This window comes from Bradyrhizobium sp. SZCCT0148, assembly GCF_018129985.1.
GTDB lineage: Bacteria > Pseudomonadota > Alphaproteobacteria > Rhizobiales > Xanthobacteraceae > Bradyrhizobium > Bradyrhizobium japonicum_H.
Window position 1 is genome coordinate 1 of the sequence record NZ_JAFCKT010000023.1, and the last position, 52,013, is coordinate 52,013.

Sequence of the window (52,013 nt, forward strand, 5' to 3'; positions counted from 1 at the left end):
CTTAAAGCTAGACTTAAGGTCACACGCTTCGCGAATTACCACCCGTCACGCAAGACGGCCCTCGTCGGAGGCGTACGTAGCGGACGAGCGCCGGCATTTCCTAAGTCGTCGTGAAAACGTATCGGCCCAGGCTCGGCCGCCAATTCCAAGTACTATGGGCTGGCGCTCCAGCACTCGCAGGCCCGCTACGTCGAAGCCGCCCCGCCGAAAACGCGAGAATGCTAATCGCGATCGCGGCGCGCAGAGGCGAAGGCACGTGCGGCTAGCTCCAATTCGAGATCAGTGATCCGCTCGAAGATATGAGCCGCGATCCTCTCTGATTCCTGGACAGTCAGCGACCGGATGCCGATGGACGTAAGCTCGTCTGTCAGGATTTTTGCGACAATCATTTTTACACTCATAACGGCCGGGTCCAAAGGCGAGTATCAAAGCTCAACCTGAAGACCAGCACAAGATCCAGAGGTAGATCACGAGTATCAACGTCGTCCACGGAACCCTCTGAGTTCGGGACCGAGCTGCTTACGGCCCCTTGCTCCGGGACGCTGACGTGACTTTAGAGGCCGGGCGTGTTGCTAAAAGCCGGCGGGTGACCGCTTGAACAAGGCCGTTGACGGTCTTGAAGCGCATTATTCCTCGCCGCGCTCGCGCTGCCTCGGAAAAGCGGATCGTGCGTTTCACCTTACCGTCGGTCGGCAACAGTACGTAGTCGAGTACGGTCTTGTTGTGCTCGGACAGACGAACACCAGTTCATGCTTGGAGCGATAGACCGACCCCATTCCCGCATTGGTCTTGTTCCAGATGCAGACGTTCTTAAGCTCGGCATAGTACCGATCACCCGCGAGCAGCATTTCCCGCATATGCCGCCAGTCCATGCAGACCTGGTAGATCGAGCCGTCCTTCGAGTAGTGGCAAAGCAGCCGGAAAACCTTTGGAGGAAGGTAGTGAATTCCTCCTGGCTCATCTCCCCCGAAACCATCGCAAATTCACGATGCTTGACGACTCCCAGTCCTGATACGTTGCCACCAATGCGTACATTGTACGGTGGGTCGGTGAAAATGAAGTCGGCCCGCTCGCGATCCATGAGATTGCGATACGCCGCGGGATTCGTCGCGTCACCACAGATGAGGACGTGCTTTCCAAGGCGCCAGGTATCTCCGAGGCGGCTTATGGGTGGACCTTCACCGCGCTCCGGAATCCGGTTTTCGGGCTGCTCGCTGTCCTCGTCGAAGTTTTCGATGATGCAGTCGACCTCGGCTGCTTCAAAGCCCGTCAAATCGACGTCGAACCCGACGTCTGCGAGCTCCCTTAGTTCGATAGCAAGCAGCGCGTTATCCCAACCCGCCTTTTCAGCTAGACGATTGTCCGCAAGAACGTAGGCGCGCTTGTCGGTCTCGCTCAGATGCGAAAGGCGCACACAGGGGACCGTCTCAAGGTTCAGCAGATTTGCGGCCGCAAGACGTCCATGGCCTGCAATCACCTGACCTTCATCATCGATCAGAATTGGATTGTTAAGCCCAAACGCTCAATGCTCTGCGCGATCTGCTTGACCTGCTTTGGCGAGTGTGTTCGGGCATTGCCCGCGTAGGGTGTCAACGTGTCAGTTGATAGTTGTTCGATCTGCATAATTTCCCTCCGGAATTGGGTTCTTTTGGGGAAGTGCCCCGGAGAGTTTTTCACACGATGAGCGGCGGAATTCGTTCACGGAAATTCCGCCGTCACCGCGAGCGATTGGAGGAAAATGTCGCTCAATCTCGGCGTCGAAGTCCTCGGAATCTGTGTTGTATTCTCCGCGATGCGGGTGCCCACGCTTCCACAAGGTGTGTTTATTGCGGAGGGTCGTCCAATCAATGTTCGGAAAGCGCTTTCCCGCCCAACGGGTCAACAGTCCGTAGGCGTACTCGCTGATGGCCTTATGATCGGCGGTACGTCGCTTCGCCACGTGACGTACCTTGAGCCGCCTGCACAGCCACGGATAGATCCGGTCGACCTGCTCGAGCGTAAAGTCCCCCAAGGCCGGGTTGTTGCGGGGCCGACCGCGACGCTTTGTGGCGGGAGGCTCGTGCCGGACGAACCATGGCGGATCGTTGCGAAGCTGCTGCGGCTGCTCGTCGAATGGAATGCTCATGTCGGTCTCCTTGAAGTCGCGGGTGCGGAGACGCTAGCGGAGAATGGAGACGCAGCAGAGAGCGGCGCGCCGCGTTGGTAAACGCTCAAAATCCGATATTGCGGATTCGGAGGGCTATGGGGGTAGCAGGCGAGTCCAATTGGCGAATGTAGAGGCCTCCTATTGGATTTTCGGAATCCATCACAAGGCCGTGACAAGCGCTGGTCCACAATCGCTGCAAGAAGGGCCTCAAGCGATTCAGCTTGGCCACCCTCCTGCTCAGCTGCTTCCGGCTAAGGGGAGATCAGCGGGGCGTCGTGCGCGCTCACCCCCTGGTTGCCGGAAAGCTTCCCTGCTTCGGCTCGATACATTCGCTGTTCTTTGAGGAAGAATTCGCTGATCGCAGTTTGGTATTCCCTGTTATTTTCCATCCCGCCTCTCGCCAGTGGCGCACAAGTCCCGGAAATCTTCGGGTTTTTGCGCAGATCTACGGCTCAATGGGGCTCAGCTTTTGCGAATATTCGCTGTTACCTAAGCCAGGTCGGCTACCGCTCGTCCGCGATCACCTTGCCGTCGTTCGGCAGTAGGCCGACACCGACTAGATCGACGCTTCCGCCAAGTTTCGTCACGGCGCGCAAGCTTGCCACAACCTCTTCGCGCAGGGCGTCATTCACAATCGCCGTTTCCGCTTTGAGCGTCATCGCATCGCTCTCGCCATGGCGTGTGACGACGAGGCGGAGCCTTCCGAGTTCCGAATGGCGCTTGCCGATCTCGGCGATCTGTTCGGGGCGGATGAACATGCCCTTGACCTTGGTGGTCTGGTCGGCGCGGCCCATCCAGCCCTTGATGCGCATGTTGGTGCGGCCGCACTTGCTCGGACCCGGCAGCGCCGCGGTGAGGTCGCCAAGGGCGAGCCGGATCCACGGATGGTGGGGATCGAGCGACGTCACCACGATCTCGCCGACGTCGCCCGACGCGACGGGATCGCCGGTGCCGGGCTTGACGATTTCCAGGATCAGGTCTTCGTTCACGACCATGCCCTCCCGCGCCTCGGTCTCGAACGCGATGAGTCCGAGATCGGCGGTTCCGAAGGCCTGGTAGGCGTCGATGCCGCGCGCCTGGAGCTCGGCCTGGAGCGAGGGCGGGAACGCCGCGCCGGAAACCAGTGCGCGCTTGATCGAGGAGACGTCGCGGCCTGAACTGGCGGCCGCATCGAGCAATATCTTCAGGAAGTCCGGCGTGCCGCTGTAGCCAACCGGGCGGTAAGCTTCGATCAGCTCGAATTGCTGTTCGGTATTGCCGGGCCCCGCCGGGATCACGGCACAGCCGAGCGCGCGGGCCGAGGCGTCGAAGATGAAGCCGCCCGGGGTGAGGTGGTAGCTGAAGGTGTTGAGGACGATGTCATCGGGCCGGAACCCGGCCGCGAACAACGCCCTTGCGCCCCGCCAGGGATCGGCCTGCCGTCCCTCCGGCTCGAAGATCGGGCCGGGGGAGGTGAAGAGGCGGGCGAATGAGCCGGCGGGCGCTGCCACGAAGCCTCCGAAGGGTGCAGAGGCCTTGTGCAGCGCGGGCAGTTCCGACTTGCGCAAGACCGGCAGACCCGCCAGAGCGGCCCTGGAGGTCACGGCGGCCGGATCGATGCCTCTCAGCCGCTCGGCATAGGCCGGTGCGGCCGTCGCGGCTCGCAGCACCTCCGGCAGGCGGGAGAACAGATCGGCCTCGCGGGCCGCTTGTTCGCGCGTCTCGCGGGCGTCGTAGTGGGCGGTCATGGCTGTTCTTTCCGTGTTGGCATCCGTTGCGCGCCGCCGCCGGCGTGGGTATCAGACGGCCACTGGCAAGGCCCGGAGAGGACGCGATGGCGGACGAAGGAATCATGGCGGCGGGGGAGGCGACGGACGTCGTCGCGCGCCTGAAGCGCCGCATGATCGAGGAGGCGCTGCCGCTGTGGTCGACCGTCGGCTGGGATCCTGCCGCCGGCGGGTTCATCGACCGGCTGCACCACGACGGCGCTGCGGATGCGGCTGCGCCGCGGCGCGTGTTCGTGCAGGCGCGCCAGATCTATTGCTACGCCAAGGCCGCACAAATGGGCTGGTACCCTGAGGGCCGTGCCATCGCGCTGAAGGGGCTGGAGCATCTGCTCAGCAAAGCCAAAGCGCCCGACGGCCGGCCCGGTTACGTACACCGGCTGACGCCGGAGGGGACGGTGCTGGACGGCCGGCGCGATGCCTACGACCACGCTTTCATCCTGTTCGCGCTCGCGACCGTCTACGCGCTCGACCGGGACGCTCAAATTCGTGCCGAGATCGACGCGCTGCTGGCCTTCCTCGACGGCCATCTCCGTTCGCCGCATGGCGGCGTGCACGAAGGCCTTCCGGTTTCGCTGCCGCGCCGACAAAACCCGCACATGCATCTGTTCGAGGCGATGATCGCGTGTTTCGACGCAACCCATGATCTGTCGTTTCAGAACCGTGCCGGCGAGTTTTTTGCGCTGTTCCTCGCCAATCTCTACGACAAGCAGAAGCGCATCCTTACGGAGTATTTCGAGGAGGACTGGTCGAAGATCGAGCCTGTCAGCGTCGAGCCGGGCCATCAGGCGGAATGGGTCTGGCTGCTGAAAGGTTTTGAACGCATCACGGGATGCCCGACCGGTCAGCGGCGCGCCGAGTTGCTTGCGACCGCGCTGCGGTATCGCGACGAGGCCACGGGTTGCCTGATCGACGAGGGGGACGACGTCGGCAACATTCGCCGCGGCACGCGCCGGCTTTGGCCGCAGACCGAGATCGCGAAGGCGTGGATCGCGCAGGCCGAGTCCGGCGAGCCGGGCGCAGCGGACGAGGCGCGTGCGGCGCTGGTGCGGCTCGAACGGCACTATCTCAGCCATCCCGTGAGGGGCGGCTGGTACGACCAGTTCGATCGCGACGGCAAGTCGCTGATCGACACCATTCCCGCGTCGTCGTTCTATCATGTTCTCTGCGCAGTCACGGAAGCGGAGCAGGTGCTGGGTTAGAGCCACCTCTTGCGCCGCTTGAAGCTCTTGAGGTTCTTGAAGCTCTTGCGCTGGTCGCCGGCGCCGCCGAGGTAGAATTCCTTGACGTCCTCGTTGTCGCGCAACTCGTCAGCGGTGCCGTCGAGCACGACCTTGCCCTGCTCCATGATGTAACCGTGGCTTGCCACCGACAGCGCGGCGCGTGCGTTCTGCTCGACCAGAAGGATGGTGACGCCGAGGTCGCGGTTGATCTTCTGGATGATCGCGAACACCTCTTTCACCAGCAGCGGCGACAGGCCCATCGACGGCTCGTCCATCAGGATCATCTTCGGCCGCGCCATCAGCGCGCGGCCGATGGCGAGCATCTGCTGCTCGCCGCCGGAGAGATAGCCGGCCAGACCCGTGCGCTCCTTCAGGCGCGGGAAATAGGTGAAGACCATGTCGATATCGGCATCGACCTCGCGGTCCCGTCGCGTGAAGGCGCCGAGCTTGAGGTTCTCCAGCGACGTCATGTCGGAGACGATGCGCCGTCCCTCCATCACCTGGAAGATGCCGCGGCGGACGATCTTGTCGGGATCGATGCCGTTGATCCTCTCCCCCTCGAACAGGATCTCCCCGCGCGTGACCTCGCCGTCCTCTGTTTTGAGTAGCCCCGAGATCGCTTTCAGCGTCGTCGACTTGCCGGCGCCGTTGGCGCCCAGCAGCGCCACGATCGCACCCTTGGGGACGTCGAGGCTGAGGCCGCGCAGCACCAGGATGACGTCGTCATAGACCACCTCGATGTTGCGCACGGCGAGGAGCGGGGCGGGAGCCACAGCGGTGGGCGTGGAGCGAGGAGCTTCGATGGTTTCGGTCATGGGATATGTCGCCGATCTTCTTCTCGTCATGCCCGGGCTTGTCCCGGGCATCCACGTTCTTCATGCCGTCGGACGTGGATGGCCGGGACAAGCCCGGCCATGACGTCGGAAGTTGCTGTTACCAGCCCAGCAGCTCAGCCTTGCGCGGCAGCTCGACGGTCTTGACCTTCTCGAGCTTGATCGCGCCCTTGGCCATGAGATCGTTGAGGTCGCCGTCGGTCGCGCCTGTGATCTTGGTGCGATAAAGGTCGACCTTCAGCGTGCCGCGGTGGTCCTTTTCGGTCCAGGTCGAAGGATTGCAGACGCCTTCCATCCCGGCCGGGACCCAATCCTTCTTCTGATAGAAGCCCTTGCGGACGTTCTCGCCGGTGGCGCCGCCGTTCTTGGCGGCCCAGTCGAGCGCTTCCTTCATGTAGAGCGACGAACAGACGGCCGCGATGTAGTGCACCGGGCGATAGACCTTTCCGGTGGGGTCGGACATCTTGGAGATTTCCATCACCGTCTTCATGCCGGGCGCATCGCCACCCCAGCTCACCGCAGTACGCAGCGGGAAGATCACGCCGTTGGCGGCGTCGCCGGCCGTCTTGGCGGCGTTCTCGTCCATGCCCCAGACATTGCCCATGAACTGGATCTCGACGCCCGCGGTCTTGCACGCCTTCATCACCGAGATGTTGGAGGCCGCGGTGTTGCCGAGATAGGCGTAGTTGGCGCCCGAGGACTTCAGGCTCAGGCACTGGGCGCTGTAGTCGCCCGGCGCCAAAGCAAACACGAGCGGCGGCAGCACTTCGAAGCCGAGCTCCTGCGCCATGGCTTCGCCCGCGGCCTTCGGCGCGTTCGGATACGGATGATTGGCGCCCATGTGGACGAATTTCGGCTTGCCGGACTTGCCTTTGGCCTTCCAGTCCTCGGCTGCCCAGATCAGCATCGCACGTAGCGAGTCCGAATAGCTCGGGCCGTAAAAGAAGTTATAGGGCGCGGGCTTGGCCTTGCCGCTGACGCCTTCGGGATCGGTGAGGGCTGCGGCATAGGAGCCGGACATATCGGGGATCTTGTCCTGGGCGAGGAAGCCGGTCAGCGCCTCCGTGTCGGCGGTGCCCCAACCCATGATCGCGGCGACCTTGCTGTCCGGCGCCGACCACTTCTTGTAGAGCGCGATCGCGCGCGGAACCTGGTAGCCATAGTCGTTGGTGTCGACGTTGAGCTGCTTGCCGCCGACGCCGCCGTTCTTGTTGACCCAGGCGAATGTGTCGGCGACGGCCTGGCCATAGGGTGTGCCGACGTCGGACGTGCCGCCTGAGCGATCCTCGAGGTGGCCAACTGCGATCTGCGCTTGCGCCCCGGCGGAAAAAGCCGCGATGAGAAGCGCGAGCGACGCGGTGCTCAAAAAGGATTTGGTCTTCATGGGTCGGTTCCTCCTGTTATTTTTTTGGTGAAGTTGCCCGCGCTCAATGCGAGAACGGGTAGAGTTTCCAGTATGTCTTGATCTGTCGCCAACGATGCGCGAGCCCGTCGGGCTCGAACATCAGGAAGGCGATGATGATGACCCCGATGGCGATCTCGCGCAGGAAGGTAAGGTTGTTGTTGAGCGACAGAGCCTTGTCGATCGCGCCTCCCTTCAGGTGGCCGCTCAGGAATTCCATGGACTCCGGCAGCAGCACGACGAACGCGGTGCCCATCAGCGTGCCCATGATCGATCCGGTGCCGCCGATGATGATCATGGCAAGGAACAGGATCGAGCGCTCGATGCCGAAACCTTCCTGCGACACCACGAGCTGGTAATGCGCATAGAGCGCGCCGGCGATGCCGGCGAAGAAGGCCGCCAAGCCAAACGACAGCGTGCGGTATTTGGTGAGGTTGATGCCCATGATCTCGGCGGACAGATAATGGTCGCGGATCGCCACCAGCGCACGGCCGTCGCGCGTGCGCATCAGATTGGTGACCAGAATGTAGCAGAGCAGCACATAGGCCAGCACGACGTAGAAATACTGCTTGTCGCCGCGAAGCGTGTAGCCGAAGATCGAGAAGGGATTGGCGCTCGCCGGTACCGAGCCGCCGGTGAACCACTCGGCGCGGGAGAAGAAGTCGAGCAGGATATATTGCGCGGCCAGCGTCGCAATGACGAGATAGAGCCCCTTCAGCCTTGCCGCCGGGATACCGAAGATCAGTCCAACCAGCGCGGTGATGACGCCCGCGAGCGGGATCGCGAAGAACACCGGGATCGGTGCGTTGTTGGAGATGTAGGCCGAGGTAAAGGCGCCGAGCAGGAAGAAGGCGGCATGCCCGATCGAGATCTGTCCGGTGAAGCCGACCAGGATGTTGAGACCTAGCGCCGCGATCGAAAAGATGCCGATCTGGATCAGGACGCTGAGCCAGTAGCCGCTGAAGAACTGCGGCGCCAGACATAGCAACAGCACGCCCGCAATTGCGAAGTTGCGGCTCGTTGTGGTTGGAAAGATCGTGGTGTCGGCCGCGTAGGAGGTGCGGAAATCACCAGCAGGAATGAGGGCAGGGCCGGCCATGAATCAGATCCGCTCGATGTCGTGGGTGCCGAACAGGCCGTAGGGCTTGATCATCAGCACGATGATGAGGACGTAGAACGGCGCGATCTCGTAGAGATTGCCCCAGTGCAGATATTCGCTGTCGACATATTGCGCGACGTTCTCGAGCAGGCCGATGATGATCCCGCCGAGTACGGCGCCGCCGACGGAATCGAGCCCGCCGAGGATCGCCGCGGGAAATACCTTGATGCCATAAGCGGCAAGGCCCGAGGACACGCCGTTCACCACCGCGACGACGACGCCCGCGACCGCCGATACCGTCGCGGAGATCGCCCAGGCCATCGCGAACACGCTCTTCACTGAAATGCCGAGGGATTGCGCGACCTGCTGGTTGAACGCGGTGGCGCGCATCGCAAGGCCGTATTTGGAGGCGCGGAAGAACCAGGCCATGCCGATCATCATGGCGACCGAGACCACGAGGCTCATGACGTAGACGGTCTGGATCTGCAAGCCGAGCAAGTTGACCGACTGGCTCTCGAATACGCGCGGGAACGGCTGCGGGTTGACGCCGAACATCCATTTCAGCGTCGCCTGCAGCACGGTGGAGAGGCCGATCGTCACCATGATCACGGATATGATGGGCTCGCCGATCATCGGCCGCAGGATCAGCACCTGGATCGCGATGCCGAACACGAACATGAACACCAGCGTCATCGGCATGCCGATCCAGAACGGCACCTGGTATTTGGCGAGCAGGGCCCAGCACACCCAGGCCCCAACCAGCAGCAATTCACCTTGCGCGAAGTTAACGACCTGCGTTGCCTTGTAGATCAGCACGAACGACATCGCGACCACGCCGTAGAGCGTGCCGACCACGAGCCCGTTGACCAGGAGCTGGATGAGGAAGGCTGTGTTCATCTCATTCTATCCTTCACTCCGCGGCTTCCGCCATGTGACCGTGGCCGCCCAGGTCCACCACGCGCAGCGTCGTCCGCACGCGCTGCGTGGTGCCGTCCTGGAAGCGGATCACGGTGTCGACAGGGATCTCGGGGTCGCCGCGGTAGATCGCATCGATGATGCCTTCATATTTCTCGTTGATGACGCTGCGCCGAACCTTTCGCGTGCGGGTGAGCTCGCCGTCGTCGGCATCGAGCTCCTTGTAAAGCAGCAGGAACCGCGAGATGCGTTGCGCCGGCGGCAGCGTGGCGTTGACCGTCTCGACCTCCCTGCGGAGCAGCGCATAGACCTCCGGCCGCGAGGCGAGGTCGCTGTAGGTCGTGAAGGAGAGGCGGTTCTTCTCCGCCCATTTCGAGATGATGGAATAGCGGATGCAGATCATCGCCGCGAGCGCATCGCGGTCGGCCCCGAGCACGACGGCTTCGGCGATATAGGGCGAGAACTTCAGCTTGTTCTCGATGAACTGCGGCGAGAAGCGCTCGCCGCGCGAGGTCTCGGCGAGATCCTTGATGCGGTCGATGACGACGAGCTGATGGTTGGCATTGAAATAGCCCGCATCGCCCGACAGCATCCAGCCGTCCTTGATGTCGGCGACGCTGGCCTCGGGATTCTTGTAATAGCCGAGGAACATGTTGGGATGCCGCACCACGATCTCGCCGACGCCGTGGACGTCGGGATTATCGATGCGGATCTCGACTTGGTCGGACATCGGCACGCCCGTGGTATCAGGATCAACCTTGCCCTCGGGATGCAGCGTGTAGGCCCCCAGTAGCTCGGTCTGGCCGTAGAGCGTGCGCAGCGGCACGCCCATGGCCTGGAAGAACTTGAAGGTCTCGGGCCCGAGCGCGGCGCCGCCGGTCGCGGCCGAGCGCAGCCTGGTGAAGCCGAGGCGGTCGCGCAATGCACGGAACAGGATGGCGTCGGCAAGGCCCGAGCGCTTGCCTTGCTCGAGCGCGGCGAGGCCGCTCTTCATCCCGAGATCGAACAGGCTTTGCTTGAGAGGGGTGGCATCCATCACCTTGGCGCGGACATCCGCGGCGATCGATTCCCAGACGCGGGGCGCGAACAGGACGAAGGTCGGCGCGATCTCGCGCAGGTCGTTCATCATCGTGTCGGGTTCTTCGACGAAGTTGATCTTCATCCGGCACAGGAGGCCTTTGCCGAGCACGTAGACCTGCTCCATGATCCACGGCAGCGGGAGCACCGAGACGTATTCGTCATCCGGTCCCTTCGGATCGAAGGCGAGATAAGTAGCACAGTGGCCGAGCACACGGCCGGCGGCCAGCATCGCGAGCTTGGGATGGGACGTCGTGCCCGACGTCGTGCAGAGGATCGCGACGTCTTCGCCCTTGGTGGCATCGACCAATCTGTCGTACAGCTCGGGCTCGCGGGTGGCGCGGGCGCGGCCGAGTTCTGCGAATTTCTCGGCCGACATCAGCCTGGGATCGTCGTATTTCCGCATGCCGCGCGGGTCGGAATAGATGATGTGCTTCAGCCTCGGCGCGCGTTCCGCCAGCACAAGCAGCTTGTCGACCTGCTCCTCGTCCTCGGCGAAGACGAGCTGGGCTTCTCCATAGTTGAGCAGATAGGAGGCCTCTTCATCCAGCACGTCGCGATAAAGTCCGAGGCTGAGGCCGCCGATGGCGTGCGTTGCCACTTCCGCCGCGATCCAGTCCGGCCGGTTGTCGCCGATGATGCCGATGACGTCACCGCGCCCGAGACCCAGCTCGACAAGGCCGAGCGCGAAATCGCGCACCCGCGTCTGGTAGTCGTTCCAGGTGAACACGCGCCAGAGCCCGAGATCCTTCTCGCGCAGGGCGATCTCGCTGCCGTGCTCCCTGGCATTGAGCCGGAGCATCTTCGGATAGGTGTCGGCCTGGGCGACGCGGCCTGCGTAATCCATCATGCCGCGCTCTCCTGCGCGGGGGCAGCGTCGTCGGGATCCACCAGGACCTCGTCTTCTTCGCCCAGATAGGCGCGCCTGACGTGCGGATCGGCGAGCACCGTTGCCGGATCGCCTTCGGCGATCTTCTTGCCGAAATCCAGCACCATGACGCGGTGGGAGATGTCCATCACCACGCCCATGTCGTGCTCGATCATCACCACCGTCATCCCGAATTCCTCGTTGAGATCGACGATGTAGCGGGCCATGTCCTCCTTCTCTTCGAAATTCATGCCGGCCATCGGCTCGTCGAGGAGAATGAGACGCGGCTCCAGCGCCATGGCGCGCGCGAGCTCCACGCGCTTGCGCAGGCCGTAGGAGAGGGTGCCGGCGGTGGCTTTTCGCACCGACTGCAGGTCGAGGAAGTCGATGATTTCCTCTACCTTGCGGCGATGCTCGAGCTCCTCCTTGCGTGCGCCGGTGAGCCAGTACAGCGAGCCCGTGAGGAAATTGTTCTTCAGAAGGTGGTGGCGCCCGACCATGATGTTGTCGAGCACGCTCATATGGTGGAACAGAGCGAGGTTCTGGAAGGTGCGGCCGATCCCGAGCGAGGCCCGCGCATTCGGCGTCATGCCGGTGATGTCACGGCCCCGGTAGAACAGCTGGCCTTCGGTCGGCTTGTAGCGACCGGAAATACAGTTCACGATCGAGGTCTTGCCGGCCCCGTTGGGGCCGATGATCGAGAACAGCTCGCCTTCCCGGATGGCAAAGCTGACATCGGTCAGCGCCCGGACGCCGCCGAATCGCAAGGACACGCCGCGCACTTCAAGACTGGTAGCCACCAAACAATTCCCTCCCGGTGATGGCGCGTTCAGCGGCGCTCTTCGTCGGTTCCTCTCGGTGCGATCCTAGTACGGCCGTGCCGGTGAGGCCATGCAGCAGATGGTCTCCACCGAAGGCCGCGCCGCTCTCATTCCCGCTGGGGATCAAAAGCCGCATCGCCCGAGGTGGCTCTCAATAGGGGAAAGCGCTATTTTGAAATGTCTCCCGGCTGACAATTCTGCGACAAAGTTTTTCGGGTGGCCGCAGCCTTCGTCTTTCGTCGGATGGCTGCCGAAACGATCGTGTTGCGGTGCAGCAGAAGACTTGGGTGACGTTACAGTGCGGCTGGCTTCGCGATCATGATTTCAGAGGATCAACTGAAGCGCGTCGCCGCCTGGTCACGTGAGCTCACGCAGGCTGAGATCGAAGTCGCTCGCGCAGGCATCACCGAGCGGTCCTATGGCACCGGAGAGACCGTGTTCATGCGCGGCGACACCTTCGACTATTGGGCCGGCATGGTCTTTGGCCTCGCCCGGATGGGCGGCGTTTCGCGCGACGGCAAGGAAACGAGCCTTGCCGGTCTCACGGCAGGGGCCTGGTTCGGCGAGGGCAGTGTCCTCAAGAACGAGCCGCGCCGCTACGACGTGGTCGCGCTGCGCAACAGCCGCGTCGCGCTGATGGAACGCAGCGCCTTCATGTGGCTGTTCGAGAACAGCGTCGGCTTCAACCGCTTTTTGGTGCGCCAGCTCAACGAGCGGCTCGGACAGTTCATCGGCATGCTCGAGGTCAACCGTACGCTGGATGCCACCGCGCGCCTCGCCCGCGGCATAGCCTCGCTGTTCAACCCGATCCTCTACCCGGAATCGACCGCCCATCTGGAGATCACCCAGGAGGAGATCGGCGCGCTCTCCGGCATGTCCCGCCAGAATGCCAACCGCGCGCTGAACCGGCTCGAAAAGGAGGGGCTGCTTCGGCTCGAATATGGCGGCGTCACCATCCTCGATGTCGAGAAGCTGCGCGGGTACGGGGATTAGGCGCCTTAGCGCGCATTTGCGGGTGCGTGCACCGGCCAGAGATCGGCGCGCCAGCGGATCGCGATCGCCAGCATCGCGATGAACCCCGCAGCGGCATAGAGCGAACCCGTCGCGGAATAGCCGATGATGTCGATCAGGCTGCCGGCCGCGAGCAGGCCGGGCGGCAGGCCGTAGATCACCATCATGCGCACACCCATGACGCGGCCGCGCAGATGCGCGCTCGCCGTGCGCATCAGGATCACCGCGGCCGAGATCATCGACATGCTCTGGGCGATGCCGGCGAGAACGAGGCAGGCCATCGCCACAGGCATCGTCCTGATCTCGACGAACACCAGCAGCACGGCGTACCAGGCCAGCGTCGCGCCGATCAGGAGCCGGGCAATGCGCAGTCCGCCGACCAGGCTGAGCGTGATCGAGCCGATCAGCGAGCCGACGGCGAAGCTTGCCGAGAGATAGCCAAGGCCGGTCTGGTCGGTGTGAAAGATGTCGCGCGCGATGTAGGGCAATAGTCCGCTGGTGAACGGAAATGCTGTGAGATTGGCCAGGAAAGCGACAGACAGCGCGGCGCCCATTGCCGGGCCATTCCAGGCGTAGACCATCCCTTCCTTCAGTTCGTCCAGCAGTCGTGAAACAGCGCGGCTGTTCGCCGGTAGATCGGTCGTAACAACGGACCTCTTCGGCCGGGTCAGGCAGAACATGAGAACCGCGGCTAACAGGTAGAGGCAGGCGACCGCCGCATAGACCAGTCCGATGCCGAGCGCGGCGAAGAGGCCGGCTCCCGTCAGCGCTCCGGCAATGCGCGCGCTGTCCTGGGTCGTGCGTGACAGGCTGATCGCGCCGACCAGCAGCTCGGCCGGCATGATGCCGGCGAGCAATGCGCTGCGAAGGCCGAGATCGGAGGAGCGGATCAGGCCCATGATCGTCACGATGATCATGACCTTGAGTGGCCCGAGATGGCCCGTCAGCGCCAGTACCATGGTGGTCGAGGCGAGCACCGTATAGGTGAGGCGCAGCACGACCAATAGATCGCGATGACCCATGCGATCGCCGATCATACCGAGCACCGGTGCGACGAGTGTCCCGACATACTGAAGCGACCCCAGCACGGTGAGCAGCAGCACGGAGCCGGTCTCGACCAGGATGTACCAGCCGAGCACCAGCGTCTCGATCTCGAACGCCCAGGAGGTGAGCAGGTCGGAAGGCCACTGGAAACGATAGTTGCGGATGCGGAATGGCGCGAGCGCCGAGGGCCGTGCGGCTGCGCTCACAGCGCGATGACTCGTATCACGGCGATTCCCTTGCCCCAGTTGTTTCTTGTGTCCGTCGGCAACGTATCGCCGGTGATGGTCGTGTCAATTGGAGCTGCTGCAGGCCGCCCTTGCGCTCAACTCTTAGCTCGTCGTCGTTCTCGGCTTCCGTCCCGCCAGCGCCGTGGCCATGGCCGAGATCAGCGGGCGCATGAAATAGGCTTCGTCCGCCGGTGAGACGTCGGTGCGCAGGCCATGCGCGGCGAGCTCGCCCGAGACCGCCGGTCCCACCGAGGCGATCAGCGTCCGCTCCAGACCAGCGCGCAGCTTCGCCTCGCTGCCATGCGCCTTCGCGGCCTCGATCAGCCGCCGGACCTGGCCGAGATTGGTCAGCGCAATGGAGTCGATTCGCCCCTTGGCCATGTCGTCGATGGCGGTGACGATGTTGGCATCGGCGGCCTTGGAATCGTAGACATAGGGCAGCACGCTATCGACATCGGCGCCCTGCGCGGCCAGCGCGCCGGTCAACGCGCCGTGGTCCTTGTCCGGATAGAGCTGCAGGCCGAGGCGCCGTCCCTTCAGGTCGAGCTTTCCCAGCATCTCGATCACGCCCTCGGTGGTTGGCTTCTCCGTGGTCTGCTGCGCCTCGAGGCCGACCTCGCGCAGTGCCTTGCCGGGCTTCGGCCCCCTGGTGAACTTTCGCGACTTGGCGAGGGCCATCACCAGCGCCTGGTCGAGCCCGCGGGCGACGGCGAGTTTCATGATCCGCCGCAGGCCTTCGCCGGTCATCATCACGAGGTCGTCGAAGGGCTTCTCGATGGCGCGGCGGATCCAGGCCTCGACGGGGGCGGGGTCCGGTGCGTCGTGGATGGTGAACATCGGGCATTGCACGACATCGGCGCCTTGCTCGGCCAGCAGCTTCGAAAACTGCGCTTCCTCGCGCGTTTCCAGGATCAGGATGCGGGTGCCGTTCAAACGGTCGGCCATGGGAATGCTCCGGGATAAGTCGCAATCGTTCGTTCATCCTGACCCCACGCTTTACGCCGAAGCAAGCCCCGGGATTGGCGCAAGCGGCGCGTCGGTGCTAGAGCAGGGCGCAAATCGCGGCGCGTCCGGTAGCCGCTGCACAAACCTTCATCAGAGCCAAGCCCGTTCCAACATGCCCGATCATCAATATGTTCTGACCCTGTCCTGTCCGGATCGCCCCGGCATCGTCTCGGCGGTGTCGACCTTCCTGGCCCACAACGGACAGAACATTCTCGATGCCCAGCAGTTCGACGACATCGAGACCAAAAAGTTCTTCATGCGCGTGGTGTTCACCGCAGCCGATCTCGCCGTGGAACTGTCCGCGCTGCAGACCGGCTTCGCCGCGATCGCCGAGCGTTTCGGCATGGACTGGCAGATGCGCGATCGGGCGGCGCACCGCAAGGTGATGCTGCTGGTGTCGAAGTCGGACCACTGCCTGGTCGACATCCTCTATCGCTGGCGCACCGGCGAACTGCCGATGACGCTTGCTGCGATCGTCTCCAACCATCCGCGCGAGGTCTATGGCGGCCTCGATTTCGGGGATATCCCGTTCCACTATCTGCCCGTGACCAAGGAGACCAAGCGCGAGCAGGAGGGCCAGATCATGGACCTCGTGGATAACACGAAGACCGATCTCGTCGTGCTGGCCCGCTACATGCAAATCCTGTCGGACGATCTGTCGGCGAAGCTTTCGGGGCGCTGCATCAACATCCACCACTCGTTCCTGCCCGGCTTCAAGGGCGCAAAGCCCTATCACCAGGCTCATGAGCGCGGCGTCAAGCTGATCGGCGCCACCGCGCACTATGTCACGCGCGACCTGGACGAGGGCCCGATCATCGACCAGGACGTCGAGCGCATCAGCCATCGCGACACACCGGAGGATCTCGTCCGCAAGGGCCGTGACATCGAACGGCGGGTGCTGGCCCGCGCGATCCGCTACCATCTCGACGACCGCGTTATCCTCAACGGCCGCAAGACCGTTGTTTTCGTGGATTAAGGGGGCCTAACGCACCGCGCTGCCCGACGTCCCCGTCGCGGCCTTCTGCGCCTGCTCTTCCTTCTCGCGATCCGCCGCCGGCATCAGCCGCTTGCGTTCGCGTTCCTTCATGTAGGCGTCGTATTGCGGCGTGCCCGCCCGTGGCGGGGCATCGGCCGGCAGCCCGCCGGCCCATTGCGGGACGTAGTCGCCCATGCCGGCGGAGAGTCTTTCGTTGACGGTGCCGCAGCCCGCGAGGCTGGAGGCCAGCAAGGCAATGACGGCAGCGGTCGAGGGCAAACGGGTACGCATGAGCATCTTCTGGGTCGGACTGGACCAGGCGCGGCTGACGGGGCGCCCGATGGACGCGAACGGCGCACCTTAATCCTCAACAGGTAAAATTGGCCTATTCGGCGGCGAATTTGATTGTATACAAAAAGGTACAATAATACGCCAAAATCCGGTGTTGTTCGGCTCTCGCAAGCTGTTACGGTATACAATCCGTATTTCGGCCGGGCGGGGGTAACTTCGCCTTGGTTTGGCGAATGTTCGAATTCTGCAAAGTGGAGGCGGATTTATCCAACCACGGCGGCGCCGGGCGCTCTTAGACTGAGGCATGACGCGGAGGGGCAAGGTCGAGCAACAAAGGGCTTTGTTGTTGACAGCGCCATTTTATTTGTACAATCGTACAAATATCTCCCCTGCCGTCAATCCGATCGCGCGGCTTGCGCCGAATGGTCGCCCAACGTCCGATTGACAACGGGGTTGCGGAGGACGCCATGTTGCCGCGCGGCATGGCTTGTCCGTGGGTTTAGAGCGCGGCAAGGACCGGGTACTCGGTCTGGCGCACAACAGGTCAGGAATGACGGGGAGGGACATCTGATGTACGAACGCAGAATTTTTTCACGCACCTTAGCAGCAGCCGCCATCGCTGGCGTTGCAGGCCTTGCGCCCGCCAAAGCCGAGGACACCGTCAAGGTCGGCCTGATCCTGCCGATGACCGGCGGCCAGGCCTCGACCGGCAAGCAGATCGAAAATGCGATCAAGCTTTACATGCAGCAGAAGGGCGACACCGTCGCCGGCAAGAAGATCGAGATCATCCTCAAGGACGACGCCGCGATCCCGGATAAAACCAAGACCGCCGCGCAGGAGCTGATCGTCAACGACAAGGTCAACTTCATCGCAGGCTTCGGCGTGACACCGGCCGCGCTGGCGGCGGCGCCGCTGGCCACCCAGGCCAAGATTCCGGAGGTCGTGATGGCGGCCGGCACCTCCATCATCACAGAGCGTTCGCCCTATATCGTACGCACCAGCTTCACGCTGGCGCAGTCCTCGACCATCATTGGCGACTGGGCGGTGAAGAACGGCATCAAGAAGGTGGCGACGCTGACGTCCGACTACGCGCCGGGCAATGACGCGCTGAATTTCTTCAAGCAGAACTTCACCGCGGGCGGCGGCGAGGTGGTCGAGGAAGTCAAGACGCCGCTCGCCAATCCCGACTTCGCGCCGTTCCTGCAGCGCATGAAGGACGCCAAGCCCGATGCGATCTTCGTGTTCGTGCCGGCCGGCCAGGGCGGCAACTTCATGAAGCAGTATGCCGAGCGCGGCCTCGACAAGGCCGGCATCAAGGTGATCGGACCGGGCGACGTCACCGACGACGACCTGCTCAACAACATGGGTGACGCCGTGCTCGGCACGGTCACCGCGCATCTCTACTCGGCGGCGCACCCCTCGCAGATGAACAAGGATTTCGTCGCAGCCTACAAGAAGGCGTTCGGCAATCGTCCCGGCTTCATGGCGGTGAGCGGATATGACGGCATCCACCTGATCTACGAGGCGCTCAAGAAAACGAATGGCGACACCGATGGCACCAAGCTGGTCGAGGCCATGAAGGGGCAGAAGTGGGAGAGCCCGCGCGGCCCGATCTCGATCGACCCCGAGACCCGCGACATCGTGCAGAACATCTACATCCGCAAGGTCGAGAAGGTCGACGGCGAACTCTACAACGTCGAGTTCCAGACTTTCGAGGCCGTCAAGGATCTCGGGAAGACCAAGAAGTGACACGCTTGCTTCATCTCTCCCGCTTGCGGGAGAGATCGACGCGAAGCGTCGGGTGAGGGCTCTCTCCATAAAGGGACAGTCCCTTGGCGGAAACACCCGCTCCCCAGCCCTCTCCCGCAAGCGGGAGAGGGAGCAGCACGGCCCATTGCTATACCCGAGAATGATCCAAGACGCCTGATGACCTCGATCCTTACCAACCTGTTCGACGGCGTCGCCTACGGCATGCTGCTGTTCGTGCTCGCGTGCGGGCTCGCGGTCACGCTCGGATTGATGAACTTCGTCAATCTCGCCCATGGCGCCTTCGCCATGGCGGGCGGCTATGTCTGCATGGTGCTGGTCAACCGGATGGGCTGGCCGTTCTTTGCGGCGCTGCCGCTTGCTTTCGTCTCGTCAGCCGCGATCGGCATCGCGCTCGAGCGCACGCTCTACCGCCACCTCTACGCGCGCAGTCATCTCGACCAGGTGTTGTTCACCATCGGCCTGACCTTCATGTCGGTCGCCGCCGTCGACTATATCCAGGGCTCGTCGCGGGTCTTCATCAACCTGCCGGCCGCGCTCCAGGGCCAGTTCGATCTGTTCGGAGTCGGTATCGGACGCTACCGACTTATGATCATCGTGATCTGCGGCTTGCTCACCATCGGCCTCCAGATGGTTTTGGCCAAGACGCGTTTCGGCAGCCGGTTGCGCGCCGCCGTCGACGATCCGCGCGCCGCGAGCGGCCTCGGCATCAACGTCCCCCAAGTGTTCGCCTTCACCTTTGCCTTCGGATGCGGGCTCGCCGGCCTCGGCGGCGCGCTGAGCGCCGAGATCCTCGGCCTCGATCCTTACTTCCCGCTGAAGTTCATGATCTATTTCCTAATCGTGGTCACCGTCGGCGGCTCGACCTCGATCACCGGCCCGTTCTTGGCATCGCTCCTGCTCGGCATCGGCGACGTCGCCGGCAAATACTACGTGCCGAAGATGGGCCCGTTCGTGATCTATACCATGATGATCGTGATTCTGATCTGGCGCCCGAACGGCCTGTTCGGCCGCACGGCCGCGCGTTGAGTCCGCCGATGAGCGCTTCGTCCGACGTCGGATATCACGCCCAGCGCCAAGCGCGCTGGCACTACGGCGAGGTCGCCTTCTGGCTGATCGTGCTGGCCTGCGGCTTCGCATTTCCCTCGCGCTATCTGATCATGACCGACATCCTGCGGCTGGCGCTGTTTGCGATGTCGCTGGATCTCATCCTCGGCTATGCCGGCATCGTCTCGCTGGGACATGCCGCTTTCTTCGGCGTCGGCGCCTATGCGGCGGGGCTGCTCGCGCTTCATGGTATCGTCAACGAGCCCGTGCTGGCGCTGATTGCCGCCGGCCTTGCCGCGATGGTGCTCGGCTTTGCCACCAGCTTTCTGGTGATCCGCGGCGTCGATCTCACGCGGCTGATGGTGACGCTTGGCATCGCTTTGCTGCTGGAAGCGCTCGCCGAGCGCTTCTCCAACATCACCGGCGGCACCGACGGCCTGCAGGGCATCGAGATGCAGCCGATCCTCGGCGCGATCCCTTTCGACATGTTCGGCAAGGCCGGCTTCTTCTATTCACTCACCGTCCTGTTCCTGCTGTTCCTGTTCGCCCGCCGCGTCGTGCATTCGCCGTTCGGCCTGTCGCTGCGCGCAATCAAGAACAATCCGCTGCGCGCCGCCGCGATCGGCATCCCCGTCAATCGGCGCCTGGTCGCGATCTATACGCTCGCGGCATTCTATGCCGGCGTCGCGGGCGCGCTGTTCACCCAAACCACCGCGATCGCCTCGCTCGACGTCTTCGCCTTCGAGCGATCCGCCGACCTCATGCTGGTGCTGGTCATCGGCGGCACCGGTTATCTCTATGGCGGGCTGATCGGTGCGGTGATCTTCCGCATGCTCCAGGAAGTGTTCTCCACGATTACCCCGCAATACTGGCAGTTCTGGATCGGCCTCGTGCTGGTCGTGATCGTGCTGGTCGGGCGCCAGCGCCTGCATCGCTGGGTGCTGTACGTGCCGAACCTGATCATCAAGCAGGTTGCCGGTCGCAAGGCGGTCGTCGCCGTGCCGGAGAGCGACGCATGACCATCGCGCTCGAAACCCAGAACCTCGAAAAGCAATTCGGCGGCCTGCGGGTCACCCGCGATCTCTCCTTGAAGATCGAGCAGGGCGCCCGTCACGCGCTGATCGGTCCTAACGGCGCCGGCAAGACCACAGTGATCAATCAACTCACCGGTGTGCTCAAGCCCAACTCCGGCCGCATCCTGCTCGAAGGCCAGGACATCACCGATCTTCCCGTGCACAAACGCGTGCTGCGCGGCTTGTCGCGCACTTTCCAGATCAACCAGCTCTATCCTGACCTGACGCCGCTCGAGACCATTGGCCTCGCGGTCTCCGAGCGCCTCGGCCATGGCGGCGACTGGTGGCGGCGGATGGGCACGCGCAGCGACGTCAACGGTGAGATCGCCGATCTGCTCGCGCGCTTCCATCTGCTCGACGTCATGAACGAACAGACCGTGACGCTGCCCTATGGCAAGCAGCGCCTGCTCGAGATCGCGGTCGCGATCGCCGCCAAGCCGCGCGTGCTGCTGCTCGACGAGCCCGCCGCCGGCGTGCCGGAGAGTGAGCGCCACGACATCCTCGCGGTCGTCGGCAGCCTGCCGCGCGACGTCACCGTGCTCTTGATCGAGCACGACATGGACCTCGTGTTCTCCTTCGCCGACCGCATTTCCGTGCTGGTTTCGGGCGCGCTGCTCACCGAGGGCCCGCCCGAGCAGGTCGCGCGCGATCCGCAGGTCAAGGCGGTCTATCTCGGCGAGGAGGCAGTCAATGTCTGACCTGCTCGCGATCGATGCGTTGCGCGCCGGCTACGGCGAGGCGGTCGTGCTGCCCAACATGTCCTTGCGCCTCGCCGAGGGGCAGGTGCTGGCGCTGCTGGGCCGCAACGGCACCGGCAAGACCACGCTGATCAATTCGATCGTCGGCGTGACCCGCCGCTTCTCGGGCAGCGTGACGCTCGCCGGCGTCGATGTCACGTCGCTCCGGCCCGACCAGCGGGCACGCGCCGGCATTGGCTGGGTGCCGCAGGAGCGCAATATCTTTCGCTCGCTGACGGTCGAAGAGAACATGACCGCGGTCGCGCAGCCCGGTCCATGGACGGTCGAGAAGGTTTACGAGATGTTCCCGCGGCTGAAGGAGCGGCGGAGCAATTTCGGCAACCAACTCTCCGGCGGCGAGCAGCAGATGCTGGCGATCGGCCGCGCACTCACTCTCAACCCGAAAGTGCTGCTGCTGGACGAGCCGACCGAGGGCCTTGCTCCCATCATCGTCGAGGAGCTCTTGAAGGCGATCGGCAGCATCACGCGGGCAGGCGGCATCTGCTCGATCATCGTCGAACAGAATGCCCAAAAGATTCTGGGGCTGGCCGACCGCGTTGTGATATTGGAGCGCGGAACGATCGTCCACGACGCTCCGAGCGCCGCGCTGAAAACCGACCCTTCGGTCCTGGAACGCCATCTCGGCGTCGCCGGGGCGGCGGCTCACTAAATTAGAATGTCCAGGGAGTAAGACATGCAGCGAACCAAAGCCCCCTTCCGCGCCGACGAGGTCGGCAGTCTTCTGCGTCCGGCCAAGATCAAGGAAGCCCGTAGCCGGCTCGAGAAGGGCGAAATCTCGGCCGACGATCTGCGCAAGATCGAGGACATCGAGATCGAGAAGGTCGTGCACAAGCAGGCCTCGATCGGCCTGCAGCTCGCGACCGACGGCGAATTCCGCCGCTCCTGGTGGCATTTCGACTTCCTGGCCAAGCTTACCGGCTGCGAGCTGTTTCATCCCGACGCTGGCATCCAGTTCGCGGGCGTCGAGACCCGGCACGACGCTGTCCGGGTCATCGGCAAGCTCGACTTCCCCGCCGATCACCCGATGCTCGACCACTTCCGCTTCCTGAAGAAGGTCGCCGACCAAGCCCACGTCACCGCCAAGATGACGATCCCGTCGCCCGCGGTGCTGCATTTCCGCGGCGGCCGCAAGGCGATCTCGAAGGAGGTCTATCCCGATCTCGAGGCCTTCTACGAAGACCTCGGCAAGACCTATCGGAAAGCCGTCAAGGCCTTCTACGACGCAGGCTGCCGCTATCTCCAGTTCGACGACACTGTATGGGCTTATCTCTGCTCGCAGGACGAATTGCAGAAGGCGCGCGAGCGCGGCGACAATCCGGACGGTCTCCAGCAGATCTATGCCCGCATCATCAACTACGCGCTGGCCGAGAAGCCTGCCGACATGGTGGTGACGACGCATGTCTGCCGCGGCAATTTCCGCTCGACCTGGATTTCCTCGGGTGGCTACGAGCCGGTGGCCGAGACTATGCTCGCCGGCACCAATTACGACGGCTATTTTCTTGAGTACGACAGCGACCGCGCCGGCGGTTTCGAGCCGCTGCGCTTCCTGCCCAAGGGCAACAAGATCGTCGTAGTCGGCGTCATCACCTCGAAGTTCGGCGAGCTCGAAAAGAAAGACGACATCAAGCGCCGCCTGGAAGAAGCCGCCAAGTTCGCCCCGCTGGAGCAACTCGCGCTCTCGCCGCAATGCGGCTTTGCCTCGACCGAAGAGGGCAACGTCCTTTCCGAGGAAGAGCAGTGGGCGAAGCTCAGCCTTGCGGTCGAAATCGCCAAGGAAGTGTGGGGTAACTGAGGCGCTGCTAGCTGCGCTCGTGTCCCTGACGCGCAGCAACGCTCTAGCGTTGCTGCGCAGACCTGGGACTCATGCTGCTAACTTGCTCTTCGGAGATACAGGCCCGGCTCCACAGCGCACGGCTAAAGAAGCGCTGCGCCGCGTCCAGGCGCGAGCCCACCTTCATTTCTCCGCCAGATAAACCTCGCCCAGCAGCGACGAGTTCGACCACGGCACCTGCTTGTTCTTGGTGGACGAGACCACCTCGGCGCGCACCCGCGTCAGCATCTGCTGCACTTCCAGCCCGGGCGTGCCGAGATGGCGTGACAGCGCGGCGGAAAACGGCGAGTTGGCGCCTTCGCCGTCGAGCGCAACCTGTCCCGGCGCGGTGGCGAACGCGATCAATGTGCCTGCGCCCAAGGTCGCACCGGTGCCGAGACTCGTTGGCGCGGCGAGGCCCGAAGCGCCTTCGATGCCGCGATTGGCCCCGGCAGAAGCGACCTGTGGCGCCATCGGGTTGTTGCGGCAGGCATCGAAGATCAGAATGTTGGTTCGGACCTGGTCGTCGAGGCCGGCCATGATCGTGTCCATGTCGATCATAGCCTCGGTCATGGCCCTACCCGGCTTGAGCTCGACGTCGATGGGAATGAGATAGTTGCGGCCGTCGACCTGAACGCCGTGGCCGGCGTAATAGACTAACGCGACTTGCGCCCGCGCGGCCTCGCGCAGGAAGTCGCGTGTCATCTTCTGCATCGCGGCGCGGTCGAGATCGACGCCTTCCGACACGGTGAAGCCTATATCGCGCAGGCTCTTTGCGACGGCGCGTGCGTCGTTGGCCGGATTGGCCAGCGCCTTGACGTGCGCATAGGCGCCGTTGCCGATGATCAGCGCCATGCGTGCGCCGCGAGCGGCTGGCACAGGTGAGGGGAGCTGCGTTGCGCCCGTCTTCGGCTGCGGGGCGGGGGCCGCGGTCGGCTGCGTCGCCGGTGAGGGCGCATCGCGCGGGATCGGCGCGCTGGTCTCGCTCACCAGCGACAGCCGCACCTTGGCGGTGGCCTGATTGGCCTTGCTGCCGGCATCGGATGCTGGGATCGCGAGCGTCGCCTTGTAGTCTTCGCGAGCGCTTGCGTAGTCGCCCTTTGCTTCATAGGCCAGCGCACGATGGGTGTAGCCGGAGATCAGCACGCTGTTCGGCGGCGTCATGATATTGGCCGGCGGCTTTTCCCTGGCGAGCCGTATCGCCTCGCTGCCGTCGGCGATGGCGCGGTCGAGATCGCCCTTGGCCCGCCAGATCGCGGTGCGGTTGATCAGCGGCTGCGGCAGCGAGGGATCGAGCCGGATCGCCTGGTTGATATCGGCAAGTGCGCCGTCGAGATCGCCAAGGGCCTGTTTCGAGATGCCGCGGTTCTGGAACGAGAATGCCGCTTTTGGATCGGCCTTGATCGCCATGTCGTAGTCGGCAATGGCCTTCGCATAGTCGTGCTTGCCGCGCCAGGCGTTGCCTCGATTGTGGAAGATGGTGCCGCTGGGTGGTCCGAGCTTCAGCGCGTCGTCGAAGTCCGCAATCGCGATGTCGTGGTCGCCCTTGTCGTAATACGCCGATCCCCTGAGGTTGTAGGCAGCCTGGCTCGGCTGGAGCCGGATCGCTTCGGTGGCGTCGGTGATGACCTTCGCGTAGTCGCCCTTCTTGTTCCAGCCGACGGCGCGCCAGAAATGGATCGTCGCAAGCTGCTCGCCGCGAAAAACCTTCAACGCGATGATCTTGTTGCAGGCATCGATCATCTTGTCGGCCGGCGTCGTGTCGGTGGTGCAGAGCGGCCCGAGCTGGTTGCGCGACTGCGCGGCCGCGGGCGCGGTCCACAGGGTTGCGGCGAGCAGACAGAGCGCGACGAGCAGGCGGCGCATGGTGAAAGTCCCCCTCAACGAAAGCGCTCGTTAGTTGCCCGGGCTCACGCGCGGGTTCATGGGCTCCAGATGGCACAAGAGGCGGGAAGCGCCCTGTTTCTCTATTCCCTTGGTGGGCAGATTTTGCTAGGAGGCGAGTCCCACCTTATCTGCCCACCGCGTCCCACTCATGAAAAACGACGAAATCCTCAGCCAGATCACGGAGTTCTGCCGAAAGGCGGACATGGCGGAATCGACGTTTGGCCGGCGCGCGGTAAACGATGGGAAGCTGGTGCATCGCCTGCGCGAGGGCAAACGCATCACCATCGACACGCTTGACCGGATCCAGGCCTATATGGCGGCCTCGATGGCCGGGGGGGTGCCGCCGCCGCGGGGACTTCAGGTGCCGCCCGAAAAGCGCGACCCGCGCGGCAATTTCCGCTTCTTCGAGAACCGCCAGAAATACCTGCTCTTCGTCCACACCTGCAGCGAAAAGCGGGTGGTCGCCGACAGGGTCGCGCTGGAGCTTGCCTCCATCCATCCGCGCCCACCGGCCCTGCGCCTGTTCGACGCCGGCGTCGGCGACGGCACGGTGCTGGCGCGGGTGCTGCGCGCGACACACCAGCGCTACCCCCACATGCCATTTTACGTTGCCGGCAAGGAACTCAGCCTGGAGGATCTGCGCCTGACGTTGGAGAAGGTGCCGGACCGCATTTTCGAGCATCCGGCGTCGGTTTTCGTCTTCACCAACATGTTCTACTCGGAGGCGCCCTGGCTGACGCCGGCATCGCCCGCCGCGGCTGCGGCGACCGTTTGGCACGAGGTGCCGCTGCGGGGCGCCTCGTCAGGCGAGTTCGAGCAGCAGATCGCCGAACTCCGGCCATTCCTGGAGCAGAACTGGCGTGCCGCGATCAGTCCACGCACCGCCATGCCGCTGTACGAGCGGCCGGTGGTTCTGGTGCTCTACCGCGAGGATCACCGCTTCCTGCTCGATTCGACCATTCCGCGGCCGGGCCAGACCGAGGCCAATTTCGACCTCGTCATCGCGTCCCAGCCCTACCGGGCCCTGTCCTCGGTCAATTTCCGGGCCAAGCGGATCATCGCACCCCTGGCGCGGGCGCTTCGGCCGGGCGGACGGCTGATCGGAATCCATTCCCATGGCCAGGATCCGGGCATGGAAATGATCCAGGCGATCTGGCCCGGAGAAAATCCTTTCGCCGTGAGCCGTCATGAGTTATTGCGCGCCGTTAAGTATGAACTTGGTTCGTTGGGCCGCGACTTAAATTTTAACGCATATGCGGATAACCGCTCGATCTTCAGGTATGATATGGAAGCGCTGCCCAACGAGGTAACCGGCACCATCGGAACCTCGACGGCCTTTGCAGCGTGGAATGCGGCGGTGTATGTCGCTCAGATTGAGGACGACCGGTTGACAGAAATGACTCAAAACGGCCGGACTCTGGATGCCGCCAGGGACGTGCTGCGGAAGTACAACGGGCTCTGGTTTCTCGACGAATCCTACGTCATCTCGCGCCGGCGTGATTGACTTCATTCACAGGTAAATATCGCAAACGCCCGCCGGCTTAGTGGCGGAACAAGGGGTTACCGATGCGCGCGTCCTATCTCTTCACCAGCGAGTCCGTGTCCGAGGGTCATCCGGACAAGGTGTGCGACCGGATTTCCGACGAGATCGTCGATCTGTTCTACCGCGAAGGGCCGAAGGCCGGCATCGACCCCTGGCAGATCCGCGCCGCCTGCGAGACGCTCGCGACCACCAACAAGGTGGTGATCGCCGGTGAGACCCGCGGTCCGAAGTCGGTGACCAATGAGCAGATCGAGGGCGTCGTCCGCGGCGCGATCAAGGACATCGGCTACGAGCAGGAAGGCTTCCACTGGAAGACCTGCGACATCGAGATCCTGCTGCATCCGCAGTCGGCCGACATCGCCCAGGGCGTCGATGCGTTGCAGCCGGGCGAGGTCAAGGAAGAGGGCGCAGGCGACCAGGGCATCATGTTCGGTTACGCCACCAACGAGACGCCCGATCTGATGCCGGCGCCGATCTTCTACGCCCACAAGATCCTGCGCTTGATCTCCGAAGCCCGTCACTCCGGCAAGGAGAAGGTGCTCGGTCCGGACTCCAAGAGCCAGGTCACCGTGCAGTACGAGAACGGCAAGCCGGTCGGCGTGCGCGAGATCGTGGTCTCGCACCAGCACCTGATCGAGGACATCTCGTCCAAGCAGATCCGTGACATCGTCGAGCCCTATGTGCGCGAGGCGTTGCCGAAGGACTGGATCACGCCGAAGACGATCTGGCACATCAATCCGACCGGCAAGTTCTTCATCGGCGGTCCCGACGGCGACTCCGGCCTGACCGGCCGCAAGATCATCGTCGACACCTACGGCGGCGCGGCTCCGCATGGCGGCGGCGCGTTCTCCGGCAAGGATCCGACCAAGGTCGACCGCTCGGCGGCCTATGCCGCACGTTACGTCGCCAAGAACATCGTTGCCGCCGGTCTTGCCGACCGCTGCACGCTGCAGCTCGCCTACGCCATCGGCGTGGCGCGTCCGCTGTCGATCTACATCGACACCCACGGCACGGGTAAGGTGCCGGAGGAGCAGCTTGAGAAGGCGGCGGCGCAGGCGATGGATCTGACGCCCCGCGGCATTCGTACCCATCTCGACCTCAATCGCCCGATCTACGCGCGCACCTCGGCCTACGGCCATTTCGGCCGCACGCCGGACAACGAGGGCGGCTTCTCCTGGGAGAAGACCGATCTCTTCGAGCAGCTTAAGCGTGCGCTCTAAGTCACTTGCGTCGTTCCGGGGCGCCGCAACAGCGGCGATCCCGGAATCTCGAACCGCTGGATTCCGGGTTCGTTCGTTTCTCGAGCGTCCGGAATGACGAGCCAAACAAACAGGAACCCACCATGAACGCGAAGCCCGGCTTCACCGATTACATCGTCAAGGACATTTCGCTCGCCGATTTCGGCCGCAAGGAGCTCTCGCTCGCAGAGACCGAGATGCCCGGCCTGATGGCAACCCGCGAGGAGTACGGCCCGAAGCAGCCGCTGAAGGGCGCGCGCATCGCCGGCTCGCTGCACATGACGATCCAGACCGGCGTGCTGATCGAGACGCTGGCAGCCCTCGGCGCCGACATCCGCTGGGTCTCCTGCAACATATATTCGACGCAGGACCACGCGGCGGCGGCGATCGCGGCAGCCGGCATTCCGGTGTTCGCGGTCAAGGGCGAGACGCTGGCCGAGTACTGGGACTACACCGCAAAGCTGTTCGACTGGCACGGCGGCGGCCACCCGAACATGATCCTCGACGACGGTGGTGATGCCACCATGTACGTTCATCTCGGCCTGCGCGCCGAGAAGGGCGATACCGCCTTCCTCGACAAGCCCGGTTCGGAAGAAGAGGAAGTCTTCTTCGCGCTCTTGAAGAAGCAGCTCAAGGAGAAGCCGAAGGGCTATTTCGCTGCCATCGCCGAGAGCATCAAGGGCGTCTCCGAAGAGACCACCACGGGCGTGCATCGTCTCTATGACATGCAGAAGGCCGGTACGCTGCTGTGGCCCGCCATCAACGTCAACGACAGCGTCACCAAGTCGAAGTTCGACAACCTCTATGGCTGCCGTGAATCGCTGGTCGACGGCATCCGCCGCGGCACCGACGTGATGATGTCGGGCAAGGTCGCGATGGTCGCCGGCTTCGGCGACGTCGGCAAGGGTTCGGCGGCCTCGCTGCGCCAGGCCGGCTGCCGCGTGATGGTGTCGGAAGTCGATCCGATCTGCGCGCTGCAGGCCGCGATGGAAGGCTACGAAGTCGTGACCATGGAAGACGCGGCTCCCCGTGCCGACATCTTCGTTACCGCGACCGGCAACAAGGACATCATCACCATCGAGCACATGCGCGCGATGAAGGATCGCGCCATCGTCTGCAACATCGGTCACTTCGACAACGAGATCCAGATCGCGGGTCTGCGTAACCTGAAGTGGACCAACGTCAAGCCGCAGGTCGACGAAATCGAATTCCCCGACAAGCACCGCATCATTCTGTTGTCGGAAGGCCGCCTCGTGAACCTTGGCAACGCGATGGGACATCCGTCCTTCGTGATGTCGGCCTCCTTCACCAACCAGACGCTGGCGCAGATCGAGCTTTACGCCAACAACAAGGACGGCAAGTACAAGAAGGAAGTGTACGTGCTGCCGAAGTCGCTCGACGAGAAGGTCGCGCGTCTTCACCTTGCCAAGATCGGCGTCAAGCTCACCGAGCTCCGCAAGGACCAGGCCGACTACATCGGCGTCAAGCAGGAAGGTCCGTACAAGTCGGACCATTACCGCTACTGATCCGCTGATCGCTCTATCATCGATGCAAAGCCCTGGAGCGATCCAGGGCTTTGTTGTATCGGCGCATGGAATTCAACTCGCTTTGCGGTTGTCGCGGAGCCGATTGCCAATTGACGGCCACCAGCCATGGGCGGACAATCCGCCCCGGCGGAGGAAAACATGCAACAAGAACATTTCGACGTCCTCATCGTCGGTGCCGGGCTATCCGGCATCGGCGCGGGCTATCATTTGCAAACGAAGTGCCCCACCAAGAGTTACGTGATCCTCGAGGGGCGCGACTGCATCGGTGGCACCTGGGACTTGTTCCGTTATCCCGGCATCCGCTCGGATAGCGACATGTTCACGCTCGGCTATTCCTTCAAGCCGTGGACCGACCCGAAGGCCATCGCCGACGGGCCGCAGATCCTGAACTACGTGCGCGAGACCGCGGCCGAGAACGGCATCGATAAGCACATCCGCTTCCATCATCGCGTCAAGCGCGCTTTGTGGTCGACGCCGGACGCACGCTGGACCATCGAAGCCGAGCGCAGCACGGGCGAGGGCGCCACCGAGCTGGTGCGCTTCACCTGCAATTTCCTGTTCATGTGCTCGGGCTATTACAAATACGAGGCGGGCTACACGCCGGAGTTCAAGGGCTCCGCCGATTTTGCTGGCCGCATCGTCCATCCGCAGAAATGGACCGAGGATATCGACTATGCGGGCAAGCGCGTCGTGGTGATCGGCTCGGGCGCGACCGCGGTCACGCTGGTGCCGGAGCTCGCCAAGAAGGCGGCGCAGGTCACCATGCTGCAGCGCTCGCCGACCTATGTGGTGTCTCGCCCGGCGCAGGATCCCGTCGCAAACAAGATCCGCCGTAATCTGCCGACGCGGCTTGCCTATCATGTCATTCGCTGGCGCAACGTGATGTGGGGAATGTTCTTCTTCCAGCTCAGCCGTCGCCGTCCTGCGAAGGTCAAGGAGCTGGTCCTCAAGGGCGTGCAGATGGCGCTCGGCCCGGACTACGATGTCGCAACCCATTTCACGCCGCGCTACAATCCCTGGGACCAGCGGCTGTGCCTGGTGCCCGACGGCGATCTGTTCAAGGCAATCCGCGAACAGCGCGCCTCCGTCGTCACCAGCGAGATCGACACGTTCACGCACGACGGCATCCGTCTCAAGGACGGCCGCGAGCTTGCGGCCGACATCATCGTGACGGCGACCGGGCTGGTGCTGCAGGTCGTCGGCGGTCTCGACGTCAGTGTCGACGGCCGCGCCGTCGATTTCGCCAATACGCTGACCTACAAGGGCATGATGTATGCCGACGTGCCCAACATGGCCTCGGCGTTCGGCTACACCAATGCATCCTGGACGCTGAAATGCGATCTCACCTGCGAATATGTCTGCCGTCTCATCAACTACATGGACCGGCACAATTTCCGCCAGTGCATGCCGCATAATGACGACCCGGAGGTCACGGCACAGCCGTCGCTGGATTTCACCTCGGGCTATGTGCAGCGCTCGGTGGCCAAGATGCCGAAGCAGGGTTCGAAGCAGCCGTGGCGGCTGTACCAGAACTACGCGCTCGACATCGTCTCCTTGCGCTTCGGCCGGATCGACGACGGCGTGATGCGCTATTCCTGATCACGCCGCGGCTGCATCTATGCCTTGCGCGGAGTGAGCGCGAGGCCATGGTCGATCGCCAGGGCCAGCACTACCGCCGCACCGCCGAGTCCGAACAGGACCAGATAGTTGCCACCGGTCTGCGCATAGATCCACGAGAACGCGTAGGCCGCGGCCGCCTGGAACAGCGCAAAGCTCGTCGTGGCGTGGCTCCAGGTCGCGCGTTGTTGTTCGGCCGAATGCGGCACGAGCTCGTGGATCCGCCCGAGCACCAGGGGCACGATGCCCGGCGTGAACCCGCCCACCACAACACTCGATACGATCAGCGAAACCGGCGCGGTGCTGACGGTCGGCAGCAGCACCGCAGCCGCCTCGATCAGGAAAGCCGCGCGCAACGCCGGTCCGAATCCGGACCGGTCGCCGAGATGGCCGGTGACCAGCGGACCGGCGATCGCGCCGAGGCCGTAAAGCACCCAATAGTGCGATCCCGCGGCAATTCCCTGGCCAAGGCCACGGGCCACAAAGTCGACGATGAAAACCATGTGCGGCACCAGCGCCACCGCATTGAGACCGTACTGAACCAGCAGCGCACAGGCGGCGGGCGAGGTGCGATGGGACTTTGCCTGATGCGACGGAGCCGCATTGCCCTTGGCGTCAGCAGGCCAGTTCCACCAGCTCGCGAGCGTGAGCACGGCGGAGAGCGCGCCGAGCCCATACCAGCTCTGCTGCAGGCCCTGTTGCAGCAAGAGCGGCACCAGCGTGCCCGATGCTGCGACCCCAAGGCCGACGCCGGCAAAGATCACGCCGCCGATGATGCCGCGTCGTGCGGGCGAGGTATGCGGCAGAATGACGGAAGCCGCCAGCACCATGATGATGCCGCCGGTGAAACCTGACAGAAATCGCCAGGCGAAGAACCAAGTAAACGACACCGGCGCTGAGCTGGCGAAGAAGCAGAGGGTCGCCAGCAGCATCATCGCTCGCAGCGCAGGGACCGCGCCGATCCGCGAAGCGACGGCCCGCGCGGCGAGCGCGCCGGCCAGATAGCCGGCAAGGTTCGCCGCACCGAGATAGACGACGTCTGATGCGCTGAACCATTTTGCCGCGATCAGGGCCGGGATCAGTGGGGTATAGGAAAATCGGGCGAGGCCAAGGCCGACCAGTGATGCGGACAATCCTGCCGCGGCATATCGCCAGGTTCCTTGGGACGTTGATCCTGAGTTTGATCCCGGCTGCAGGTGCAGCCGCGTCTCGACCCGTTGCTTCATATCTGCTTTGGCCATGTCATCCTCCTGCGCGCTCAATGGCGCGCGGATCATCCGGTCCGGGCGCGGCGGCGTCGGAATTCCGGTACGGGCAGGCCGCCCCAGCCCCAATTGTCCAGGTCGACTTCCTCGATCACGACGAAGGTGGAATCCAGCGGCTTGCCGAGCACGTCGAGCAGCAGCTGGCTCGATCCCTTGATCAGGGCGGCCTTTTCCTCCGCGGTGATCGACGCCGCTCCCGGCGTCGTTCCCTCGCGGGTCACTTGAATGGTGACGATGGGCATCGTGTTTGTCCTCGGCTCAATGGCCGGCGCTCTGGCCGCCGTCGACATGCAGGATTTCGCCGGTGACGAAGGGGGCGCCCTCGAGATAGAGCACGGCGTCGACGATGTCGGACATCTCGCCCATATGGCCGACCGGATGCAGCGCGCTGAGCTGGGCATGCGTTTCTAGCGGATGCATCGGCGACTTGATGATGCCGGGAGATACCGCGTTGACGCGGATGCCGCGCTTGGCATATTCGATCGCGAGCGACTTGGTCGCGGCGCTCAGTCCGCCCTTGCTCAGCGAGGCCAGCACCGAGGGTACGTTCGAGTTCGCCTGATCGACCAGGGTTGTGGTGATCTGGACGACGTGGCCAGAACCTTGCTTCTCCATCTCGGCGATGGCGAGCTGCGTGACGTTGAAGAAGCCCGCGACATTGGTCCCCATCACCGCCGCGTAGTCTTCGGCCGTGTACTGCGTGAACGGCTTTGCGACGAAGATGCCGGCATTGTTCACCAGCGTGTCGACCCGGCCGAAGCGGCCGACGGCTTGCGAGACCACGCGTTCAGCGGTGGCTCTATCCGAGATGTCGCCGGGAACGGCGAGAACATCGTCGTCGCCCGACGGCTTGATCGAGCGGGCCGTTGCCACGACGCGGTAGTTGCGATCACGAAAGCCCTTGACCAGGGCGGCGCCGATGCCCTGCGATGCCCCGGTGATGATGGCGACCTTCTGTTCGATACCCATGACGGGCTCCTGTTGTTGGCTTGAAAACCTGAGCCAGCAACGGCTGGCCTGGCGTGTGAGGTACGCTCCAGTGGCCCGCCTGCGAATACACGTTGTCCGGCAGACACTGTTACGTGGCGCGAACGAATGCCGGATCTGGCCTTGGCACCGGTTGTCGTGGCGGAGATGAACGCCTAGCTTGTCCCCGGAATTTGAAGGGGCGACGGGAAGGCATGGATCGTCTGGATGCGATGAATGTGTTCGTCCTCGCGGTGGACCAGGGAAGCCTCGCGGCCGCAGGGCGCAAGCTTGGCCGCTCACCGGCAGCGGTCAGCCGCGCCATCGCTTTCCTGGAAGAGCGGGTCGGCGCCGAGCTGCTGCACCGGACGACGCGGTCGATCAAGCTGAGCGAGGAGGGCGAGCGCTATCTCGCAATCTGCCGCCGCGTACTCGCGGAACTGGAAGAGGCCGACGACATTGCCGCCGGACCGCGCACAGCGCCGCGCGGCCTGCTGACGATCACCGCTCCTGTTGTGTCCGGCGAGATGGTGCTGCGGCCGATCCTCGATGCGTTTCTCGATGCCTATCCGGCCGTGTCGGCAAAGCTTCTGCTGTTCGACCGTGCGGTCAACCTGATCGAGGAAGGCGTCGATGTCGCGCTCCGCATCGGGCCTCTCGCGGATTCGGCGATGGTGGCGATACGGGTCGGCGAGATCAGCCGCGTGGTCGTGGCGGCGCCGCGCTATCTCAAGCAGCACCCGCGCATCACCGAGCCCGGCGATCTTGCCAAACATCAGATCGTGGCGATGGCGCATCTTCCGAATTCCTGGACCTTCATGCCGCAGCCGGGCTCCTCGGCGGCCCGGACGGTGCAGTTTAGTCCGCGCCTCGTCGTCAACAGCACCTATGCGGCGGTGGCCTCCGCCGTCGCCGGGCGCGGGGTAGCGCGGATGTATTCCTACCAGGTGGCGGAGGAGGTCGCGCGCGGCGAGCTCGAGATCGTGCTGGCCGGCGACGAGGATCCGGAGATGCCCGCGCATTTGATCTGCCCACAGGGCAGGCTCTCGGTGCCCAAGGTGCGTGCCTTCGCCGACTTCGCAGCGCCGCGGCTGAAGAAGCAATTTGCCCAGCTCAAGAAGAGCATGGCTGCGCGATGAGCCGCTGCACTCTCGGCAATGCGTTGTTTTGCGTATACGGGCACCGGGCTGAATCAGCCATGCTGCCCGAACGGTTAACGCCGGATTAACCGGTGAGTCCTAGCCTGTTTTGGCCGGGTTACTCGCAAGGCCGAGGTGAGCCCAATGGAAGCCCAGAAGATCGCGGTCGACGCCGTCGTCGCGTTGACCGATTGTGACCGCGACGCCGTCATCGCCTTCATCCGCCGGCTCTATCTTGCCGGCGTCAAGGATCCCAAGCGCCTGACATTCAAGGGTCTCCAGGCGCTGTCCCGGGCGTGATTGAGCTCGTTTCGACCAGTATAAACCCGGATTCCGTACTTCCGATCTCCTCAGCGTGATTGCAACCCAGCGGTGAATATCTTGCCGCTCGGTCCGGGCCGAGGTAGATCACGTTCCCGGCTGGGTCAGTCGGGAACTGGGGAAATGTTGAAACAGCTTTTTGCGCCGCAACTTGTCATCCTTTATGTGCTGGCGGCCTCGACGATTTACGTTCACTTCCGCGGCAAACAGCGACTGCGCTTTGCGCGCCAGCTCGGCGATCACTCGACCTATCTCGCGCCCTACAATGTCCTGATGTATGCGGGCTCGGCGGTGCCGAACAAGCCGGTGATCCCGGTCGAGCAATTTCCCGAGCTGAAACCCCTCAGCGAGAATTGGGAGATGATCCGCGACGAGGCCGTGCGTCTGTTCGACGAGGGCTTCATCCGCGCGGCCGCGAAGAACAACGACTGGGGCTTCTATTCGTTTTTCAAGAGCGGCTGGAAGCGGTTTTACCTGAAATGGTACGACGACTTTCTGCCGTCGGCGAACACGCTGTGCCCGAAGACGGTGGAGCTGCTGAAGTCGATCCCGAGCGTGCATGGCGCGATGTTTGCGATGCTGCCGCCGGGCGGCAGGCTCGGCGCGCACCGCGATCCCTTTGCCGGCTCGCTGCGCTATCACCTCGGCCTCGTTACGCCGAACTCGAACAAGTGCCGCATCCTGGTCGACGGCGTCGAATGCGTCTGGCGCGACGGCGAGGCCTTCATGTTCGACGAGACCTTCATCCACAGCGCCGAGAACGCGACCGACGTCAACCGCATCATCCTGTTCTGCGACGTCGAGCGCCCGATGAAGTACGGCTTCATGACCGCGATTAACCGCTGGGTCAGCCATCACATCGTCAAGGCATCGGCAACCCAGAACGTCGATGGCGAGCACGTGGGCGTGCTCAACAAGGTGTTCGGGAAGCTCTACGAGATCCATCTCGGCAGCCGCAAGGTCAAGGAGTGGAACCGCAACGTCTACTACACGCTGAAGTATTCGCTGACCGCGCTGATCCTCGGCCTCATCGTCTATTCGGCGTTGAGTTGAATCTGAACGCGCCGGACCAGGCGGCCGGCCCCGCCTAGTGATGATGTTTGTGGCCTGCGCGGGTGTCGGGGCTCTGGTTTTGATAACCTCGCAGCTCCGCGTATCGCTGCATTTGGCCCGGGGCCAGCAATGCCGCTGTCGCCAGATGGTACTTGAGGTGGCTCTCACGGAGCTTCCCCTGCGTTTCGGCGATGGCCGCGATGCTGGCCTTGAGCGATTCCGACGTGACCGCTCGGGAGGAGAATAGGTCCTCAAGTGCTCTCTCCTGATCGACGAGCTTTTTGCCCAGCGGAATGGCTTCCTGTTTCATGGCTTCGAACAACCGCCGGACCTCGGCGCGTTGATCGGCGGTCAAGTCGAGACGATCACCGAGTTCGAGCACGTGGCTGGGACCCGGATATCCATTGAGCTCTGCAGCAAGCGCCAACCCCATCCCGCGCCCGGCGCGAAGGTCGTCGACCTGCTGCTGCGACAGCGTCTTGATGGGGCGCCCTTCGAGGCCGGCATAGGGTTGACTGGACTGTGCACCGGCTGCGTTGCCGGTGAGCAGGAGAATAACTGCGAGCAAAAGCATGCGGTTCATGAATCTGGCTCCATCGGACGCGGTCCTGATCATACCTTATTGCGATCATCAATCCCGAACGCCAAATCTTGCTGGATGCGCCGGCTCGTGGCAACAAAGATTGCCGTGATGGAGATGCAGGATGTGGAGCAGGTGATGTCCTTGCCAATCGCGAAGAGCGAAATCATCGACTTCTTCCGCCGATGGCTGGAGACCTTCGCAGGCTATGTTCGCGAGGTCGATTACGCCTCGGCGCGGCCGCTCTTCCATCCGGACGTGCTCGCCTTCGGCACCCACAACGACGTCATCCCTGGTCTCGATCAATGGGTCTCGACGCAGTGGGACAACGTCTGGCCGAAGACCACCGATTTCCGGTTCGTGCTGGAGCAGACCTCGATCCTGGCGTCCTCTGACGGCACGATGGCAACCGTGATCGCGCCGTGGACCAGCACGGGGTATCACCCCGATGGCAGCACGTTCGCGCGCCCCGGCCGGGCCACGATGGTGTTTTCAAGAGATGGTGACAGATGGCTCTGCGTGCACTCGCACATGTCGCTCAATCGCGGTGTGCCGCAGGCGAGCCATGCGAATCGGCCGGTGAAGGCCTGGTAGATGCGATCGGAATAGAAAAGGCCCCGGACCTGTCCGGGGCCTTTCGCTTTGAAAGGTCGCTCAGCCTATTCCGGCTGGCCGATGCTGACCTTCAGCGTACCGACGCCGTCGACGCCGCATTCGAGTTTGTCGCCGGGCTGGAGCTGTGAGACGCCGGCGGGCGTGCCCGTCATGATGATGTCGCCGGCGGCGAGCTTCACCTGCTGCGAGAGCTGCCAGATGATCTCGGGCACGTTCCAGATCAGCTCGGTGAGGTCGCCCTTCTGGGCTTCCTTGCCGTTGACCGTCAGCCAGATCTTGCCCTTGGCGGGATGGCCGATCTTGGAGGCCGGCTGAATCGCGGAGCACGGAGCGGAGCCGTCGAACGACTTGCCGATCTCCCAGGGACGCTCCTTCTTGCGCGAGGCGATCTGGAGGTCGCGGCGGGTGAGGTCGATGCCAACGGCGTAGCCGTAGACGTGATCCAGCGCCTTGTCGGCGGGGATGTTGAGGCCGCCGCTCTTCATCGCGACGATCAATTCGACCTCGTGATGCAAATCCTTGGTCAGTGGCGGATAGGGAATGGTGGCGCCATCCGGCACCAGCATATCGGCGTGCTTGGCGAAGAAGAACGGCGGGGCGCGCTCGTCATTGCCCATCTCGCGGATGTGCTCGAGATAGTTGCGGCCGACGCACCAGATGCGGCGCACCGGATAGAGGCCGCTTTCGCCGACGACGGGAAGCGAAGCCTGGGGCGGAAGCGGGATGACGTAGGAGGCGGCGTTCATGCGGGTCTCGCGGCTCTTGAGGTTGACGGGGAACTCTATGCGGTTGCGCTGATCGGCGCCAGAGCGCCGGCATCGTGATGTTGCAGGCGGAAGAACGACGCATAGCGCCCGCCGCGACGGAGCAGCTCGTCATGCCGGCCCTGCTCGACGATTTCGCCGCCTTCGATCACAAGGATGGCGTCGGCATGCATGATGGTGTGCAGGCGATGCGCGATTACGATGGTGGTGCGGTTCTGGCAGAGATGCTCGATCGCCTCCTGCACCTGCCGCTCGGATTCGGAATCGAGTGCGGCGGTGGCCTCATCAAGCAGGATGATCGGCGCGTTCTTGAGCAGCGCGCGCGCCACGGCGATGCGCTGGCGCTGGCCGCCTGAAAGCTGCGTGCCGTGCTCGCCGACCGGCGTGTCGTAGCCGAGCGGGAAACTCATGATGAAATCATGCGCGCAGGCTGCCTTGGCGGCGTCGACGATTTCGTTCTCGGTCGCGCCCGGCTTCCCGAACGCGATGTTGCTCCGGATGGTGTCGCGGAACAGATAGACGTCCTGCCCGACATAGGCGGTCTGCGCCCGCAGCGATTTGCGCGAGATCGCGCCGATCGACTGGCCGTCGATCACGATGTCGCCCTGAGTCACCTCGTAGAAGCGCAATAGCAGCGCCAGCACCGTCGACTTGCCGCCGCCGGAAGGGCCGACCAGCGCAGTGACCTTGCCGGGCTCCGCCACGAAGCTCATGCGGTTGAGCACGGTCTCGTTGGCGCGATAGGAGAAGCTGACATCGCGCAACTCGATCCGGGCCTCGGAGAGCTTCAGCGCCGGCTTGTCGTCGTCGGAGTGCTCGCTCGCCGGGCTGTCGACGACTTCGAGCAGCATGCGGGCGCCGACGAGCTGGCTGTTGAGATCGATGTTGAGCCGCGCCAGCCGCTTGGCCGGCTCGGTCGCCATCAGGAAGGCGGTCATGAAGGAGAAAAACGCACCGGGCGTGGCGTTGAGCGCGACCACGCTGTAGCCGCCGTAAAGCAGGCAGCCGGCGACCGCGAAGCCACCGAGCATCTCCATCAGCGGGTTGGAACGGTTGGCGACGCGCGCCATCTTGTTGGCGTTGCGCTCGACGATCGCGATGTTCTCGTCGATGCGCTTCTGCATGGTGTCTTCGAGCGTGAACGCCTTGACGGTGCGGATGCCCTGCAGCGATTCCTGCATCGTCTCCATGATGTCGGCGGTGCCGGTGAACTGGTTGAAGGCGAGACCCTTGATGCGCTTGACCAGCTTACGCAGCACCAGCATCGCCGGCGGTACCACAACGAGGCCGATGAACGACATCACCGGGTCCTGCCACACCATCACGCCGATCATGGCGAGAAGCATCATGAGGTCGCGGCCGACCGCGTTGACCAACATATTGAGGACGTCGGTGATCGATTTTGCCCCGGCCGTCAGCCGCGCCAGGAATTCGGACGAATGCCGTTCGGAAAAGAAGCCGACGCTTTCGCGCATCAGCTTGGCGAACAGTTGCCGCTGGTTGGTGGCGAGGATGGCGTTACTGATCTTGGTCAGGATCACCATGTGGCCGTAGGTCGCCACGCCCTTGATGAAGAGCAGGATCACCGTGATGCCCGAGAACATCGCGATGCCCGGAATGTTCTTGTCGACATACGCCTGGTTGATGACCTGGCCGAGCACATAGGTCGCGCCCGCGGTCGATCCGGCGGCGAGCGCCATCAATGCGAAGGCGACGAGGTAGCGCCGCCAATAGACGACCCCCTGTTCCGTGACCAGGCGGCGAACCAGGACCATTGCCGCATAGGGATCGTCGGTGATTTTCTTTGGAAACTGGGCCATCCGGTGTCCATTGACGGCGCAGGACAAAGCCTGCCCGCGCGTCAGGGATCGAACGGCCTCTGTGCCCGCTCAAGCGGGGTTTTTCAAGCCCAATTAAGGGCTTGCGCTGGGGATGATTCTAGGCCGATGCGGCGTGGCGGAGCTCGCCATGGCGCTCGTGGAACAGCTTGTCCTCCCACGCCAAGGCGTGCGCGGCGATGGTCTCGAGGTCGTCGTATTGCGGCTTCCAGTCGAGCAGGCCGCGGATGCGGCTGGTGTCGGCGACCATGGTCATGATGTCGCCGGGCCGGCGCGGGGCGTATTGCACGGCGAAGCTGCGGCCTGACACCCGGCGCACGGCGTCGATGGTCTCCAGCACCGAATAGCCGCGGCCGTAGCCGCAATTGAGCGTTGTCGAGGCGCCGCCGTTGCGCAGGTACGCCAGCGCCGAACGATGCGCCTGCGAGAGGTCTGTGACGTGGATGAAGTCGCGGATGCAGCTGCCGTCGGGGGTCGGATAGTCGGTGCCGAACACGTCGATCTTGGCGCGCTGGCCGGTTGCGGCTTCCACCGCGATCTTGAGCAGATGGGTGGCGCCGGCGGTGGCAAGGCCGATGCGGGCCTGCGGGTCCGCGCCGGCGACGTTGAAATAGCGCAGGGTGACGTACTGCATGCCGTAGGCGGCGGCGACGTCGTGCAGCATGATCTCGGTCATCAGCTTCGACGAGCCGTAGGGCGACAACGGCCGCGTCGGCGCGTGTTCGGGGACCGGCACCTGGTCCGGATTGCCGTAGACGGCGGCGGTCGAGGAGAAGATGAAGCGGTTGATGCCTCGCTTGACCGCGACGTTGAGCAGATTGCGCGCGGTCGTGAAGTTGTTGCGGTAATAGCCGAGCGGATCGCGCATCGAATCCGGCACGACGACGGAGCCGGCGAAATGGATGATGCTCTCGATGTTGTGCTGCGCGATGACGCCTTCGAGCAGGTTCTCGTCGCCTGCATCGCCAATGAACAGCGGCACGCCCTCGGGCAGATAAGCGGAGAAGCCGGTGGAGAGATCGTCGATCACGACGACGTCCTCGCCGGCTTCCGCCAGCGCGAGGACCGTATGACTTCCGATATAGCCGGCGCCGCCGGTGACTAGTACAGTCATGATCTCACCCGTCTTCGATCAACGCGCCACGTTAACGTTTGCGCGGTGAAGAGGGGGTTTCGGCGGGGCTGAACTGGTCACTATGCTTAATGTTGCGTATAGGGGGCTTCCGAAACGGAGCGTGACGTGGCCAATCCCCCCGGCGATCTCGAAGTGATCGTGCCAAATCTGCACAGGCGCTATTCCGGGGTCACCGCGACCAACCGGATGGTGGCGCCGCGGCTGGCCAAGCTGTACCGCGCCGCTTGGTTCGGCTCGCACGCGCCGGCCGGAATCGCGCGCCTGAGCGTTGCCGATTTTCTGAAGCTGTGGCGCCGCAAGGCGCCATTGATCTGGCACGCACGGCGCAACAACGAGATGATCGCGGGCGTTGCGTTGCGTGCGCTCGGCTGGCCGCTGAAGCTCGTGTTCACCTCGGCGGCGCAGCGGCACCATAGCTGGATCACGCGCTGGCTGATCCGGCGCATGGACGCGATCATCGCGACATCAGATCTTTCGGCCTCGTTCCTGAAAGTGCGGGCGACGGTGATCCCGCATGGCGTCGACACCGACGTCTACGTGCCGCCGATCGATCGCGCGGCAGCGTTTAGGGAAGCCGCGCTGCCGGGCCGCTACGCCATCGGCTGCTTCGGCCGCGTGCGTGCACAGAAGGGCACCGATGTGTTCGTCGACGCGATGTGCCGGCTGCTGCCGCGCTATCCGGATTTTACGGCCGTGATCGTCGGTCAGGTCACGGCCGAGCAGACATCCTTTGCCAATGACCTGAAGAAGCGCATCGAAGCAGCCGGCCTGCAATCGCGCATTGTCATCACCGGCGAGCTGCCGATCGAAGCGGTGCAGCGCTGGTATCAGCGGCTGACGATCTACGCCTTCACCTCGCGCAACGAAGGTTTTGGCCTGACGCTGATCGAGGCGATGGCCGCCGGGAGCGCGCTCGTCGCCGCGCGCGCCGGCGCTGCCGAGCTTGTGGTCGAGGATGGCGTGAGCGGCGTGCTGATCCCGACCGGCGATGCCGAGGCGCTCGCTGCTGCGGTCGAGCCACTGATGCGGGACGTGGCCGCGGCGACGGCGATGGGCGAACGGGGGCGGGCGCGGGTGCTCGCGAAGTTCAGCCTCGATGCCGAAGCGGCGCGGATCGGCGAGGTCTACCGGCCGTTGCTCGGAGCAGCGATTTCAGGCGCCGATAACTAAAAACTGCGAAAACAACCCCATGCACAGTAGCCGGCCATATGGAATCAATGACTTGCGGGTCGGCGACGATGATCTTCTGAGTAAGATGTTCTTCCGGGTATGCGAAAGCTGATTGACCTGTCGGGCAAAACAGCTCTCAGCTTTCATCATCGCAACATCATCAGCTCCGGCAAAACTAAATATTTCACTGGCCGAACTCCGCCACGATGAGGGCAGCGACGACGACCATCGTCAGCGGCAGGCGAAGCCTGCGATACCACGGCGGGACCCAACCTTGACGCGCAGACCAAATGTCCAGCAGCAGATTCGCAGCGAAGCCGGCTGCCAAGAGTGCGAGACCATATCGGACATCGACCAGCAGCGACGCCCAGCCGACGAGCGAGGGAACGACACTGATGCCGAGCCGGCCGGCATCGATGCCGTGATCCGTCCGCGAGATCGACCGGGTCATCGCGGCGCCCCAATGGATGCCGCCGAGGAAAGACAGGATGACAGCGCCGTAGGCCAGCAGTCCATGCACCGCGGCCGCCTTCAAGTCACCCTCGATTGTCTGGGAGGCGATCGAGAGCCCGACGAACGGCACCAGGCCCAATCCGCCGAGCCACGCTGCAGCGGTTGGAACCGGTGCGCGCCGCGGCCCGCCATTATGACCGTCAGTCAGAGATGTCGACATGCTGCCTCGCGCCGGGGATACCAGTTGTCACGGTCTCACGCCTCCCGCGCTGCCAGCAGCGTCGAGCAGAGCAGGCCGATCAGCGCGATCAAGGCTGCCACGCTCATGCCGTTCAAGGCGACCAGCCTCGCATAGTCCGACGTCATCATCAGGGGTTGGCCGAGGTGGGCATCCACGAAGAGATAGGCGATGAATGGAAGCGTGGCGACGATTGCTGTTTTCAGGCGCTCGTCCGGCCGAAACAAAATCGTGCCCAGCAGTGCACAGGGAAGCAGGAACAGCTCGACGCCCGACGATGCGCCGAACAGCTTGACGCATAAGACGGTGTTGCCGACGCCGGCCAGTGGAAGCAGCGCGCGGCCCGCAAGCGAATGCCTTTTCGCCAGGGCCGGGACGGCGAGGAAGAAAGGCGTCGAGAGCAGGCTGAACCAGGCCGGCCAGGCGGTTGTGCCCACGATCCAATGCAGATAGAGCGGATAGAAAGGCTGGTTGGATGCCACAACGAGCGCGATCTTGCCCGCCAGCGCCGAACGAGGGTCCGGGTGATCCGCATAGCTGCCGATCCAAGTCGCAATCGTCTTGATCATCTGCCTCGGATCATCTCCTTGGGCGCGCCAGCTGATCTGATCTCCCCGTACGAGAGCGTCGCCACGGTTGAGGAAACGATCGCAAGCCGGATTCGGATCACAAGCGGCGCGGCGAGGGTCAGGCGTCCTGATCCAAAAGCCGAGCAGAATCGTTCAGGGAGGGAAAGTCTCGCTCCGTGCGGGCACCTACGCTGGATGCGAACACCGGCCGCGCAAACGGGTCTTTTTCTCTCTGGGCAAATCTCCCATGCCGAAGATGCGACGCAAATCGGACCTTCCGACCAAAATATGCGCCGTTTGCAAGCGGTCGTTCGCTTGGCGGCGAAAATGGGCACGGGACTGGCCAGGCGTCAAATTCTGTTCCGAACGGTGCCGCGGGGACGGGCGACGGGCTGCGCGCCAGGAAGGCTGACCATGCTGCGCAAGGACGTGAAGACCGGCCTCGCGCCGAGCGTGGATCCCGACGAGATCGCGCGGTTCGAGGCTCTCGCCGAGGATTGGTGGAATCCCGACGGCCGCATGAAGCTGGTTCACAGCTTCAATGCGGCGCGCGTCGCGCACCTCAGCAACCGGCTCCCCGCGTTGATGGTGCGTGACCCCAGGCGGGAGCGGCCCCTCGACGGCTTGACCCTGCTCGACGTTGGTTGCGGCGCGGGTGTGGTGACCGAGCCGATGGCGCGCCTCGGCGCGCTTGCGCTCGGCATCGACGCCGCCGAGCGCAACGTCCGCGTGGCGACGATCCATGCGGACCAAGCCGGATTGCCTGTCGGCTACCGGCAGGCCGTTCCCGAGGAACTGGTCGCCGAACGGCGGCAGTTCGACATCGTGCTGTCGCTCGAGGTCGTCGAGCACGTTGCCGACACCGATCGCTTCTTGGCCGCGACCGGCAGCCTGGTTGCGCCTGACGGGCTGCTGGTGATCGGCACGTTGAACCGGACGCTGGTGTCGTTCGTGAAGGCGATCATCGGCGCGGAATATGTTCTGGGCTGGCTGCCCCGTGGCACCCACGACTGGCGGCGCTTCATGCGGCCGGATGAGATCGCAGGCACCTTGGCTCCACTCGGGTTCTCCGTCGTCGAGACTTGCGGTCTGGAACTCGCTCCGATCTCCATGCGCTGGCACACGACCCGCTCTTGCAACACCAACTATCTCCAGATCTATCGGCGGCGCGGCAAGCCGACAGCGGAATGAGACACCGCGCCGCGCGTGTCTCGTTTGCCCGAACGCGAAGTACGAGTCCGCGGTGCTCCTCGTGCTGGCGATTTTGCTCGTCTATGCTGCAACATTCTTCTGCAAATTCGTACGGCGCATACCTCGCGAAATAACAGTGCCGCTCTTGCAGCACTTCTCGATCAGATCGCTCCGGCCGCACCGTCGTGGACGAAAAGCCGATGCCGGACCTGAAGGATACCGAGATCGCGATCCTGGAGCGCGACCATCTCCCCTGGCCGGTGCAACGTCGCAAGAGTTCGTGATCAAGACCCTGAGCTGAACGTCCAGCGGGGCGCGTGGTGATCCAAGAGCGCGCGCCGCTCGTTATCCGGTGTCGTTCGTCGTGGAAGCGGTTACTTCGTGGCGGCGGACAACGCGAAAGGTCGAATGGCGTGACTGTGGATTACAGAATTGTTCCCGATCGGCTGCAGCGGCCGAGTCGTGAGGAAGCCGAAGCCGCATTTCGGACCATCATCCGATGGGCGGGTGACGATCCGGACCGGCCGGGATTGCGGGAAACCCCGGCGCGGGCAGCGCGTGCTTTCGAGGAATATTTCGCGGGCTACGAGCAGGATCCGATTCAGATCCTGGACAAGACGTTCGACGAGACCGGCAGCTACGAGGAAATGGTGATCCTGCGCGGCATCTCGTTCGAAAGCCATTGCGAGCATCATATCGCGCCGATCATCGGTCGCGCCTGGGTCGCCTACGTCCCGGATGGTCGCGTCGTCGGCATCTCCAAACTCGCGCGCGTGGTGCAGGCCTACGCCAAGCGATTCCAGATCCAGGAGCGCATGACGTCCGAAATTGCATTTGCCGTTCAGAAGGCCCTCAAGCCGAAAGGCGTGGGCGTCATTCTCAAGGCCAATCACCACTGCATGACGAGCCGCGGGGTGCAGAAAATCGGCTCGGACATGGTGACGAGCTGCATGCTCGGCTGTTTTCGCGACAATCCGATTTCGCGTCAGGAATTCATGGCCATGGTCGAGGATTGAGCGCGGCACTGCCGCAGGATTTTCGAACAGGCAGGTGATCCAGCGGTCGCGAGGCTCCGTTCCGTCAACGTCGATCGCATCGGATCGCACGGTGGATGCGAAATCTCGAGCGCATCCGTCATATCGGTTGAAACAACATCACGGCAATTCGGAGAAAATGATGACGCCCGCAATTCGTTCGTTCGTGGCCGGAGCCGCCTTGGTCGCTGGTCTGCTCGGCCCCGCGACGGCACGCGCCGCCGACATTGTGGACACCGCGGTCTCCGCTGGGCAGTTCACGACACTCGTCACCGCCGTCAAGGCAGCGGGCCTCGTACCCACCCTGAAGGGCAAAGGCCCGTTCACGGTGTTCGCGCCGAACGATGCGGCCTTCGCCAAGCTGCCGCCGGGAACCGTCGAGTCGCTGCTCAAGAACAAGGCCAAGCTTCGGGCTGTGCTCAAATATCACGTCATTGCGGGCCGCGTGAAGGCGGCCGATGTGGCGGGCAAGTCGCTCAAGGTCGCGACCGTCCAGGGGCAGCCGGTGAGCGTCGACGGCGGCTTGGGCGTGACGGTCAACGACGCGCATGTCATCCAGCCGGACATCGAGGCGTCGAACGGCGTGATCCATGTCATCGACACCGTGCTTCTGCCTCCGGCGCGCGGCAAGGCTCATCACTGACGATAGACCGGAGGCCACCCGTGCCGACGGGTGGCTTCCGGCGAGCTTTTGGGGCAGGACTGTCCGCGCTCGATGTCTCGGCTCGTCAACGAGACCCGGTCTCCCCCAACACCCGATCCGCGATCGCCGCCACCTCGCTCGCTGCGATATTCCGCATGCAACGGTGATCGTTCATCTTGCAGATCGTGCTCTGGCAGGGTTGGCAGGACAGCTTTTCCTTGTCCTGCACAACGGTGGCGGCGAGGCCATTGAGCGGGGCCCAGAGATAGGGGCTGGTCGGGCCGAAGATGCCCATGGTGGGCGTTCCCAGCGCAGCCGCGATGTGCATCAGGCCTGAGTCGTTGGAGATGGCGACACCGGCCGCGGCCATCGCCAGCACGCCGTTGCGCAAATCGTTGCCGGTGAGGTCGCGCACGCCAGGGCCGCCAGCGGTCCCCGGGCCGCCAGCGGTCCCGACGCCGCCCGCTGCGACGATCTCCTGGGCCAGTCCCTTTTCCGCGGGGCCGCCGACCACCCAGACCTCGAGGCCGCGCTCGACCAGCAGCCGGGCGGCCTCCGGATAGTAGGTCCAGCGCTTTGACACGCCGACCGAGCCAGGCGCCAGCGCCACAGCTGCCCCTCTGCCGAGGCCGTTGGCCTGCCGCCAGCGAGCGATGTCTTCGGCAGGGACCCGCAATTGGGGCACCGGCCATTCCGGAGGCAGGGGCGCGCCATCGGGCTGAGCGAGGGCGGCATTCTTGTCGATGAAGCGGGGCAGCTTCTTCTCGCCCCAGCGCCAGCGGTTGAGCAGTCCGAACCTGAACTCGCCGACAAAGCCGACCCGTTCAGGAATACCGGCCAGCGCCGGCGCGATGGCCGCCTTCCATGTTCGGGGCAGCACCAGGGCGGTGCCATAGTTCCGCTCGCGCAGGAGCTTTGCCAAGGCCAATTGGCGCCCCACGGCGAGCCGGCCGCGCGGCAGGTCCCAGACGATCCCCTCGCGCACGCCCGGCATGTAATCGACCAGCGGGGCGCAAAGGGATGTGGTGAGGAGATCGACTGGCCGGTTAGGCCAGCGCTCCTTCAGGACGCGGACCACGGTGTGATTTCGCACGAAATCACCAATCCACATGTAGGGAATGATCAGGATCGGGCGTGTGTCATCCCGATCTGCTTCTCCACTAAGTTGTGAATCGTTATTCATTGTTGATAGGGCCGAGGCGATCCGATTATGGCGGTTCGGTAGCCGCTCCGGGCCGGCAGGTAAAGCCGGCAGGCCGTTCAATCCAAAACCGCTTACACTTTGGCGGCTCATGCGCTACGGCAGGACCGGGCCGCAAAGATCGGGCAGGGATTTCTGAATGTTGCTGGTGACCGGCGGGGCCGGTTTTATCGGGTCGAATGTCGTGGCCGCGCTCAATGATGCCGGCCGCAGTGACGTCGTGGTCTGCGATTTCCTCGGCAACGAGGGCAAGTGGCGGAACCTCGCCAAGCGCCAGCTTGTGGATATCGTCCCGCCGGAAGAGCTGATGGACTGGCTGAAGGGCCGCACGCTGGACGCCGTGATCCATCTCGGGGCGATTTCCGCGACCACCGCGACCGACGGCGATCTCGTGTTCGAGACCAACTTCCGCCTGTCGATGCGCCTTCTCGATTGGTGCACGACAGGCGCCGTGCCCTTCATCTACGCCTCCTCGGCGGCGACCTATGGCGACGGCGAGGCGGGTTTCGACGACGACGGCTCTCTGCCGGCGCTGAAGAAGCTGCGGCCGATGAATCTCTACGGCTGGAGCAAGCACATGTTCGATCTCGCGGTCGCCGAACGTGCCGCGCGCGGCGAAAAGCTCCCGCCGCAATGGGCTGGCCTGAAATTCTTCAACGTGTTCGGCCCCAACGAATATCACAAGGGCTCGATGATGAGCGTGTTGGCGCGGCGCTTCGACGACGTCAAGGCAGGCCGCGTCGTGCAATTGTTCAAGTCTCATCGCGAAGGCATCGCCGACGGCGACCAGCGCCGCGACTTCATCTATGTCGACGACGTCGTGCGCGTCGTGATGTGGCTGCTCGCGACACCATCGGTGTCCGGTCTCTTCAACGTCGGAACCGGCAAGGCGCGCAGCTTCAGGGATCTGATGTTGGCGGCCTATGCGGCGCTCGGCACCAGGCCCAACATCGAATATATCGACATGCCCGAGCAGATCCGTGGGGCCTACCAGTACTTCACCCAGAGCGAGGTCGATCGCATCCACCGCGCCGGCTATAACGGCGGCTTCACGACGCTTGAGGATGCGGTGAAGGCCTATGTCGGTGATTACCTCGACCGGCCCGACCGCTTCCGCTGAGGCCAATTCACCATGCCGACGCCCATTCTTGATTTCGACGCCCTCGCGAAGGCCATCTCAGGCCGTACGGTGCTGTGCATCGGCGACATCATGCTGGACGAGTTCGTCTACGGCGAGGTGTCGCGGATCTCGCCGGAAGCGCCGACGCCCGTCATCACAGCCCAGCGCAGCGAGATCCATATCGGCGGCGCCGGCAATGTCGCGCGCAACGTCGCCTCGCTGGGCGCACGCTGTATCTTCGTCGGCCTCGTCGGCGAGGACGATGCCGGTGCACGGCTCAAGGCGGCGATGGATGAGCTTGATGCGATCGAAAACGTGCTGGTACGCGACCCCGCGCGGCCGACCACGCGAAAAGTCCGCTTCGTCTCCGAACATTTTTCCACGCATATGCTGCGCGCGGATTGGGAGCAGGCGGCGCCTGCCTCCGATGACATCGAGACCAAGCTGATCGATGCGATCCTGCCGCAGATCGCGCGCGCCGACATTGTGCTGCTCTCGGACTACGCCAAGGGCGTTCTGACGGCGCGCGTCATCCGCCATACGATCGACGCCGCGCGTAAGCTTGGCAAGCCCGTGATCGTGGATCCCAAGAGCCTGAACTGGGCGATCTATCGCGGCGCCACGCTGCTCACGCCCAACCGCAAGGAATTTTCGGAGGCGACTCGCAGCCGCGCCGACACGCCCCAGAGCATCGTCGATGCCAGCGAGGACGTGATGCGGCTCGCCGATTGCGAGGCAATCCTTGTCACCCAAGGCGAGCACGGCATGACGCTGGTGCCGCGGGCAGGCGAGGCTGTTCACGTTCCGGCGTTTCCGGTGAAGGTGCGCGACGTCTCCGGCGCCGGTGACACCGTCGCCGCTGCGCTTGCGGTTTCGCTTGCGGCCGGCGCCGACTGGGACGCTGCGCTGCGCATCGCCAATGCCGCTGCCGCCGTCGCCGTCGGCAAGCAGGGCACCGCAAGTGTGAGTGCGGCCGAGCTGCGCCGAAAAATCCTGCCGCATGCCACGCTGGCGGCCGAGGAGAAGATCGTGCTCGAGCCTGATACGCTCGACGCGCAGCTCGCCGAGTGGCGGAGGCTCGGCCTGCGCGTCGGCTTCACCAATGGCTGCTTCGACATCCTGCATCCCGGCCACGTCAAGGTTCTGACCGCGGCGCGCGCCGCCTGCGACCGCCTGATCGTCGGTCTCAACAGCGACGCCTCGGTGCGGCGGCTCAAGGGCGCCGAGCGGCCGGTCCAGGACGAGCGCGCGCGTGCCGAGGTGCTTGCCGCGCTGGAGGCCGTCGATCTCGTCGTCATCTTCGAAGAGGATACGCCGATCGACCTGATCACGCGGATCAAGCCCGGCGTGCTGGTGAAGGGCGGCGATTACACCCGCGAGCAGGTGGTCGGCCACGAGGTCGTCGAGCAGGCGGGTGGAACGGTCGTGCTCGTCGACATCCTCCAGGGCTTCAGCACGACGGCGCTGGTGCATCGCGCCCGTGGGGGCGGCACGTGACAGCGCTTGCTCGCGAAACGACGGGACAGATGTTGCTTCGCCGTCTGCGCAGCCCGGCTGCCTGGAGCGAGACCGTCGATGTCTTCGCAGTCCTGACCGCGGCCTCGCTGCCCTGGTCGACCTCGCTTGCGGGAATCTTCAATGCCCTGATGCTGCTCTGCATGCTGCCGTTTCTCGACGTCCGCGCCTTCCTGCAATCCCTGAAGCGTCCGATCTGCATGGCTCCGATTGCACTGGTGCTGCTCGCGCTGGTGGGAACGCTCTGGTCCGACGCGCCCTGGAGCGCGCGCTTGCACGCGATCAATCCGACCATCAAGCTCCTCGTGCTGCCGGTCCTGCTCTATCATTTCGAGCGTTCGCCGCGCGGACGCTGGGTCTTCATCGCCTTCCTGGTGTCCTGCGCCCTGTTGTCGGTCATGTCCTGGCTGGTCGCCCTCTATCCGAACCTCGCGCTCAAGACCGATCCGCCCGAGCGCGGCATCTTCGTCAAGAACTACATCGATCAGAGCCAGGAATTCGCGCTTTGCGCGGTCGCGCTCGCCTATCCGATCGTGACGCTGCTGCGCGAGAGGCGATACTGGTTTGCCGGGCTGCTGACGGCGCTGGCGTTGAGCTTCTTCGTCAACATGACTTTCGTGGTGGTGTCCCGCACGGCTCTCGTCACCGTTCCGATCATGTTCGGCGTGTTCGCGCTGCTACATCTCAAAGGGCGCAGCATCGCACTCATCTCCGCCGGTTTGCTCGCCGTCGCCGTTCTCGCCTGGCAGGCCTCGCCGTATTTGCGTCATACGGCCGAGCGGTTTTCCGACGACTACACGCGCTATGTCGAAAAGGGCGAGCCGACCTCGCTCGGCCTGCGGCTCGAATTCTGGCGGAAGTCGCTCGGCTTCTTCGTGCAGGCGCCGATCATAGGGCACGGCACCGGCTCGACGCGCGGATTGTTCGAGCGGGTCGCGACGCCCAGCGGTCTTTACCAGGCCTCAGCCGAGGTGATCGGCAACCCGCATAACCAGACGCTCAACGTTGCCGTGCAATGGGGCGCGGTCGGCATCGTCGTTCTTTACGCGATCTGGATCCTGCATCTTCTGCTGTTTCGCGGCGAGGGACTCGACAACTGGATCGGGCTCCTGGTGGTTGTGCAGAACATCTTCACCTCGCTGTTCAACTCCCATCTGTTCGACTTCCACGAGGGCTGGATGTACGTCATCGGGGTCGGCGTTGCCGGCGGCATGGTGCTCCGGGCACAACAGCCCCAGGCGAAGATGGGGGAAGCCGGTTCCTGAGCGGCCGCGCGGCTGGCAAGTCCTGTCCAGATGGGCTATCAGCGCGGTCAGGTTGCATCTAACTGGGTTTTCATCGGTCGGCGGATGACGCGTCTTTCGCATCTTACCTTGCGCAATTTCCTGATTGCGCTCCACGACCTGCTGGCGACCGCAGCGGCGCTTTTTGCCGCCTTCTATCTGCGATTCGAGGGCGGCGACGGCTTCTTCGACCGACTGCCGCTGCTGTTCCAGATCCTGCCCTACTTCCTCGCCTTCAGCGTGGTCGTGTTCTTCATCTTCAACCTGACCACGACGAAATGGCGCTTCATCTCGCTGCCTGACGCGCTGAACATCATCCGCGTCGCGACCGTGCTGACGGTCGCCCTGCTGGTGCTCGACTACATCTTCGTCGCCCCCAACGTCCGCGGCGCCTTCTTTCTCGGCAAGGTGACGATCGTCCTCTACTGGTTCCTCGAGATCTCCTTCCTCAGCGCGTTGCGCATGGCCTACCGCTACTTCCGCTATACGCGGGTGCGGCGTACCGCCAGAGGCGAAGAGGCCGCGCCGACACTGCTGATCGGCCGCGCCGCGGATGCCGAGGTGCTCCTGCGCGGCATCGAGAGCGGCGCGATCAAGCGCATCTGGCCGGTCGGCGTGCTGTCGCCGTCGAACTCGGATCTGGGCCAGTTCATCCGCAACGTGCCGGTGCTCGGCGGCATCGACGATGTCGAGGACGTCGTCGCCGACTTCGCCAAGCGCAACAAGCCCATCGCCCGCCTCGTCATGACGCCCTCGGCATTCGAGCCGGAAGCGCGTCCGGAATCGATCCTGATGCGGGCGCGCAAGCTCGGAGTGATCGTCAACCGGATGCCCTCGCTCGAGAGCGGCGATGCGCCGCGGCTCACGGCCGTCGCGGTCGAGGACCTCCTGCTGCGGCCGAGCGAGACGATCGACTATGCGCGCCTCGAAGC

Annotated in this window: 50 protein-coding genes; 26 read left to right on the plus strand and 24 right to left on the minus strand. The window is 63.8% G+C overall.

Annotation, left to right across the window (positions count from 1 at the left end; all coding sequences use genetic code 11):
- Positions 1-221: 221 nt before the first annotated feature.
- From JQ580_RS32025 to JQ580_RS32040, 4 genes are all read right to left on the minus strand, one after another.
- The gene (locus tag JQ580_RS32025; protein ID WP_249134594.1) at positions 222-389 is read right to left on the minus strand and encodes a hypothetical protein; all 168 of its coding nucleotides are present in this window, start codon (positions 387-389) and stop codon (positions 222-224) included.
- 290 nt (positions 390-679) lie between these two features.
- Positions 680-1,477, minus strand: coding sequence for a ParB/RepB/Spo0J family partition protein (locus tag JQ580_RS32030; protein WP_212285094.1), 798 nt, complete (start codon positions 1,475-1,477; stop codon positions 680-682).
- A gap of 120 nt (positions 1,478-1,597) precedes the next feature.
- The gene (locus JQ580_RS32035; protein WP_212285096.1) at positions 1,598-2,125 is read right to left on the minus strand and encodes a hypothetical protein; all 528 of its coding nucleotides are present in this window, start codon (positions 2,123-2,125) and stop codon (positions 1,598-1,600) included.
- A gap of 524 nt (positions 2,126-2,649) precedes the next feature.
- Positions 2,650-3,873: a phenylacetate--CoA ligase family protein gene (locus JQ580_RS32040; RefSeq protein WP_212285098.1), complete on the minus strand. Its 1,224-nt coding sequence runs from the start codon at positions 3,871-3,873 to the stop codon at positions 2,650-2,652.
- Positions 3,874-3,959: 86 nt separating this feature from the next.
- On the opposite strand from JQ580_RS32040, the gene JQ580_RS32045 reads away from it, so the two are divergent.
- Positions 3,960-5,111, plus strand: a complete 1,152-nt coding sequence (locus JQ580_RS32045) for an AGE family epimerase/isomerase (RefSeq protein WP_212285100.1) — start codon at positions 3,960-3,962, stop codon at positions 5,109-5,111.
- On the opposite strand, the gene JQ580_RS32050 is transcribed toward JQ580_RS32045, so the two are convergent.
- The 6 genes from JQ580_RS32050 to JQ580_RS32075 all read right to left on the minus strand — a co-directional run bounded on the left by JQ580_RS32050 (position 5,108) and on the right by JQ580_RS32075 (position 12,126).
- Entirely contained in the window at positions 5,108-5,947 is an 840-nt protein-coding gene (locus tag JQ580_RS32050; protein ID WP_212285102.1) for an ABC transporter ATP-binding protein, read from the minus strand. The two genes, JQ580_RS32045 and JQ580_RS32050, sit on opposite strands and share 4 nt — an antisense overlap.
- Before the next feature lie 118 nt (positions 5,948-6,065).
- Complete coding sequence (locus tag JQ580_RS32055) at positions 6,066-7,349, minus strand: ABC transporter substrate-binding protein (RefSeq protein WP_212285104.1); 1,284 nt, start codon at positions 7,347-7,349, stop codon at positions 6,066-6,068.
- 43 nt (positions 7,350-7,392) lie between these two features.
- A complete protein-coding gene (locus JQ580_RS32060) occupies positions 7,393-8,466 on the minus strand; it encodes a branched-chain amino acid ABC transporter permease (RefSeq protein WP_212285105.1) in 1,074 nt (357 codons plus the stop codon).
- A 3-nt stretch (positions 8,467-8,469) separates the two neighbouring features.
- Entirely contained in the window at positions 8,470-9,363 is an 894-nt protein-coding gene (locus tag JQ580_RS32065; RefSeq protein ID WP_212285107.1) for a branched-chain amino acid ABC transporter permease, read from the minus strand.
- Positions 9,364-9,376: 13 nt separating this feature from the next.
- The gene (locus JQ580_RS32070) at positions 9,377-11,308 is read right to left on the minus strand and encodes a long-chain fatty acid--CoA ligase (RefSeq protein WP_212285109.1); all 1,932 of its coding nucleotides are present in this window, start codon (positions 11,306-11,308) and stop codon (positions 9,377-9,379) included.
- A complete protein-coding gene (locus JQ580_RS32075) occupies positions 11,305-12,126 on the minus strand; it encodes an ABC transporter ATP-binding protein (RefSeq protein ID WP_212285111.1) in 822 nt (273 codons plus the stop codon). Before JQ580_RS32075 ends, JQ580_RS32070 begins: the two co-directional genes overlap by 4 nt.
- 339 nt (positions 12,127-12,465) lie before the next feature.
- On the opposite strand from JQ580_RS32075, the gene JQ580_RS32080 reads away from it, so the two are divergent.
- Positions 12,466-13,140 (plus strand): Crp/Fnr family transcriptional regulator, encoded by a 675-nt coding sequence (locus JQ580_RS32080; protein WP_212285113.1) that lies wholly within the window; start codon positions 12,466-12,468, stop codon positions 13,138-13,140.
- 5 nt (positions 13,141-13,145) lie between these two features.
- Here the strand turns inward: JQ580_RS32080 and JQ580_RS32085 are convergent, their stop codons facing one another.
- Positions 13,146-14,408, minus strand: coding sequence for an MFS transporter (locus JQ580_RS32085; RefSeq protein ID WP_212285115.1), 1,263 nt, complete (start codon positions 14,406-14,408; stop codon positions 13,146-13,148).
- A 123-nt stretch (positions 14,409-14,531) separates the two neighbouring features.
- On the minus strand, positions 14,532-15,374 hold the full coding sequence (locus JQ580_RS32090) for a uroporphyrinogen-III synthase (protein ID WP_212285117.1): 843 nt from the start codon (positions 15,372-15,374) through the stop codon (positions 14,532-14,534).
- A gap of 172 nt (positions 15,375-15,546) precedes the next feature.
- On the opposite strand from JQ580_RS32090, the gene purU reads away from it, so the two are divergent.
- The gene (gene purU, locus JQ580_RS32095) at positions 15,547-16,410 is read left to right on the plus strand and encodes a formyltetrahydrofolate deformylase (RefSeq protein ID WP_212285119.1); all 864 of its coding nucleotides are present in this window, start codon (positions 15,547-15,549) and stop codon (positions 16,408-16,410) included.
- Between the two features lie 6 nt (positions 16,411-16,416).
- Here the strand turns inward: purU and JQ580_RS32100 are convergent, their stop codons facing one another.
- Positions 16,417-16,707: a hypothetical protein gene (locus tag JQ580_RS32100; RefSeq protein ID WP_212285121.1), complete on the minus strand. Its 291-nt coding sequence runs from the start codon at positions 16,705-16,707 to the stop codon at positions 16,417-16,419.
- Between the two features lie 564 nt (positions 16,708-17,271).
- Here JQ580_RS32100 and JQ580_RS32105 point away from each other — a divergent pair.
- The 6 genes from JQ580_RS32105 to JQ580_RS32130 all read left to right on the plus strand — a co-directional run bounded on the left by JQ580_RS32105 (position 17,272) and on the right by JQ580_RS32130 (position 23,138).
- Positions 17,272-18,450 (plus strand): ABC transporter substrate-binding protein, encoded by a 1,179-nt coding sequence (locus tag JQ580_RS32105; protein WP_212285123.1) that lies wholly within the window; start codon positions 17,272-17,274, stop codon positions 18,448-18,450.
- 177 nt (positions 18,451-18,627) lie between these two features.
- Positions 18,628-19,497 (plus strand): branched-chain amino acid ABC transporter permease, encoded by an 870-nt coding sequence (locus JQ580_RS32110; RefSeq protein WP_212285125.1) that lies wholly within the window; start codon positions 18,628-18,630, stop codon positions 19,495-19,497.
- A gap of 8 nt (positions 19,498-19,505) precedes the next feature.
- Positions 19,506-20,534, plus strand: coding sequence for a branched-chain amino acid ABC transporter permease (locus JQ580_RS32115; RefSeq protein WP_212285127.1), 1,029 nt, complete (start codon positions 19,506-19,508; stop codon positions 20,532-20,534).
- Positions 20,531-21,286, plus strand: coding sequence for an ABC transporter ATP-binding protein (locus JQ580_RS32120; RefSeq protein WP_094891507.1), 756 nt, complete (start codon positions 20,531-20,533; stop codon positions 21,284-21,286). The genes JQ580_RS32115 and JQ580_RS32120 overlap by 4 nt, the downstream gene beginning before the upstream one ends.
- Positions 21,279-21,995: an ABC transporter ATP-binding protein gene (locus JQ580_RS32125; RefSeq protein WP_212285129.1), complete on the plus strand. Its 717-nt coding sequence runs from the start codon at positions 21,279-21,281 to the stop codon at positions 21,993-21,995. The genes JQ580_RS32120 and JQ580_RS32125 overlap by 8 nt, the downstream gene beginning before the upstream one ends.
- A gap of 24 nt (positions 21,996-22,019) precedes the next feature.
- Positions 22,020-23,138: a cobalamin-independent methionine synthase II family protein gene (locus JQ580_RS32130; protein ID WP_212285131.1), complete on the plus strand. Its 1,119-nt coding sequence runs from the start codon at positions 22,020-22,022 to the stop codon at positions 23,136-23,138.
- Positions 23,139-23,300: 162 nt separating this feature from the next.
- Here JQ580_RS32130 and JQ580_RS32135 read toward each other — a convergent pair whose 3' ends face one another.
- Complete coding sequence (locus JQ580_RS32135) at positions 23,301-25,022, minus strand: caspase family protein (protein ID WP_212285133.1); 1,722 nt, start codon at positions 25,020-25,022, stop codon at positions 23,301-23,303.
- A gap of 169 nt (positions 25,023-25,191) precedes the next feature.
- Here JQ580_RS32135 and JQ580_RS32140 point away from each other — a divergent pair, with 169 nt between their 5' ends.
- The 4 genes from JQ580_RS32140 to JQ580_RS32155 all read left to right on the plus strand — a co-directional run bounded on the left by JQ580_RS32140 (position 25,192) and on the right by JQ580_RS32155 (position 30,970).
- The gene (locus tag JQ580_RS32140) at positions 25,192-26,547 is read left to right on the plus strand and encodes a hypothetical protein (protein WP_106951555.1); all 1,356 of its coding nucleotides are present in this window, start codon (positions 25,192-25,194) and stop codon (positions 26,545-26,547) included.
- A gap of 62 nt (positions 26,548-26,609) precedes the next feature.
- Positions 26,610-27,806 carry a methionine adenosyltransferase gene (gene metK / locus JQ580_RS32145; protein WP_212285135.1) on the plus strand — a complete coding sequence of 399 codons (1,197 nt, stop codon included), beginning with the start codon at positions 26,610-26,612 and terminating at the stop codon, positions 27,804-27,806.
- Between the two features lie 122 nt (positions 27,807-27,928).
- Positions 27,929-29,350 (plus strand): adenosylhomocysteinase, encoded by a 1,422-nt coding sequence (ahcY, locus tag JQ580_RS32150; protein ID WP_212285137.1) that lies wholly within the window; start codon positions 27,929-27,931, stop codon positions 29,348-29,350.
- Positions 29,351-29,509: 159 nt separating this feature from the next.
- Complete coding sequence (locus JQ580_RS32155) at positions 29,510-30,970, plus strand: flavin-containing monooxygenase (protein ID WP_212285139.1); 1,461 nt, start codon at positions 29,510-29,512, stop codon at positions 30,968-30,970.
- 17 nt (positions 30,971-30,987) lie between these two features.
- Here the strand turns inward: JQ580_RS32155 and JQ580_RS32160 are convergent, their stop codons facing one another.
- From JQ580_RS32160 to JQ580_RS32170, 3 genes are read right to left on the minus strand one after another with little or no spacing between them, the layout of a single operon-like run.
- The gene (locus JQ580_RS32160; protein ID WP_212285141.1) at positions 30,988-32,229 is read right to left on the minus strand and encodes a YbfB/YjiJ family MFS transporter; all 1,242 of its coding nucleotides are present in this window, start codon (positions 32,227-32,229) and stop codon (positions 30,988-30,990) included.
- Between the two features lie 32 nt (positions 32,230-32,261).
- The gene (locus JQ580_RS32165; RefSeq protein ID WP_212285143.1) at positions 32,262-32,495 is read right to left on the minus strand and encodes a tautomerase family protein; all 234 of its coding nucleotides are present in this window, start codon (positions 32,493-32,495) and stop codon (positions 32,262-32,264) included.
- Positions 32,496-32,511: 16 nt separating this feature from the next.
- On the minus strand, positions 32,512-33,222 hold the full coding sequence (locus tag JQ580_RS32170) for an SDR family NAD(P)-dependent oxidoreductase (RefSeq protein ID WP_212285145.1): 711 nt from the start codon (positions 33,220-33,222) through the stop codon (positions 32,512-32,514).
- 212 nt (positions 33,223-33,434) lie between these two features.
- On the opposite strand from JQ580_RS32170, the gene JQ580_RS32175 reads away from it, so the two are divergent.
- The 3 genes from JQ580_RS32175 (at position 33,435) to JQ580_RS32185 (ending at position 35,732) form a co-directional block, all read left to right on the plus strand.
- Positions 33,435-34,358, plus strand: coding sequence for a LysR family transcriptional regulator (locus JQ580_RS32175; RefSeq protein ID WP_212285147.1), 924 nt, complete (start codon positions 33,435-33,437; stop codon positions 34,356-34,358).
- A 144-nt stretch (positions 34,359-34,502) separates the two neighbouring features.
- Complete coding sequence (locus JQ580_RS32180) at positions 34,503-34,658, plus strand: hypothetical protein (protein ID WP_212285149.1); 156 nt, start codon at positions 34,503-34,505, stop codon at positions 34,656-34,658.
- Positions 34,659-34,802: 144 nt separating this feature from the next.
- Positions 34,803-35,732 carry an aspartyl/asparaginyl beta-hydroxylase domain-containing protein gene (locus JQ580_RS32185; protein ID WP_212285151.1) on the plus strand — a complete coding sequence of 310 codons (930 nt, stop codon included), beginning with the start codon at positions 34,803-34,805 and terminating at the stop codon, positions 35,730-35,732.
- A 34-nt stretch (positions 35,733-35,766) separates the two neighbouring features.
- Here JQ580_RS32185 and JQ580_RS32190 read toward each other — a convergent pair whose 3' ends face one another.
- On the minus strand, positions 35,767-36,315 hold the full coding sequence (locus tag JQ580_RS32190) for a Spy/CpxP family protein refolding chaperone (RefSeq protein ID WP_212285153.1): 549 nt from the start codon (positions 36,313-36,315) through the stop codon (positions 35,767-35,769).
- A 132-nt stretch (positions 36,316-36,447) separates the two neighbouring features.
- Between JQ580_RS32190 and JQ580_RS32195 the strand changes: the two genes are divergently transcribed.
- A complete protein-coding gene (locus tag JQ580_RS32195) occupies positions 36,448-36,906 on the plus strand; it encodes a YybH family protein (RefSeq protein WP_212285176.1) in 459 nt (152 codons plus the stop codon).
- 65 nt (positions 36,907-36,971) lie between these two features.
- Here the strand turns inward: JQ580_RS32195 and JQ580_RS32200 are convergent, their stop codons facing one another.
- From JQ580_RS32200 to galE, 3 genes are all read right to left on the minus strand, one after another.
- Positions 36,972-37,673, minus strand: coding sequence for a fumarylacetoacetate hydrolase family protein (locus tag JQ580_RS32200; RefSeq protein WP_212285154.1), 702 nt, complete (start codon positions 37,671-37,673; stop codon positions 36,972-36,974).
- Positions 37,674-37,708: 35 nt separating this feature from the next.
- Positions 37,709-39,511 carry an ABC transporter ATP-binding protein gene (locus tag JQ580_RS32205; protein WP_212285156.1) on the minus strand — a complete coding sequence of 601 codons (1,803 nt, stop codon included), beginning with the start codon at positions 39,509-39,511 and terminating at the stop codon, positions 37,709-37,711.
- A 118-nt stretch (positions 39,512-39,629) separates the two neighbouring features.
- Positions 39,630-40,643 (minus strand): UDP-glucose 4-epimerase GalE, encoded by a 1,014-nt coding sequence (gene galE / locus JQ580_RS32210; protein WP_094891531.1) that lies wholly within the window; start codon positions 40,641-40,643, stop codon positions 39,630-39,632.
- A 126-nt stretch (positions 40,644-40,769) separates the two neighbouring features.
- On the opposite strand from galE, the gene JQ580_RS32215 reads away from it, so the two are divergent.
- The gene (locus tag JQ580_RS32215) at positions 40,770-41,834 is read left to right on the plus strand and encodes a glycosyltransferase family 4 protein (protein ID WP_212285158.1); all 1,065 of its coding nucleotides are present in this window, start codon (positions 40,770-40,772) and stop codon (positions 41,832-41,834) included.
- A 184-nt stretch (positions 41,835-42,018) separates the two neighbouring features.
- Here JQ580_RS32215 and JQ580_RS32220 read toward each other — a convergent pair whose 3' ends face one another.
- Entirely contained in the window at positions 42,019-42,507 is a 489-nt protein-coding gene (locus tag JQ580_RS32220; RefSeq protein WP_212285160.1) for a DUF3429 domain-containing protein, read from the minus strand.
- A 35-nt stretch (positions 42,508-42,542) separates the two neighbouring features.
- Positions 42,543-43,094, minus strand: coding sequence for a hypothetical protein (locus JQ580_RS32225; RefSeq protein WP_212285162.1), 552 nt, complete (start codon positions 43,092-43,094; stop codon positions 42,543-42,545).
- Positions 43,095-43,350: 256 nt separating this feature from the next.
- Here JQ580_RS32225 and JQ580_RS32230 point away from each other — a divergent pair, with 256 nt between their 5' ends.
- The 4 genes from JQ580_RS32230 to JQ580_RS32245 all read left to right on the plus strand — a co-directional run bounded on the left by JQ580_RS32230 (position 43,351) and on the right by JQ580_RS32245 (position 45,962).
- Complete coding sequence (locus JQ580_RS32230; RefSeq protein ID WP_311982628.1) at positions 43,351-43,506, plus strand: DUF2256 domain-containing protein; 156 nt, start codon at positions 43,351-43,353, stop codon at positions 43,504-43,506.
- 2 nt (positions 43,507-43,508) lie between these two features.
- Positions 43,509-44,285, plus strand: coding sequence for a bifunctional 2-polyprenyl-6-hydroxyphenol methylase/3-demethylubiquinol 3-O-methyltransferase UbiG (gene ubiG / locus JQ580_RS32235; RefSeq protein ID WP_212285166.1), 777 nt, complete (start codon positions 43,509-43,511; stop codon positions 44,283-44,285).
- 419 nt (positions 44,286-44,704) lie between these two features.
- Positions 44,705-45,301: a GTP cyclohydrolase I FolE gene (gene folE / locus JQ580_RS32240; RefSeq protein WP_409363240.1), complete on the plus strand. Its 597-nt coding sequence runs from the start codon at positions 44,705-44,707 to the stop codon at positions 45,299-45,301.
- Positions 45,302-45,461: 160 nt separating this feature from the next.
- Complete coding sequence (locus tag JQ580_RS32245; protein WP_212285178.1) at positions 45,462-45,962, plus strand: fasciclin domain-containing protein; 501 nt, start codon at positions 45,462-45,464, stop codon at positions 45,960-45,962.
- A gap of 85 nt (positions 45,963-46,047) precedes the next feature.
- Here the strand turns inward: JQ580_RS32245 and waaF are convergent, their stop codons facing one another.
- Positions 46,048-47,145, minus strand: a complete 1,098-nt coding sequence (waaF, locus tag JQ580_RS32250; protein WP_212285180.1) for a lipopolysaccharide heptosyltransferase II — start codon at positions 47,143-47,145, stop codon at positions 46,048-46,050.
- A 157-nt stretch (positions 47,146-47,302) separates the two neighbouring features.
- Between waaF and rfaD the strand changes: the two genes are divergently transcribed.
- The 4 genes from rfaD to JQ580_RS32270 form a co-directional block, all read left to right on the plus strand.
- The gene (rfaD, locus tag JQ580_RS32255) at positions 47,303-48,283 is read left to right on the plus strand and encodes an ADP-glyceromanno-heptose 6-epimerase (protein ID WP_212285170.1); all 981 of its coding nucleotides are present in this window, start codon (positions 47,303-47,305) and stop codon (positions 48,281-48,283) included.
- Between the two features lie 12 nt (positions 48,284-48,295).
- Positions 48,296-49,780, plus strand: coding sequence for a D-glycero-beta-D-manno-heptose-7-phosphate kinase (gene rfaE1, locus JQ580_RS32260; protein ID WP_212285172.1), 1,485 nt, complete (start codon positions 48,296-48,298; stop codon positions 49,778-49,780).
- Complete coding sequence (locus tag JQ580_RS32265) at positions 49,777-51,063, plus strand: O-antigen ligase family protein (RefSeq protein ID WP_212285174.1); 1,287 nt, start codon at positions 49,777-49,779, stop codon at positions 51,061-51,063. The genes rfaE1 and JQ580_RS32265 overlap by 4 nt, the downstream gene beginning before the upstream one ends.
- A gap of 84 nt (positions 51,064-51,147) precedes the next feature.
- Positions 51,148-52,013, plus strand: an 866-nt coding sequence (locus JQ580_RS32270) for a nucleoside-diphosphate sugar epimerase/dehydratase (RefSeq protein WP_409363239.1), incomplete at its 3' end; no start/stop codon positions are given.

What these genes read in the sequence shown, in the direction of transcription:
- JQ580_RS32025 (WP_249134594.1), bottom strand. Translation starts at nt 389, where the DNA reads ATGATTGTCGCAAAAATCCTGACAGACGAGCTTACGTCCATCGGCATC.
- JQ580_RS32035 (WP_212285096.1), bottom strand. Translation starts at nt 2,125, where the DNA reads ATGAGCATTCCATTCGACGAGCAGCCGCAGCAGCTTCGCAACGATCCG.
- JQ580_RS32040 (WP_212285098.1), bottom strand. Translation starts at nt 3,873, where the DNA reads ATGACCGCCCACTACGACGCCCGCGAGACGCGCGAACAAGCGGCCCGC.
- JQ580_RS32045 (WP_212285100.1), top strand. Translation starts at nt 3,960, where the DNA reads ATGGCGGACGAAGGAATCATGGCGGCGGGGGAGGCGACGGACGTCGTC.
- JQ580_RS32050 (WP_212285102.1), bottom strand. Translation starts at nt 5,947, where the DNA reads ATGACCGAAACCATCGAAGCTCCTCGCTCCACGCCCACCGCTGTGGCT.
- JQ580_RS32055 (WP_212285104.1), bottom strand. Translation starts at nt 7,349, where the DNA reads ATGAAGACCAAATCCTTTTTGAGCACCGCGTCGCTCGCGCTTCTCATC.
- JQ580_RS32060 (WP_212285105.1), bottom strand. Translation starts at nt 8,466, where the DNA reads ATGGCCGGCCCTGCCCTCATTCCTGCTGGTGATTTCCGCACCTCCTAC.
- JQ580_RS32065 (WP_212285107.1), bottom strand. Translation starts at nt 9,363, where the DNA reads ATGAACACAGCCTTCCTCATCCAGCTCCTGGTCAACGGGCTCGTGGTC.
- JQ580_RS32070 (WP_212285109.1), bottom strand. Translation starts at nt 11,308, where the DNA reads ATGATGGATTACGCAGGCCGCGTCGCCCAGGCCGACACCTATCCGAAG.
- JQ580_RS32080 (WP_212285113.1), top strand. Translation starts at nt 12,466, where the DNA reads ATGATTTCAGAGGATCAACTGAAGCGCGTCGCCGCCTGGTCACGTGAG.
- JQ580_RS32090 (WP_212285117.1), bottom strand. Translation starts at nt 15,374, where the DNA reads ATGGCCGACCGTTTGAACGGCACCCGCATCCTGATCCTGGAAACGCGC.
- purU (WP_212285119.1), top strand. Translation starts at nt 15,547, where the DNA reads ATGCCCGATCATCAATATGTTCTGACCCTGTCCTGTCCGGATCGCCCC.
- JQ580_RS32100 (WP_212285121.1), bottom strand. Translation starts at nt 16,707, where the DNA reads ATGCTCATGCGTACCCGTTTGCCCTCGACCGCTGCCGTCATTGCCTTG.
- JQ580_RS32105 (WP_212285123.1), top strand. Translation starts at nt 17,272, where the DNA reads ATGTACGAACGCAGAATTTTTTCACGCACCTTAGCAGCAGCCGCCATC.
- JQ580_RS32110 (WP_212285125.1), top strand. Translation starts at nt 18,628, where the DNA reads ATGACCTCGATCCTTACCAACCTGTTCGACGGCGTCGCCTACGGCATG.
- JQ580_RS32115 (WP_212285127.1), top strand. Translation starts at nt 19,506, where the DNA reads ATGAGCGCTTCGTCCGACGTCGGATATCACGCCCAGCGCCAAGCGCGC.
- JQ580_RS32120 (WP_094891507.1), top strand. Translation starts at nt 20,531, where the DNA reads ATGACCATCGCGCTCGAAACCCAGAACCTCGAAAAGCAATTCGGCGGC.
- JQ580_RS32125 (WP_212285129.1), top strand. Translation starts at nt 21,279, where the DNA reads ATGTCTGACCTGCTCGCGATCGATGCGTTGCGCGCCGGCTACGGCGAG.
- JQ580_RS32130 (WP_212285131.1), top strand. Translation starts at nt 22,020, where the DNA reads ATGCAGCGAACCAAAGCCCCCTTCCGCGCCGACGAGGTCGGCAGTCTT.
- JQ580_RS32135 (WP_212285133.1), bottom strand. Translation starts at nt 25,022, where the DNA reads ATGCGCCGCCTGCTCGTCGCGCTCTGTCTGCTCGCCGCAACCCTGTGG.
- JQ580_RS32140 (WP_106951555.1), top strand. Translation starts at nt 25,192, where the DNA reads ATGAAAAACGACGAAATCCTCAGCCAGATCACGGAGTTCTGCCGAAAG.
- metK (WP_212285135.1), top strand. Translation starts at nt 26,610, where the DNA reads ATGCGCGCGTCCTATCTCTTCACCAGCGAGTCCGTGTCCGAGGGTCAT.
- ahcY (WP_212285137.1), top strand. Translation starts at nt 27,929, where the DNA reads ATGAACGCGAAGCCCGGCTTCACCGATTACATCGTCAAGGACATTTCG.
- JQ580_RS32155 (WP_212285139.1), top strand. Translation starts at nt 29,510, where the DNA reads ATGCAACAAGAACATTTCGACGTCCTCATCGTCGGTGCCGGGCTATCC.
- JQ580_RS32160 (WP_212285141.1), bottom strand. Translation starts at nt 32,229, where the DNA reads ATGGCCAAAGCAGATATGAAGCAACGGGTCGAGACGCGGCTGCACCTG.
- JQ580_RS32165 (WP_212285143.1), bottom strand. Translation starts at nt 32,495, where the DNA reads ATGCCCATCGTCACCATTCAAGTGACCCGCGAGGGAACGACGCCGGGA.
- JQ580_RS32170 (WP_212285145.1), bottom strand. Translation starts at nt 33,222, where the DNA reads ATGGGTATCGAACAGAAGGTCGCCATCATCACCGGGGCATCGCAGGGC.
- JQ580_RS32175 (WP_212285147.1), top strand. Translation starts at nt 33,435, where the DNA reads ATGGATCGTCTGGATGCGATGAATGTGTTCGTCCTCGCGGTGGACCAG.
- JQ580_RS32180 (WP_212285149.1), top strand. Translation starts at nt 34,503, where the DNA reads ATGGAAGCCCAGAAGATCGCGGTCGACGCCGTCGTCGCGTTGACCGAT.
- JQ580_RS32185 (WP_212285151.1), top strand. Translation starts at nt 34,803, where the DNA reads ATGTTGAAACAGCTTTTTGCGCCGCAACTTGTCATCCTTTATGTGCTG.
- JQ580_RS32190 (WP_212285153.1), bottom strand. Translation starts at nt 36,315, where the DNA reads ATGAACCGCATGCTTTTGCTCGCAGTTATTCTCCTGCTCACCGGCAAC.
- JQ580_RS32200 (WP_212285154.1), bottom strand. Translation starts at nt 37,673, where the DNA reads ATGAACGCCGCCTCCTACGTCATCCCGCTTCCGCCCCAGGCTTCGCTT.
- JQ580_RS32205 (WP_212285156.1), bottom strand. Translation starts at nt 39,511, where the DNA reads ATGGCCCAGTTTCCAAAGAAAATCACCGACGATCCCTATGCGGCAATG.
- galE (WP_094891531.1), bottom strand. Translation starts at nt 40,643, where the DNA reads ATGACTGTACTAGTCACCGGCGGCGCCGGCTATATCGGAAGTCATACG.
- JQ580_RS32220 (WP_212285160.1), bottom strand. Translation starts at nt 42,507, where the DNA reads ATGTCGACATCTCTGACTGACGGTCATAATGGCGGGCCGCGGCGCGCA.
- JQ580_RS32225 (WP_212285162.1), bottom strand. Translation starts at nt 43,094, where the DNA reads ATGATCAAGACGATTGCGACTTGGATCGGCAGCTATGCGGATCACCCG.
- JQ580_RS32230 (WP_311982628.1), top strand. Translation starts at nt 43,351, where the DNA reads ATGCGACGCAAATCGGACCTTCCGACCAAAATATGCGCCGTTTGCAAG.
- ubiG (WP_212285166.1), top strand. Translation starts at nt 43,509, where the DNA reads ATGCTGCGCAAGGACGTGAAGACCGGCCTCGCGCCGAGCGTGGATCCC.
- JQ580_RS32245 (WP_212285178.1), top strand. Translation starts at nt 45,462, where the DNA reads ATGACGCCCGCAATTCGTTCGTTCGTGGCCGGAGCCGCCTTGGTCGCT.
- waaF (WP_212285180.1), bottom strand. Translation starts at nt 47,145, where the DNA reads ATGAATAACGATTCACAACTTAGTGGAGAAGCAGATCGGGATGACACA.
- rfaD (WP_212285170.1), top strand. Translation starts at nt 47,303, where the DNA reads ATGTTGCTGGTGACCGGCGGGGCCGGTTTTATCGGGTCGAATGTCGTG.
- rfaE1 (WP_212285172.1), top strand. Translation starts at nt 48,296, where the DNA reads ATGCCGACGCCCATTCTTGATTTCGACGCCCTCGCGAAGGCCATCTCA.